Annotated in this window: 47 protein-coding genes (2 of these 47 cut by a window edge); 33 read left to right on the top strand and 14 right to left on the bottom strand. The window is 69.9% G+C overall.

The window, feature by feature from the left end; all coding sequences use genetic code 11:
* The 3 genes in view from RPIT_RS06500 to glgX are tightly spaced (at most 26 nt apart) and all read right to left on the bottom strand, a layout consistent with a single transcriptional unit that may run on beyond the window.
* Positions 1 to 420, bottom strand: the start of a protein-coding gene (locus tag RPIT_RS06500) for a phosphotransferase (RefSeq protein WP_077341679.1). It extends 732 nt beyond the left edge of the window; the window shows 420 of its 1,152 coding nt (coding positions 1-420); the start codon lies at positions 418 to 420; its stop codon lies beyond the left edge, outside the window.
* Positions 417 to 2,423 (bottom strand): alpha-1,4-glucan--maltose-1-phosphate maltosyltransferase, encoded by a 2,007-nt coding sequence (locus RPIT_RS06495; RefSeq protein ID WP_077341677.1) that lies wholly within the window; start codon positions 2,421 to 2,423, stop codon positions 417 to 419. The genes RPIT_RS06500 and RPIT_RS06495 overlap by 4 nt, the downstream gene beginning before the upstream one ends.
* A 26-nt stretch (positions 2,424 to 2,449) precedes the next feature.
* Positions 2,450 to 4,600: a glycogen debranching protein GlgX gene (gene glgX, locus RPIT_RS06490; RefSeq protein ID WP_077341675.1), complete on the bottom strand. Its 2,151-nt coding sequence runs from the start codon at positions 4,598 to 4,600 to the stop codon at positions 2,450 to 2,452.
* A gap of 118 nt (positions 4,601 to 4,718) precedes the next feature.
* Between glgX and RPIT_RS06485 the strand changes: the two genes are divergently transcribed.
* The 8 genes from RPIT_RS06485 to gatB are packed head-to-tail and all read left to right on the top strand — an operon-like array spanning position 4,719 to position 13,454.
* The gene (locus RPIT_RS06485; protein ID WP_077341673.1) at positions 4,719 to 5,831 is read left to right on the top strand and encodes a cysteine desulfurase family protein; all 1,113 of its coding nucleotides are present in this window, start codon (positions 4,719 to 4,721) and stop codon (positions 5,829 to 5,831) included.
* A 10-nt stretch (positions 5,832 to 5,841) separates the two neighbouring features.
* A complete protein-coding gene (locus RPIT_RS06480; RefSeq protein WP_077341671.1) occupies positions 5,842 to 7,896 on the top strand; it encodes a prolyl oligopeptidase family serine peptidase in 2,055 nt (684 codons plus the stop codon).
* A complete protein-coding gene (gene mnmA / locus RPIT_RS06475) occupies positions 7,893 to 8,969 on the top strand; it encodes a tRNA 2-thiouridine(34) synthase MnmA (RefSeq protein WP_077341669.1) in 1,077 nt (358 codons plus the stop codon). Before RPIT_RS06480 ends, mnmA begins: the two co-directional genes overlap by 4 nt.
* A complete protein-coding gene (locus RPIT_RS06470) occupies positions 8,966 to 9,922 on the top strand; it encodes a uroporphyrinogen decarboxylase/cobalamine-independent methonine synthase family protein (RefSeq protein WP_077341667.1) in 957 nt (318 codons plus the stop codon). Before mnmA ends, RPIT_RS06470 begins: the two co-directional genes overlap by 4 nt.
* A gap of 9 nt (positions 9,923 to 9,931) precedes the next feature.
* Positions 9,932 to 10,135 carry a hypothetical protein gene (locus RPIT_RS06465; RefSeq protein WP_077341665.1) on the top strand — a complete coding sequence of 68 codons (204 nt, stop codon included), beginning with the start codon at positions 9,932 to 9,934 and terminating at the stop codon, positions 10,133 to 10,135.
* A 48-nt stretch (positions 10,136 to 10,183) separates the two neighbouring features.
* Positions 10,184 to 10,477 (top strand): Asp-tRNA(Asn)/Glu-tRNA(Gln) amidotransferase subunit GatC, encoded by a 294-nt coding sequence (gene gatC, locus RPIT_RS06460; protein ID WP_077341664.1) that lies wholly within the window; start codon positions 10,184 to 10,186, stop codon positions 10,475 to 10,477.
* Complete coding sequence (gene gatA, locus RPIT_RS06455; protein WP_077341662.1) at positions 10,477 to 11,970, top strand: Asp-tRNA(Asn)/Glu-tRNA(Gln) amidotransferase subunit GatA; 1,494 nt, start codon at positions 10,477 to 10,479, stop codon at positions 11,968 to 11,970. The genes gatC and gatA overlap by 1 nt, the downstream gene beginning before the upstream one ends.
* A complete protein-coding gene (gatB, locus tag RPIT_RS06450; RefSeq protein WP_077341661.1) occupies positions 11,967 to 13,454 on the top strand; it encodes an Asp-tRNA(Asn)/Glu-tRNA(Gln) amidotransferase subunit GatB in 1,488 nt (495 codons plus the stop codon). Before gatA ends, gatB begins: the two co-directional genes overlap by 4 nt.
* Position 13,455: 1 nt before the next feature.
* Here gatB and RPIT_RS14945 read toward each other — a convergent pair whose 3' ends face one another.
* From RPIT_RS14945 to RPIT_RS06410, 8 genes are all read right to left on the bottom strand, one after another.
* The gene (locus RPIT_RS14945; RefSeq protein WP_093664832.1) at positions 13,456 to 14,859 is read right to left on the bottom strand and encodes a peptidoglycan-binding protein; all 1,404 of its coding nucleotides are present in this window, start codon (positions 14,857 to 14,859) and stop codon (positions 13,456 to 13,458) included.
* A gap of 20 nt (positions 14,860 to 14,879) precedes the next feature.
* Complete coding sequence (locus tag RPIT_RS06440; protein ID WP_077341660.1) at positions 14,880 to 17,414, bottom strand: hypothetical protein; 2,535 nt, start codon at positions 17,412 to 17,414, stop codon at positions 14,880 to 14,882.
* A 10-nt stretch (positions 17,415 to 17,424) separates the two neighbouring features.
* Positions 17,425 to 19,590 carry a hypothetical protein gene (locus RPIT_RS06435; RefSeq protein ID WP_077341659.1) on the bottom strand — a complete coding sequence of 722 codons (2,166 nt, stop codon included), beginning with the start codon at positions 19,588 to 19,590 and terminating at the stop codon, positions 17,425 to 17,427.
* Between the two features lie 79 nt (positions 19,591 to 19,669).
* Positions 19,670 to 22,081, bottom strand: coding sequence for a CHAT domain-containing protein (locus tag RPIT_RS06430; protein ID WP_077341658.1), 2,412 nt, complete (start codon positions 22,079 to 22,081; stop codon positions 19,670 to 19,672).
* Positions 22,082 to 22,555: a hypothetical protein gene (locus RPIT_RS06425; protein WP_077341657.1), complete on the bottom strand. Its 474-nt coding sequence runs from the start codon at positions 22,553 to 22,555 to the stop codon at positions 22,082 to 22,084. It lies immediately after the preceding gene.
* On the bottom strand, positions 22,552 to 23,121 hold the full coding sequence (locus RPIT_RS06420) for an RNA polymerase sigma factor (protein WP_077344240.1): 570 nt from the start codon (positions 23,119 to 23,121) through the stop codon (positions 22,552 to 22,554). The genes RPIT_RS06425 and RPIT_RS06420 overlap by 4 nt, the downstream gene beginning before the upstream one ends.
* Positions 23,118 to 24,608: a S8/S53 family peptidase gene (locus RPIT_RS06415; RefSeq protein ID WP_077341656.1), complete on the bottom strand. Its 1,491-nt coding sequence runs from the start codon at positions 24,606 to 24,608 to the stop codon at positions 23,118 to 23,120. Before RPIT_RS06415 ends, RPIT_RS06420 begins: the two co-directional genes overlap by 4 nt.
* A 121-nt stretch (positions 24,609 to 24,729) precedes the next feature.
* Positions 24,730 to 25,338 (bottom strand): TIGR03085 family metal-binding protein, encoded by a 609-nt coding sequence (locus tag RPIT_RS06410; protein ID WP_077341655.1) that lies wholly within the window; start codon positions 25,336 to 25,338, stop codon positions 24,730 to 24,732.
* A 32-nt stretch (positions 25,339 to 25,370) separates the two neighbouring features.
* Here RPIT_RS06410 and hisI point away from each other — a divergent pair, with 32 nt between their 5' ends.
* From hisI to RPIT_RS06355, 11 genes are all read left to right on the top strand, one after another.
* Complete coding sequence (gene hisI / locus RPIT_RS06405; RefSeq protein WP_077341654.1) at positions 25,371 to 25,685, top strand: phosphoribosyl-AMP cyclohydrolase; 315 nt, start codon at positions 25,371 to 25,373, stop codon at positions 25,683 to 25,685.
* On the top strand, positions 25,682 to 27,169 hold the full coding sequence (locus RPIT_RS06400) for an anthranilate synthase component I (RefSeq protein WP_077341653.1): 1,488 nt from the start codon (positions 25,682 to 25,684) through the stop codon (positions 27,167 to 27,169). Before hisI ends, RPIT_RS06400 begins: the two co-directional genes overlap by 4 nt.
* Complete coding sequence (locus tag RPIT_RS06395) at positions 27,166 to 27,558, top strand: hypothetical protein (RefSeq protein WP_077341652.1); 393 nt, start codon at positions 27,166 to 27,168, stop codon at positions 27,556 to 27,558. The genes RPIT_RS06400 and RPIT_RS06395 overlap by 4 nt, the downstream gene beginning before the upstream one ends.
* Positions 27,559 to 27,612: 54 nt before the next feature.
* Positions 27,613 to 27,819 (top strand): HGxxPAAW family protein, encoded by a 207-nt coding sequence (locus RPIT_RS06390; protein WP_077341651.1) that lies wholly within the window; start codon positions 27,613 to 27,615, stop codon positions 27,817 to 27,819.
* Positions 27,816 to 28,601 (top strand): indole-3-glycerol phosphate synthase TrpC, encoded by a 786-nt coding sequence (gene trpC / locus RPIT_RS06385; protein WP_077341650.1) that lies wholly within the window; start codon positions 27,816 to 27,818, stop codon positions 28,599 to 28,601. The genes RPIT_RS06390 and trpC overlap by 4 nt, the downstream gene beginning before the upstream one ends.
* 11 nt (positions 28,602 to 28,612) lie before the next feature.
* Positions 28,613 to 29,848, top strand: coding sequence for a tryptophan synthase subunit beta (trpB, locus tag RPIT_RS06380; protein WP_077344239.1), 1,236 nt, complete (start codon positions 28,613 to 28,615; stop codon positions 29,846 to 29,848).
* Between the two features lie 23 nt (positions 29,849 to 29,871).
* Positions 29,872 to 30,693, top strand: coding sequence for a tryptophan synthase subunit alpha (gene trpA / locus RPIT_RS06375; RefSeq protein WP_226996389.1), 822 nt, complete (start codon positions 29,872 to 29,874; stop codon positions 30,691 to 30,693).
* Positions 30,690 to 31,313 (top strand): SCO family protein, encoded by a 624-nt coding sequence (locus RPIT_RS06370; protein WP_162274510.1) that lies wholly within the window; start codon positions 30,690 to 30,692, stop codon positions 31,311 to 31,313. Before trpA ends, RPIT_RS06370 begins: the two co-directional genes overlap by 4 nt.
* A gap of 143 nt (positions 31,314 to 31,456) precedes the next feature.
* Positions 31,457 to 35,986, top strand: coding sequence for a glutamate synthase large subunit (gene gltB, locus RPIT_RS06365; RefSeq protein ID WP_077341647.1), 4,530 nt, complete (start codon positions 31,457 to 31,459; stop codon positions 35,984 to 35,986).
* Positions 35,979 to 37,445 (top strand): glutamate synthase subunit beta, encoded by a 1,467-nt coding sequence (locus RPIT_RS06360; protein WP_077341646.1) that lies wholly within the window; start codon positions 35,979 to 35,981, stop codon positions 37,443 to 37,445. Before gltB ends, RPIT_RS06360 begins: the two co-directional genes overlap by 8 nt.
* Before the next feature lie 23 nt (positions 37,446 to 37,468).
* A complete protein-coding gene (locus RPIT_RS06355) occupies positions 37,469 to 37,774 on the top strand; it encodes a putative quinol monooxygenase (protein WP_077341645.1) in 306 nt (101 codons plus the stop codon).
* A 9-nt stretch (positions 37,775 to 37,783) separates the two neighbouring features.
* Here RPIT_RS06355 and RPIT_RS06350 read toward each other — a convergent pair whose 3' ends face one another.
* From RPIT_RS06350 to RPIT_RS06340, 3 genes are read right to left on the bottom strand one after another with little or no spacing between them, the layout of a single operon-like run.
* Positions 37,784 to 38,935: an ABC transporter ATP-binding protein gene (locus tag RPIT_RS06350; RefSeq protein ID WP_077341644.1), complete on the bottom strand. Its 1,152-nt coding sequence runs from the start codon at positions 38,933 to 38,935 to the stop codon at positions 37,784 to 37,786.
* A gap of 18 nt (positions 38,936 to 38,953) precedes the next feature.
* Positions 38,954 to 40,702 carry an ABC transporter permease gene (locus tag RPIT_RS06345; protein ID WP_093664830.1) on the bottom strand — a complete coding sequence of 583 codons (1,749 nt, stop codon included), beginning with the start codon at positions 40,700 to 40,702 and terminating at the stop codon, positions 38,954 to 38,956.
* Positions 40,703 to 40,708: 6 nt separating this feature from the next.
* A complete protein-coding gene (locus RPIT_RS06340) occupies positions 40,709 to 41,797 on the bottom strand; it encodes an ABC transporter substrate-binding protein (protein ID WP_077341643.1) in 1,089 nt (362 codons plus the stop codon).
* A gap of 223 nt (positions 41,798 to 42,020) precedes the next feature.
* Between RPIT_RS06340 and dnaE the strand changes: the two genes are divergently transcribed.
* From dnaE to ruvA, 14 genes are all read left to right on the top strand, one after another.
* The gene (dnaE, locus tag RPIT_RS06335) at positions 42,021 to 45,560 is read left to right on the top strand and encodes a DNA polymerase III subunit alpha (RefSeq protein ID WP_077341642.1); all 3,540 of its coding nucleotides are present in this window, start codon (positions 42,021 to 42,023) and stop codon (positions 45,558 to 45,560) included.
* Positions 45,560 to 46,129 carry a hypothetical protein gene (locus tag RPIT_RS06330; RefSeq protein ID WP_077341641.1) on the top strand — a complete coding sequence of 190 codons (570 nt, stop codon included), beginning with the start codon at positions 45,560 to 45,562 and terminating at the stop codon, positions 46,127 to 46,129. Before dnaE ends, RPIT_RS06330 begins: the two co-directional genes overlap by 1 nt.
* A 10-nt stretch (positions 46,130 to 46,139) precedes the next feature.
* On the top strand, positions 46,140 to 47,438 hold the full coding sequence (hisD, locus tag RPIT_RS06325; RefSeq protein ID WP_077341639.1) for a histidinol dehydrogenase: 1,299 nt from the start codon (positions 46,140 to 46,142) through the stop codon (positions 47,436 to 47,438).
* Positions 47,435 to 48,523: a histidinol-phosphate transaminase gene (locus RPIT_RS06320; RefSeq protein ID WP_077341638.1), complete on the top strand. Its 1,089-nt coding sequence runs from the start codon at positions 47,435 to 47,437 to the stop codon at positions 48,521 to 48,523. Before hisD ends, RPIT_RS06320 begins: the two co-directional genes overlap by 4 nt.
* On the top strand, positions 48,520 to 49,128 hold the full coding sequence (hisB, locus tag RPIT_RS06315) for an imidazoleglycerol-phosphate dehydratase HisB (protein WP_077341637.1): 609 nt from the start codon (positions 48,520 to 48,522) through the stop codon (positions 49,126 to 49,128). The genes RPIT_RS06320 and hisB overlap by 4 nt, the downstream gene beginning before the upstream one ends.
* On the top strand, positions 49,125 to 49,736 hold the full coding sequence (gene hisH / locus RPIT_RS06310; protein ID WP_218121574.1) for an imidazole glycerol phosphate synthase subunit HisH: 612 nt from the start codon (positions 49,125 to 49,127) through the stop codon (positions 49,734 to 49,736). Before hisB ends, hisH begins: the two co-directional genes overlap by 4 nt.
* A gap of 10 nt (positions 49,737 to 49,746) precedes the next feature.
* Positions 49,747 to 50,484: a bifunctional 1-(5-phosphoribosyl)-5-((5-phosphoribosylamino)methylideneamino)imidazole-4-carboxamide isomerase/phosphoribosylanthranilate isomerase PriA gene (priA, locus tag RPIT_RS06305; protein ID WP_077344237.1), complete on the top strand. Its 738-nt coding sequence runs from the start codon at positions 49,747 to 49,749 to the stop codon at positions 50,482 to 50,484.
* Positions 50,477 to 52,825, top strand: a complete 2,349-nt coding sequence (locus RPIT_RS06300) for an HAD-IB family hydrolase (RefSeq protein WP_077341635.1) — start codon at positions 50,477 to 50,479, stop codon at positions 52,823 to 52,825. Before priA ends, RPIT_RS06300 begins: the two co-directional genes overlap by 8 nt.
* Before the next feature lie 15 nt (positions 52,826 to 52,840).
* The gene (locus RPIT_RS06295) at positions 52,841 to 54,361 is read left to right on the top strand and encodes a lactate racemase domain-containing protein (RefSeq protein ID WP_077341634.1); all 1,521 of its coding nucleotides are present in this window, start codon (positions 52,841 to 52,843) and stop codon (positions 54,359 to 54,361) included.
* 184 nt (positions 54,362 to 54,545) lie between these two features.
* Positions 54,546 to 55,148: a lysophospholipid acyltransferase family protein gene (locus tag RPIT_RS06290; protein ID WP_077341633.1), complete on the top strand. Its 603-nt coding sequence runs from the start codon at positions 54,546 to 54,548 to the stop codon at positions 55,146 to 55,148.
* 4 nt (positions 55,149 to 55,152) lie between these two features.
* Positions 55,153 to 56,103 carry a GNAT family N-acetyltransferase gene (locus tag RPIT_RS06285; protein WP_077341632.1) on the top strand — a complete coding sequence of 317 codons (951 nt, stop codon included), beginning with the start codon at positions 55,153 to 55,155 and terminating at the stop codon, positions 56,101 to 56,103.
* A 54-nt stretch (positions 56,104 to 56,157) separates the two neighbouring features.
* Positions 56,158 to 56,931 (top strand): YebC/PmpR family DNA-binding transcriptional regulator, encoded by a 774-nt coding sequence (locus RPIT_RS06280; RefSeq protein ID WP_077341631.1) that lies wholly within the window; start codon positions 56,158 to 56,160, stop codon positions 56,929 to 56,931.
* A 17-nt stretch (positions 56,932 to 56,948) separates the two neighbouring features.
* On the top strand, positions 56,949 to 57,458 hold the full coding sequence (gene ruvC / locus RPIT_RS06275; RefSeq protein ID WP_218121573.1) for a crossover junction endodeoxyribonuclease RuvC: 510 nt from the start codon (positions 56,949 to 56,951) through the stop codon (positions 57,456 to 57,458).
* On the top strand, positions 57,459 to 57,671 hold the beginning of the coding sequence (ruvA, locus tag RPIT_RS06270) for a Holliday junction branch migration protein RuvA (RefSeq protein ID WP_077341630.1). Its footprint extends 399 nt past the window's final position; 213 of the gene's 612 nt are visible here — the first part of the coding sequence; its start codon is at positions 57,459 to 57,461; the stop codon falls past the right edge of the window.

Genomic DNA, 57,671 nt, shown 5'->3' with positions numbered 1-57,671 from the left:
GTGGAGTTCGACGTCGACGTTGATCCCCGGCTCGATACGTCGAAACACCTTCATGATGAGCTGGTCCCCGAAGAAGACCGACGTATTGGACTGCTCGCCCCGGTAGCGCCGCGCGGGCAGTCCGGCCGGGACGTCGCGCAGCCGCTCGAATCCAGGGGCGCCGGCACGCAGCAACTCCAGCAGGCCCTCGGCCGAATCGCAGGCGTCCACCGGCTCGGCACCGTCAATGCGCAACGGCACCGAGAACCTCTCGACGTGGCCGTCGTCGAAGGACACGTCGAGGAAAGCTGCCTGGTAGCGCTCGCCGGAGTTGGCCTGGAGCTCGGGGCCGAGTTCGACCCCGGCGGGGCGCCCGGCCCTCCCCGAGAACCAGCGCGAGGAGTGGGCCAGGTCCCACAGGCGATCCTTCAGCTCGGTCATGGGGCGGTGACGTGGAGGATGTGGGCGGGCTGTCCTGGATAGAGGCGCACATAGGCGCGTTCCGACCAGAGGTAGCTCTCGCCCGTCAACTGATCGGTGACCCTGACCTCGTGGCGGCCGGCGGCACCGAGCGCGGCGAGGTCCAGCGTGAGCTCGCAGTCCTGCGTGTTGTCCGGATCGAGCGAACACACCGTCAGGATGACGTCGGCCCCGTCAGCCTTGGAGAAGGCGATGATCGCGTCGTTGGCTGCGTGGTGGAAGGTGACGTCGCGCAGCTGCTGCAACGCCGTGTGCTCCTCGCGGATCTCGTTGAGCCGCCCGAGCAGCAGGTTGAGGTTGGGCTGCGCGTCGTAGTTCCTCGGCCGGAATTCGAACTTCTCCGAGTCGAGGTACTCCTCCTTGCCCGGCGCCAGGGGCAGGTGCTCGAACAGTTCGAAGCCCGAGTACACCCCCCACGACGGCGACATCGTGGCCGCCAGGATCGCCCGGATGGCGAACGCGGCATGGTTGCCCGACTGCAGGAAGAACGGGTTGATGTCGGGGGTGTTGACGAAGAAGTTCGGGCGGTAGTAGGCCGCCATCTCGGTGGAGAGCTCCGTGAGGTACTCGGTGAGTTCCTGCTTGGTGTTGCGCCACGTGAAGTAGGTGTAGCTCTGCTGGAAACCGACCTTGCCGAGCGCCCCCATCATCTGCGGCCGCGTGAACGCCTCGGCGAGGAAGATGACCTCGGGGTTGGACTCGTAGACCCGTTCGATCAGCCAGTCCCAGAACTCGACGGGCTTGGTGTGGGGGTTGTCCACGCGGAACACGGTCACCCCGCGTTCGATCCAGAACCTGACGATCCGCAACACCTCGTGGTAGATCCCGACGGGGTCGTTGTCGAAGTTGATCGGGTAGATGTCCTGGTACTTCTTCGGCGGGTTCTCCGCGTAGGCGATAGTGCCGTCCATCCGCGTCGAGAACCACTCCGGGTGCTCGGTCACCCAGGGGTGGTCGGGCGACGCCTGCAGCGCGAGATCGAGCGCGATCTCAAGGCCGAGCGAACGGGCCTTATCGATGAACCGGTCGAAGCTCTCGAAGTCGCCCAGCTCGGGATGGATCGCGTCGTGGCCGCCGTCGGGCGAGCCGATGGCCCACGGAGAGCCGGGATCCTGATCGCCGGGGGTCAGCGTGTTGTTGCGCCCCTTCCTGAACGCGCTGCCGATCGGGTGGATGGGCGGCAGGTAGACCACGTGGAAGCCCATCCGGGCCGCGGCCTCCAGCCGATCGTGAGACGAGTCGAAGGTGCCGGAGTGCCAGCGGCCCTCGTCGTCGATCCAGGCGCCCTGGGAGCGCGGGAAGAACTCGTACCAGGACGAGTAGAGGGCCCTCTTGCGCTCGACGCGCAGTGGGACTTCCGCCGTCGGCGAGATGAGCTCCCGTGGCCCGAAGCGTGCCATGGCGCGGTTGATCGGAGCGGAGGTGACGAGCTCGAGCAGTTCGTCGACCTCGGTCTCGGGAGTCAGCGATTCGGCGGCACCACGAAGCAGATTCGCGGCTCCCGGGGTGCGCAGCGCATCGGCGGCCTGGGCGGAGCGCTGCAGCAGATCGCGGCCCTCCATGCAGACCAGTTCGACGTCGACGCCGACGGGGAGCTTGGCCTCCGCATGGTGTCGCCAGGTGCCCCACGGGTCGCTCCAGCCCTCGACCCGGTAGGTCCAGTCGCCCTCCGAGGCGATGCGCACGTGCGCCTGCCAGATGTCGAGACCGAGTGGCTCCACCTGCTTCATGTCCACCCGGCGCTGGGTGCCCTCGGGGGAGGTGAGGATGACCGACGCGTTCACCGCATCGTGGCCTTCACGAAACACGTTGGCCTGGATGAGGATCCGCTCGTGCACGACCGCCTTGACGGGGTACGCCCCGCCCTCGAGGACGGGCGTGACGCCCGTGACCGGGATGCGGCCGAAGCCGCCTTCGGTACGAACGATCCGCTGACTGGCTCTGGCTGGGTATTGCGAACTCACGGGTGCCAGCCTAGTGGGTCAACCCCCTAGGACAGGAGGTTGATGGAGGAGGGTTCCTCCTCCGCGTGCAGCGCGAGCAGCTCGGCGGCGCTGGTCGGCACCTTGGCTCTCATCATGACCACGCTCCGTGCGGGCATCGTCAGTTCGGACCCGCTCGGAAGGACGCCCTCGGGCAGTTCGGTGTCGTCGGCGCTGTGCCAGACCACCTCGAAGGCGTAGCCCCAGGGAAGGCCGGGAAGCACCAACGGGACGGGGTTCGCCGCCGAGTTGAACCAGGTCACGAACGCCTCGGCGGCGTCGGACACGTACATGCCCAGCAGCCGCCTCGCCCCGTCGTGCCAGGCCTGGTCGGTCATCACGCCGTAGTGGCCGTCGAGCCAGGCGAAGTCCACCCGCTGGAGGTTCTCGCCGTGCTCGCTCAGCACCTCGGTGTGGTAGCCGAAGTCGGTCGGGCGGAGCACACCGTGCCCCTGCCTGAGCGCGATCAGGTCGGCCACCCGCTTCCGGACGTCCTCCCACTCCGGTGGGATGTCCCAGTCCACCCAGGAGATGGGGGCGTCCTGGCAGTAGGCGTTGTTGTTGCCCTTCTGGGTGCGGCCGAACTCGTCGCCCGCGGTCAACATGGGGATGCCCGCGGCGAGGATCTGCGTGGCGTGGAAGTTGAGCACCTGGCGGCGGCGCAGCGCGTTGATCGACGGGTCGTCCGTCTCGCCCTCCCAGCCGTGGTTCCAGGACCGGTTGTTGTCGTTGCCGTCCCGGTTGGCCTCGCCGTTGTCGAGGTTGTGCTTGACGTCGTAGCTCACCAGATCGCGCAGGGTGAAGCCGTCGTGGGCGGTGACGAAGTTGATGCTCGACTGCGGGGAGCGCCCCGGCTGATCGAAGATGTCCGGGGAGCCCGCCAGCCGCGTGGCCAGCTCCTGGACCCCGTGCACGCTGCCGCGCCAGTAGTCGCGGACGTGGTCGCGGAAACGGTCGTTCCACTCGTGCCAGCCGTGCCCGAACGCACCCACCTGGTAGCCGTAGGGGCCGATGTCCCAGGGTTCGACGATCATCTTGATGCCGTCGAACGTCGGGTCCTCGGCCACGAGCCGCTTGAACGGATGGCTCTGGTCCACGCGGTGGTGTTCGTCGCGGACGAGGGTGGTGGCCAGGTCGAACCGGAAGCCGTCGACACCCATTTCGCGCACCCAGTAACGCATGGAGTCGAGGACCAGCTTCAGGACCATGGGGTGGGCCGTGTTGACTGAGTTGCCGCAGCCGGTGACGTCGTAGTCATTGCGGCGGTCGTTGGTCAGGCGGTAGTAGGCGTCGTGGTCGATCCCGCGCATGCTGAGCGTGGGGCCCTCGTGGCCGCCCTCGCCGGTGTGGTTGTAGACCACGTCCAGGATCACCTCGAGGCCCGCCTCGTGGAGCTTGGACACCATGTACTTGAAATCGCTCACCTGATTGCCGACGGTGCCGAGGCTGGCGTAGAACGCGTGGGGTGCGAAGAACCCCAGCGTGTTGTAGCCCCAGTAGTTGCGCAGCCCCTTCTCGGCGATGAACGGCTCGGAGACGAAGTGGTGCAGCGGGAGGAACTCCACCGCGGTGACGCCCAGCTCGAGCAGATAGTCGATGACGGCGGGGTCGGCCATGCCAAGGTACGAGCCGCGCAGGTGGTCCGGAACGCCGGGGTGTCGCTTCGTGAAGCCGGCGAGATGGGTCTCGTACAGGATGGTCTCCGACATCGGCCGGCGGCGCTTGACCGGAGTGGGCGGCGGAGTCTCGCTCACCACCACCGACAGTGGAACGGCCCCGAAGGAGTCAGCCTCGTTCCTGGTGTAGGGATCGCCCGCCACATGGTCGAGGATGGGTCCACGGAAGTCGACGCCACCCGCGATCGCCCGCGCGTACGGATCGAGCAGCAGCCTGGCCGGGTTGAAGCGGCTGCCCGACGACGGATCCCAGGGGCCGTCGACGCGGAACCCGTAGAGCTGGCCCGCGGAGATGCCCGGGACTTCCACGGTCCAGATACCGGCCTGCCCGCCGGTCATCGGCAGCCGCGTCTGTTCGTTGAGGGCGTCGATGAGGACGAGGTCGACGGCAGTGGCCCGGGGAGCCCACAGACCGAACGCGGCCCCTTCGGGGGTCAGCCTGGCACCCAGGGCGCTGGTGTCCGGCTCGTCGCGTGTGGTCATGGCCTTCTTTCGGGTGGGGCTAGTCGCGGCTTTCGGGTGGGGCTAGTCGCGGCGCCCCATTGTGCCACTACGAAACCAATCTCGGTATAGCGGTGACCAGCTCTGGCACGATGGGCCCATGAACGCGCGCGGCTACTTCGACCACGCCGCGACGACCCCGCTGCGACCCGAGGCACTGGACGAGCTTGTCCGCCTGGCATCGTTGGTCGGTAACCCGTCCGCGCTGCACCGTTCGGGGCAACTCGCACGCAGGGCGTTGGAGGAGGCGCGGGAGGAACTCGCGGAGGCGGTCGGGGCGCACCCCACGGAGGTGATCTTCACCTCCGGTGGCTCCGAGGCCGACTCCATCGCCGTCCTGGGCGGGTGGGCGGCCAGACGCGCGGAACGGCCGGGCTGTCTCGTGTCCGCCGTCGAGCACCCGGCGGTGGTGGGTGCCGTCAAGCGCGGGGCCGGGATCCTGCCCGTGACCGCTGAGGGCGTGGTGGATCTGGATGCCGCGGACAGGCTCATCGACGCCGGGACGGGGATCGTGTCGGTGATGGCGGTCGGCAACGAGACCGGCACCGTCCAGCCCGCGGCGGCCGTGGCCGCGCTCGCCGCCGGGGCCGGCGCGTGGTTCCACACCGACGCCGTGCAGGCGTTGGGCCACATCCCGCTCGATTTCGCGACGAGCGGCGCGCACCTGATGAGCCTGTCGGCCCACAAGGTCGGGGGCCCCGTCGGGGTCGGCGCGCTGCTGTGCCGTCGAGAGGTCCAACCAGCTCCGATCGGGTTGGGGGGCGGCCAGGAACGCGGGCTCCGATCGGGGACCGTGCCCGTCGCGCTCGCGGCGTCGTTCGCCCGCGCCGCGAGCGTCGCTGTGGCCGGGCAGGCCGCCGAGGCTGTGCGCCTGGCCGGGCTCCGCGACCGCGTGGCCGACCTCTGTCTGCGGCTGGGTGGACGTTTGAACAGCCTGCCGGGCGGCGCCCCGCACATCGTCAACGTCACGTTCGACGGTGTCCGCGCCGACGACCTCCTCTTCCTCCTCGACCAGGCCGGGATCCGGGCGTCGGTCGGGAGCGCCTGCCGGGCCGGGGTCCACCAGCCGAGCGAGGTCCTGCTCGCGATGGGAAGAACCCTCGACGAGGCCACCCAATCGCTGCGCTTCTCACTGGGCTGGACCACCACGGACGACGACGTCGAGGCGCTGGGCGGGGCGCTGGCCGCTGGGTTGCAGATCGCAACCGGGTAACAATGGACACATGACCTCACCCCAGTTCACCCTGCCGTCGGACGATCACGACCCCCTCCTCTGGCTGGAGGAGGTCGAAGGCGACGACGCGCTGAGCTGGGTTCGTAGCCGTAACGAGAACTCCACCGCGGTACTCCACACCGAGCGCTACCGGGAGATCGAGGCCGACACCCTCGCGATCCTCGACTCCGACGACCGCATCCCCGAAGTGACCCAGCGCGGCGAATTCCTCTACAACTTCTGGCGCGACGCCGCCCACGAGCGCGGGCTGTGGCGACGCACCACGTGGGAGTCCTACCGCTCCGGTCGTCCCGAGTGGGACGTGCTCATCGACCTGGACGCTCTTGCGGAGGCGGACGGCATCAACTGGGTGTGGCACGGCGCGCACGTCCTCTACCCGTCCTACCGCCGGGCGCTGGTGTCGCTGTCGCGTGGCGGAGCCGACGCCACCGTCGACCGCGAGTTCGATCTGGACACCCGCAGCTTCGTCGAGGACGGCTTCACCCGGGCTGAATCCAAAGGCTCGATGACGTGGGCGGACGGCAGCGGCGACGAGGTGTTCATCTTCACCGACTTCGGCGACGGCTCGATGACGCAGTCTGGCTACCCCCGCGTCGTCAAGAGGTGGCGACGCGGCGAGCCCCTCGTCGACGCACGAACCGTCTACGAGGGCGAGCCGACCGACATGTACATCGGCGCGTTCGTCGACCGCACACCGGGATTCGAGCGCACGTTCATCACCAAGGCCATCACCTTCTACACCGACGCGCTCTATGAACTGCGCGGCGATCACCTGACGTTCATCCCGGTCCCCGACAGCGCAGAGGCGATGGTGTGGCGGGACTGGCTGCTCATCGAACTGCGCGACGACTGGACACCCGGGGCCGAGACCCACCCCGCAGGCGCTCTGCTCGCAGTCCGCTACGAGGAGTTCCTCGCGGGTGGCCGGGAGTTTGCGGTCCTCTTCACGCCGAGCGAATCGGCGTCCCTTTCGGACGTGACCGCGACCCGGACCCGCCTCGTGCTCACCCTCCTCGACGACGTGCGCAACCGCCTGGTGTCCGCTCGCCCCGCCGATTCGGGCTGGGCGCTCGACGAGGTCACGGTCACCGGGGTGGGCCGCTTCGACACCCTGTCGGTGCGCGCCGTCGACCCGTACGACTCCGACGCGCTGTGGGTCAACTCCTCCGGGTTCCTCACCCCCACGACGATGCTGCTGGTGGAGGGCGACGGCACCGCCGAGACGATCGCCCAGCTCCCCGCCTTCTTCGACGCTGACGGGATGGAGGTCAGCCAGCACTTCGCCCTGTCCGACGACGGCACGCGCGTGCCCTACTTCCAGGTCACCCCGCCAGGACTGACGGGGCCGGCTCCGACGCTGCTCAGCGGCTACGGCGGCTTCGAGGTCGCCCGACTCCCGGCCTACACGCCGGCCATGGCCCGCGCCTGGCTCGCCCGCGGGGGTGTCTACGTGCTGGCGAACATCCGGGGCGGGGGAGAATACGGACCCCGGTGGCACCAGTCCGCCCTCCGCGAGAAGCGGCACCGGGCCTACGAGGACTTCGCCGCAGTGGCCAGGGACCTCGTCGCCCGCGGCGTCACCACGCCCGCCCAGCTCGGCACCCAGGGGGGCTCGAACGGCGGACTGCTCATGGGCAACATGCTGACCGGCTATCCCGAGCTTTTCGGCGCCATCGTGTGCCAGGTGCCGCTGCTCGACATGCGCCGCTACTCGCGCCTGCTGGCGGGCGCGTCGTGGATGGCCGAGTACGGAGACCCGGATCTCCCCGACGAGTGGGCGTTCATCCGCACGTTCTCGCCGTACCACCGCGTCGCCGACGGCGTCGACTATCCGCCCGTGCTGTTCACGACGTCGACCCGGGACGACCGGGTGCACCCGGGGCACGCCCGGAAGATGGCGGCCCTCATGGAGGGGCTCGGAGCGGACGTGACGTACTTCGAGAACATCGAGGGCGGCCACGGCGGTGCGGCCACCAACGCCCAGGCGGCGATGATGCAGGCGCTCGCCTTCGAGTTCCTGTGGCAGCGGGTGGGCGAGCGATGAGGGTATTGGTGGCCATGTCCGGCGGCGTGGACTCGGCCGTCGCCGCGGCCCGCCTCGTCGCCGAGGGGCACGACGTCACAGGGGTGCACCTCGCCCTGTCCAGGAACCCGGCCTCCTACCGCAGCGGCGCGCGTGGCTGCTGTTCGCTGGAGGACTCGCACGACGCCCGGCGGGTGGCCGACAAGCTCGACATCCCCTTCTACGTCTGGGACTTCGCGGAGGAGTTCCACGAGGCCGTGGTCGAGGACTTCGTCGCGGAGTACCGCGCGGGACGCACCCCCAACCCCTGCCTGAGGTGCAACGAGAAGATCAAGTTCGCTGCGGTCCTCGACCGCGGCGTCCGTCTGGGGTTCGACGCGGTCGCCACGGGGCACTACGCCGATCTGCGGCACCATGACGACAGCTCTGTCACCCTGCATCGCGCCGCGGATGCCGCCAAGGACCAGTCGTACGTGCTCGGCATGCTCAACCAGGACCAACTCCGTCGCTGCCTCTTCCCGCTGCACGACGTCGAGAAGCCCGTGGTGCGCGAGGAGGCCAACGTGCTGGGGTTCGGGGTCGCGCGTAAACCCGACAGCCACGACATCTGCTTCATCGCCGACGGCGACACCCAGGGCTTCCTCGGGCGCTACATCGACGAGCGGCCCGGCTCCATCGTCGACGCCGCCGGTCAGGTGCTGGGTGAGCACCTCGGCACCCACCGCTACACCGTGGGACAACGCCGCGGCCTCGACCTGCGGGTGCCCGCTCCCACCGGCGAACCCCGCTACGTGCTGAGCATCGAGCCCGTCAGCAACACGGTCGTCGTCGGCGGCAGGGAGGACCTCGCCGTCGGCGAGCTCGGCTGTATCCGGGCCACCTGGACCGGGGAGCCCGTGGCGGGACGCTGGCGCGGGGAGGCTCAGTTCCGCGCACACGGCATCCCCCAGCCGGCGAGCTTCGAGGCGGTCGGGGACGGCCTCCGGGTCACCTTCGACGAACCCGCCTCCGGGGTCGCGCCCGGCCAGACGGTGGTGGCCTACGACGATGACCGCGTCGTGGGATCAGCCGTCATCGCGGAGACCTCGCGGTGAGGATCACGGCGGCCGGGTCGCTGCCCGGCAGCGACTTCCGAGGGGCCCTGGGTGCGATGACCGACCTGCTGCCCGAGGTGCTGCCGCTGCCTGAGCTACCGGCGCGGGGCCCCGGCTCCGACCTCGTCGGACGGGCCCTGGGACTCATCGATGGGCTGGGCTTCGACGTTCAGCCGGCGGGCTGGCGGCTGGCGCACCACGCCGGGTCGGAGCACCGCAGGGCGCGCGCCCAGTGGCGGCGCGATCTCGATGATGCCGAGGAACTGCTCCAGGGGTTCGGCGGGACGCTGAAGGTCGCCGTCGGCGGCCCGTGGACGCTGGCCGCGAGCGTGGAGCGGCCCACCGGCGACAGGTTGCTGGCCGACCATGGGGCCCGGCGGGAGCTGGCCGAGGCCCTGGCTGAGGGGACCACGCTGCTGCGGGCCGACCTGGGCCGTCGGCTGCCGGAGGCGACCGTCCTGATCCAGATCGACGAACCCGCGCTGCTGGCGGTGCGCGACGGTGAGATTCCGACCGCCAGCGGGTTCTCGCGCCACCGCCGCGTCGACCCGCCGGAGCTCGTGGGGGCGCTGCGACCCATGGCGACCGGCGCGCTCCTGCACTGCTGCGCCCCCGGACGGTGGGCGGAACTGGCCCGGCGGGCCGGCTTCGACTCGATCGGGGTGGATTCGCGCCTCTCCCACCTCGACGACCTGGGGGAGTGGCTCGACGGCGGCGGCACTCTCGTGCTGGGCGTGGTGGAGACCGCCTCGGCGGTGCCGCAGAGCGTCGACCAGCTCGTCGATGAGACCTTGCGCGTGGTCCGACGGCTCCAGATCGCGGACCCTGGGGAGCGACTCCTGCTGGGGACGGCGTGTGGGCTAGCGGGCTGGGACCCGCGCGACATCGCACCCCAGCTCCGCGCGCTCCGGCGTGCTGCGGAGCTCTCCGCCGAAGCGCTGCTGCGCGGGTAGGGTGGCACCGTGCGCATCTTCTCCAACCTCAACCTCGACGGGCCGTCTCCGCTGCGCGCGCAGCCCGGTCGCGGCGAGTGGGGCGCTCAGGGGATCCCGAGCACGCGGTGGAAGAAGTTTCAGCGCGTCATCATCCCGATCCTCGTCGTGGCCATCGCCGTGGGGCTGTTCTTCCTGGGTCGGGTGTTCTACCTCATCCTGACCGGCCAGTAGGATGGCCGCGCCGCCGCCGCGGCACGAACCAACCGAGGAGCAAACCAAGTGGCTATCACCGCCGACGACGTGGCTCGCCTAGGCGCCCTTGCCCGCATCCAACTCTCCGAGCAGGAGTGCGCCGAGTTGGCGCCGGAACTCACCGTCATCCTTGATTCGGTGCGGAGCGTGGGCGAGGTCGCCACCCCCGACGTGCCGCTCAGCACCCACGCCGTACCGATGACCAACGTGTTCCGCGACGATGTCGTGCGGCCGCCGCTGACCAACGGGCAGGCCCTGTCCGGGGCGCCGGATTCCGAGGACGGCCGGTTCCGCGTGCCGCAGATCCTGGGGGAGAGCTGATGAATCCGCTGTTGCGCCTGAGCGCCGCCGACCTGGCGGACATGATGAGCCGGGGCGAATTGACCTCGGAGGACCTGACGCGCGCCTGCCTCGAGCGGATCGATGCGCAGAACCCCACCCTCAACGTCTTTCTCAGCGTCGACCCCGAGGGGGCGCTCGAGGCGGCCCGCGCCGTCGACGCGCGCCGCGCGGCGGCCGAACACCTCGGCCCGCTCGCCGGGATCCCGATCGCCGTCAAGGACAACTTCTGCACCACGGACTTCGCGACCACGTGCGGATCCAGGATGCTCGAGGGGTGGGTTCCTCCGTACGACGCCACCGTCGTCACCCGACTGAGGCAGGCCGGGCTGATCATCGTCGGCAAGACCAACATGGACGAGTTCGCGATGGGCTCGTCCACCGAGACCTCCGCGTTCGGTCCCACGCGTAACCCGTGGGACACCGACCGCATCCCGGGCGGATCCGGGGGAGGGTCCGCCGCCGCCGTCGCGTCGTTCATGACGCCGCTCGCCGTCGGGTCCGACACGGGCGGCTCGATCCGACAGCCTGGGTCGGTCACCGGCACGGTCGGGGTGAAGCCCACCTACGGGGGCGTCTCGCGCTACGGGCTCGTCGCCATGGCCTCGAGCCTCGACCAGCCGGGGCCAGTGGCCCGCACCGCCTACGACGCCGCCCTGCTGCATCAGATCATCGGTGGCTACGACCCCATGGACTCCGCATCGATCGACGCCCCCGTCGGCGAGTTGGCGACCGCGGCTCGGGCCAGGAGCCTGGACGGGGTGCGCGTCGGTGTGGTCAAGGAGTTCGCGGGCGAGGGCTACGAGCCCGGAGTGCTGCGGCGATTCGAGGAAGCGGTCGACGTGCTGCGCGCCGCTGGGGCGGAAGTGGTCGAGGTGAGCTGCCCCCACTTCACCTACGCCCTGCCCACCTACTACCTCATCCAGCCCGCCGAGCTGAGCTCCAACCTCGCGCGGTTCGACGGTATGCGCTACGGGCTGCGCGTCGGCGACGACGGCACACGGTCCGCCGAGGAAGTCATGAACCTCACCCGCGAGGCCGGCTTCGGCCGCGAGGCCAAGCGCCGCATCATCATTGGGACGTACGCGTTGTCGGCCGGGTACTACGACGCCTACTACGGCTCGGCCCAGCGCGTGAGAACCCTCATCCAGCGCGACTTCGCCGCCGCCTTCGAGACCGTCGACGTGCTCGTGTCCCCGACCACGCCCACCGTGGCCTTCAAGATCGGTGAACGCGTCGCCGACCCGCTCAGCATGTACCTCGCCGACCTGTGCACGATCCCCTCGAACATGGCGGGCAACGCCTCGGCGTCGTTTCCCGCGGGGCTGAGCGACGACGGCCTGCCGGTGGGGTTCCAGGTGATGGCCCCGCCGCTGGCCGATGAGCGGCTCTACATCATCGGCGGCGTCCTCGAACGAGCGCTCGAAGCACGCTGGGGTGGGCCCCTGCTGCGGGAACTGGAGGCCAAGGCATGACCGAACTCGTGGACTACGACGAGCTGCTGACCAGGTACGACCCCGCCCTCGGGCTGGAGGTCCACGTGGAGTTGAACACGGCCACGAAGATGTTCTGCGGCTGCCCGAACGTCTTCGGTGGCGACCCGAACACGCACGTGTGTCCCGTCTGCCTGGGGCTCCCCGGTTCCCTTCCGGTCATCAACGGCAAGGCCGTCGAGTCGGCCATCCGGATCGGCCTGGCCCTCAACTGCGAGATCGCGCAGTGGTGCCGCATGGCGCGGAAGAACTACTTCTACCCCGACATGACGAAGAACTTCCAGACCTCCCAGTACGACGAGCCGATCGCCTACGACGGCTTCGTCGAACTCGAGGTGGACGGCGAGACGTTCCGCGTCGAGATCGAGCGGGCCCACATGGAGGAGGACGCGGGCAAGGCCACCCATGTCGGGACCTCCGGCCGCATCCACGGGGCGGACTACTCCCTCATCGACTACAACCGCGCCGGCGTACCGCTCATCGAGATCGTCACCCGCCCGATCCTGGGCGCCGGGGCGAAGGCTCCCGCCGTCGCGAAGGCGTACGTCGCCCACCTGCGGGAACTCGTGAAGTCGCTCGGGGTCTCCGACGCCCGGATGGAGCAGGGGTCGCTGCGCTGCGACGCGAACATCTCGCTGATGCCGGCCGGGTCAGACGTGTTGGGCACCCGCACCGAGACCAAGAACGTCAACTCGCTGCGCTCGGTCGAGCGGGCCATCCGCTACGAGATGACCAGGCAGGCAGCCATCCTCGACGGCGGCGGCCGCGTCATCCAGGAGACCAGGCACTTCGACGAAAGCACCGGCACGACCGGCTCGGGACGTTCCAAGGAACAGGCCGAGGACTACCGCTACTTCGCCGAGCCTGACCTGATGCCGATCGCTCCGTCCGCCGAGTGGGTCGAGGCGCTGCGGGAAACCCTGCCGGAGCCGCCGGCCGAGCATCGGCGCCGCCTGCAGGGCGAATGGGGCTTCTCCGACATCGACTTCCACTCGATCGTCGCCTCCGGTGCGCTCGCGCTGGTCGAGGAGACCGTCGCCGCCGGCACGACGCCGGCCGCCGCGCGCAAGTGGTGGGTGACCGAGCTGGCGCGTCGCGCGAACCAGGACGGGTTGGAGCTGGACGAACTCGCCATCACCCCTGCCCAGGTTGCCGCGGTCCAGGGTCTCGTCGATGACGGGCAGGTCAACGACAAGCTCGCCCGTCAGGTGATCGAAGGCGTCCTCGCGGGCGAGGGTGAGCCCGCCGACGTGGTCAAGAGCAGGGGACTCGCGGTGGTCTCCGACGAGGGGGCGCTCTCCTCGGCTGTCGACGAGGTCATCGCCGCGAACCCGGACGTGGCCGACAAGATCCGCGCCGGAAAGGTCGCCGCTGCAGGCGCCCTCATCGGTCAGGTGATGAAGGCGATGCGGGGGCAGGCCGACGCCGGGAAGGTCCGCGAACTGATCCTCGCCAAGCTGACCTGAGTCAGCCCAGGGCCGCCCAGGTCATTGGGCCGACGACCCCGTCGGCGGACAGCCCGTTGCTCCGCTGGAAGCTCCTGACCGCCGACTCGGTGGCCGGACCGAAGCTTCCGTCGGCGGTCAGCCAGTAGCCCTGCGCACTCAAGCGCTGCTGGAGGTAGACCACATCCGACCCCTTCGACCCTCGCCTGAGCGTGGGCCGCGTGGAGGCCTGGGGAGTCGGATCGGTCCAGCCCCCGGAGGTGCCGCCGCCGGTGGACCCGCCGGTCGATCCGCCGCCCGTGCCCTCGAGGGCCGCCCAGGTCTGGGGGCCGACGACCCCGTCGACGCTCAATCCGTTGCTCGCCTGGAAGGACCGGACGGCCGACGACGTGGCCGGTCCGAACTTGCCGTCGATCGTCAGCCACGCCCCGTGCTCGGACAGCTTCTGCTGCAGATAGCGCACATCCTCGCCGCTGTCGCCCTGGCGCAGGGTGCGCCGCGTCCCCGTCGCCGGAATGGGCTGCCCACCTCCGCCGCCCGGGTTCGGGCCTGGATCGGCCGGCGGATCAACGGTGAAGGGCTTCTGGGCCTGGTACTGCGCTGATGCGTTGCCGAGCGTGTAGTAGTTCGGCACCTGGTCGGGGGGCATCTGCATCTGGATCCTGGAGTGGAAGGCCCGGTAGTCGCCGCTGAAGGAGCCGTTCGACCAGGTCCGCAGCAGAGCCTCCGTGAAGAGCCCGTTGGTGTCGCCGTCGCTCGCCACCTGCGAATCCTGGCACCCGGCCAGGAGGATCAGCTGCGCCGCGATGTCGGTGCTGCGGGTGTTGCCGGCCAGTTCCTGAACCGAGCGGTAGAGGTCGCGCCGCCGCTCGGAGTCGGCTGCCGCCATGCTCGGCGGGAGGGCGCGGGGCCGCAGCGGTGCGACGGTGACGTCGACCGGCCAGAGCTCCTGCCCCAGCGGATTGCGCACCAGCGCTTCGCGTGCGGCGATCGCCAGCACCGCCCTGGCCACCGTGCCCGAGTGGCACGAGTCGGAGACGACGAGGATCCTCACCCCCGGGGAGAACTGGGCCCACATGCGGTAGAGCTCATCGTCGAGCACCTGGCGGTCGTACAGGCACCAGGTTTCGTCGGTGCTGTCGTCCTCGTCGCCGTTCTGGTCGGTGACCCGGCCTCCGTGCCCGGCGAACGTGATGAGCGCGATGTCGCCCGCGGTGGCCTTGCGGGCGAGGTCGCCCAGGGCTCCGAGAAGTGCCCACGAGGTCGCCTCCGCGTCGAGCAGCGTTCGGGTGTTGAAGCCCTGGGAGGCGGCCAGGTCGGTCATCGACCTGGCGTCGTTGATGCAGCCGGCCAGCGGCGCGGGAGCGGGGATGTACTGGGACGGATCCACCACGTTGAGGCCGAGGTGGAGGGAGTAACCGGTCATGATGAGGTCCTTTCGGGGGCTCAGGGGTTGGGGATCGGGATGAGCACGCCGCGGGTGCGGACGGGCCAGGAGACCGGCGAGGCGGTCACGCGGGTGCCGTCGTCGGCCACCGACGACACGGTGAAGGTGAGCGCCGGGTCGGCGGCGTAGGTGGTGAGTGGGAGGACAAACTCGCGCTCGGCCTGGCGTTTCGAACGGGTGAGGATGACGGGCTCGGCGTCGGAGCCGAGGAACTGCGCCGCGATCTCCAACCCCGTCAGGCCGGCCAGGTCACCGGTGGCGACGAAGGTGACCGCGAGATGCAGGTCCTCGATGTAGCTGCGTGTCTCATCGAGACTCTCCGCCCCGGGTTCCACGGTGGAGTCGACGTGGAACGGGCCACCTGCCGGGGTGGCGAGCTGCACCGTGGCCTCCCCGCCGGGATCGAGCACAACGCCCGGCTGTGCGACGACGACACCGTCGGTGACGATCCGGTGGACCGCGACGCGCCGGCTCAAGTGATTCGTCAGTGTCAGCCCGTCTCCAGCGGCTGTGACAGTGACGGGTCCGCCGGGGGGCCCGGTCACGCGGCTGAGGTCCAGGCGGAGCGTGCTGATGGCCTCGTCGCCGCCGGGCAGCCGGTAGCGCGCCGAGCCCATCAGGCCTGATCGTTGGAGCAGCGCCTTGAGGGTCAGGAGCCCGGGGATGTCGGTGCTCAGCACGAGCGTGAAGCCGGTGTCGATGGCGACACAATCGAGGGAGACAGCCTGGGGCGCCGCCCAGCGCAGCTCGGGGGTGAGGCCCGCCTGCCAGGGGGTGACCAGGTCCGCCGGACGGCCGATGCGGGCGCTGAGCTCCGCCTTCAGCAGGTCCAGTTCCGCATCGCTCAGCTCGGCCTCGAGCGAGGCTGCCAGCACGCACCGGATGTTCGCCGGATCGTCGACGTCGATCGTCGACGTGAGCAGGAGGGTTGGCTCGTACGCGCGGTCGGGCTCGTCGGCCCCGTAGCGCCCGATGGCGTGGCCCGCCGCCACGACCAGGAAGCGGCCCGGCTGGGTCAGCGACCTGAACACGCGCGCGCCGGCGACGCTGGCGGCGGGTTCCGGCTGCCAGACCCGGTGCTCGGCCTGGCCGAGGCGGAGCGCGGGCTGGCACCCCACCGACTCCCAGCCCGAGGGGCCGTGCTGACGGTAGAGCTGGCCGTGCTCCGCGCAGGGCACCAGCACGGGCAGGCTCTGGGTGGTTGCGGTCATGAGCCGGACGAACCGGGACTGCCGGAACTGCTTGAGCAGTCCCACGTCGAGCGTGGCCAGCGCCGGGGTGAGCCCGATCTTGGCCTTGGCCATCCCCATGATCTGCGTTGCGGGCAGCGCCTTGGCGATGTTGTCCGGTCGGCGCAGTCCGATGAGCTTCGTCCCGGAGACGGTCTCGCGCCGCGTGGGCGTGGTCTCGCGCCGCCAGCCGCTGTAGGACAACGTGACATCCAGCGACGCCGGGCGATCCTGGAATCCGGGCGTGGAGAGCGCCCCGTACGCCAGCCGGGCCCACGTGTCACGCAGGGCGAAGGTGGCGGTCAGGGTGGAGCCCTCCTCGCCGAGCGCCCCGTCGACGCGGACGTTGCTCGCGGTGATGATCTCCTCGCTGCCCACGCCCTGCTCGTTGCGCAGCGGAATGCGCAACCCGATCCGGGGTTCCACCGGGATCGGGCGGGCCGCGGGCCGGCCTGCGCCCTCCCACGCCTCGGTGGTGGCGGCAGAGCGGCCGGCCGCCAGCGTCAGCACGATCGTGGCCTCCATGCCCGGAGACCCGTCGGCCTGGTGGCCCGCCGGGACGAGGCTGAAGCTGAACGGTGAGGCGTCCGGGTCAGCCCCGGGCTCGGGCAGCACCAGCGTCAGCTCGGGGATGAACCAACGCGACGCGCCGTCGCGGTCCTGCAGCAGCGCGGAGCCGTCGAGGATGGGGCCGGACTCCTGCGCCTTCAAGCCGACGGCCAGGAGCAGGTCGTGCCGGATGGCCTGGACGGCCTTGGGCCGCACCACCTGAGTGATGGGAAGCGCCTGGTCCTTGCGCAGCAGCAGCAGGTCGCGACCACCGCCCCTGGTGCGGGCGGGTCGCGCCGGCGGTACATCGGTGAGCTCGCCGCCCTCGGCGGTGACGAGGCGCACGTGATCGGCCAGCCGATCGCCCGCCGCTGACCGGATGAGCTGGGCGAGGGGCTCGGCCCCGTCGCGCAGCCGACCGTCGGCGAACCGGACCCGCACGTGCAGCATCGGCCCGGCGGCTCCGCCTGCCAGAGCGAGGAGGAGTTCGCGCGCCTCATCGCCCACCAGCGTGGTCGCGAGGGCGGCCGTCCCGAAGGGCCCGGTCGCCTGCGCGGAGGCTCCCTCCGCCGTGTCCAGCCGGAAGCCGACCCAGCCGAGCCCGGGCAGGTCCACGCTGAGTTCGACGGCGACCGTCGCGCTGAGGACGAGGTCGGAGATCCGGTCGTGCGGGGCTGGCGTGCGGGCGAGCAGGAAGCTCACCGAGAGGCCGGGGCTCCCGGTCGGTAGGCGGCGCACCTGGGCGATGCTGGACATGGCAGGTACCTCAGAGGGTGTAGGAGAGGAACTCGGTCGGAGCGGCCGTGCTCCGGGACGCCGGCCCGTCGTCGGGCGCGGACTCCGGGAGATATTCGGACGCCTCCTCGGGGGCGGCTGGGGCCTCGGTCGGTGCCGCCAGCTCGCGGAGCTTGCGCACCCGTTCATCCACCAGCGCTCGCGTCACCACGCCCTCGCCGTCGGGCGGGGGGACATCGACGATGAGGGGGCCGTTGCCGTTGGCCGTCACCCACGGGCCGGTCCAGGACTGCCCCTTGCGGAACAGCGTGCCCTTGACCGTGGCCGTCACCTTGTAGCGGTAGTACGGGAGCATCTCCGGGTCGCCCGAGAACACCGTCCAACTACGGTCGGCGTCGAGGTCGTCGAAGCCCCAGCGGAACCGGACGGGAGGCATCCCGAGGGGCTCGTAATCCCGATCGGTGGCCTCGATGACCACCTCGACGGTCTGGGACTTGTCCTCCAGCATGACGCCAAGGCCGATCGGGCCGACGGCGATGCGGCCGGCGTTGTCGGCGCGGACCTCGAGGGTGGTGTCGTTCAGCAGGGTGCCGTTGGGCTCCGGGTCGAGGTCGATGACGTTGCGTTCGATCTGCACCCGGTGGAACGGGTCGAGCGTCTCGCTCGGGGGCTCGGCCAGGTGGACCTTGCGCTTGACGTAGGTGAGGTCGGGGGTCCAGCCGTCGGGCGCGTTGCTCACGTCGCCGGCGACCTTCTTGGCCGTCTGGAACTTCCACGTCGGGTCGTTGCCGTCGGAGCCGGTGAAGCTGTGCCCGGCCCAGTTGAGTTCGCCGGTGGTGTTGGGATAGCCGACCTGGACGGAGAGGAACTGCACGGTCTTGTCGTCCCAGCTGGCGACCGGGCGCACCACGCGGGCGAGCCGCTGGGGCCAGTCGTCGAGGTAGACCGTCATGAAGTACTTCCGCTCCGCCTCCGCATCGGCCGTGATCTCGTCGCCCATCCCCGCCAGGGAACTGGCCACGGTGTGGTCCTGGAGGTAGGCGAACTGCTTGGTCTCCTCGTAGTGGAGGTCGAGGTGGTTCTCGTCGCGCCGATACTTGAGCGAGAGTCCGACCCCCCACGGAGAGAAGAAGCTGTTGCCGGACTCGGCCTTCGCGGCCTCGACCTGGGGTGCGGGCTGATCGAAGATCGTCTTCTGCGCCATCTCCATGAACTTGTTGAACACCAGGTCGGAGCGCTCGTCCATCTGCTTGGCGATCTCGCCCGCCCCGGGCAGGGTGGTGTCGACCTTGACGTCGACGGTGATCTTGCCGGACTTGCGCATCTTGTTGAACTCGGCCTGCGCATCCACCTTGGCCCACAGGTAGCGGCCGGACGCGGCCGCGGAGAAGTGCTGGAACACCGAGTCCCAGTTCCCGTCGATCTTGATCGTGCACACCGGCGACCAGACCTTGAGCTTGAAGTTCTGGATGACGATGAGCGGGCTGGCCCCGCCGTGGAAGGCGGCCCACGCGATGGAGGCGGGGTACTTGCCGAGCAGGCCGGAGAAGGCGTGCGTGCCGGTCGGGTCGATCGACCCGCTGCCCTGGCCCTGCATCATGCAGTACCACGGGTCCAGGTTGCTGTCGGTGGCGCCGGGCTCAGCGTCGCGGGTGTGTGCCTTGGTCCTCGGCATGCCGAGGGTTCTGAATCCTCTCGAGGGGCCGCGGGTCTCACCCGGATCGAGCGTCGGGAAGCCCTGCTCGGTGGGCGACATGTTGGACACGCTCGTGGTGGTCTGGGCGATGATCGCGGGCCGGAACATGGGCGGCTTGCGGGTGGACTTGAGCCCCCAGAAGACGTCGGTGCTCTCGCTGAACTTCGCCGTGATCTCGCCCTCGGCCTGCCGCCTGGTGGTTTCCGGCAGGGCGCCGGTGACGGAGAAGGTCATCATGCCGCCGGCGACGTCGCCACCGCCGCCGATCACACCCTCGCCGCCCGTCCCGGCGAAGCGGACGAGGTTGAACAGGTAGTCGCCCTTGTCGGGGCCTTCCTTGCGGGCCATCCGGATGCGGTTAGGGATGTAGTAGAAGACCGGCGCCTCGCCCTGGGCGATGAGCTCCCGGTTGTTGACGTCGGGCAGATAGAGCACGTCGTAGCCATCCTTGGTGATGGGCTGCGTGCCACCTGCATAAGTCGGACCCATTGCCTGGACCATGGTTGCGCCTTCCTCGTGGGGTGGGGGCGCTCTCTGCGCCCTTACCCCTCCAGGAGCGGCCAGGCGGCTCCGTGATACGTCAGAGCGCTACCCGCCACGGGGCGCCGAAGCAGGTGAAGGCTCCGGCTGCGGGATCACCCGCGGTCGCGAGCGCAAGGGCGGTAGCGGCATCGACGCCGGTGCGGAGCTTCTCGTGATAGGCGGCCATGACCTGGGCCGCCAGCGCGTCGTCGACCGGGGCCACCGGCGCGACGACGCAGACCACCCCCGCGCACAGCAGGGTGGCGGTGAACCCCAGCGGCTGGTCTCCGGGACGCTGGGTGGCCCGCCCGACCTCGCACGCCGACAGCACCACATGGCTGGCCCGCATGGGCAGGCCTTCGAGTTCGTGGGCGAACACCGGCCCTCCGTCGAGCAGGAGGCTCGAGAACAACGGGTTGTCGCCGCGGTGCTCGCCGTGGGCCGCCACGTGGACGAGGTCGGCGGCGGCCAGCGCCGACGGCAGAGCGTCTGCCGCGGAGGCGTTCCAGGCGGTGCTGACCGCCCTGGCCTCCTCGGCGGCCAGCTCGAGGGCGGGGCCGGTCAGCACCTCGGCCGTCGGGTCTGAGACGGTGCGCGCCCCGGTGGCCCAGCTCGAGGCGGTGGGGGAGACGGTCACGGGTCGTCCGGCGAGGTGGGGCAGCGCCAGCCACGGGACGCCCGTCAGCGCGCGCGTCGGGACGATCACCAGGGGGCCGCTCCGGTCCGCCAGCGGGGCGGCGACGGCCTGGCCGAGCTGATGCAGTCGGGCGTTCAGCGAGGACCGCACAGTGGCGGCCAGCGGATGAGCCGGCCCTAGCCGTGCCCGCACCGTCAGGTCCGCGTGGACGGCCTCGACAAGTTCGATCAGGGCCGCCGCGGAGCCGAGATGCACCGTGTGGGTGGGCCCCTCGCCCAGGAGCACAGCATCGATGTGGTCACCACGGCGCACGGTCACCACGATGGTCGCTCCGGCGCTGCGGGCGGCCCTGCGCAGAGCGCCCGCACTCATGATGCCGGGCAGGGGGGGTTGGGCGCGCGGGGCCCCCCAGGTGAGAGCTCGCACCTCGTGCTCCGCGCCGGCGATGGACGCGGCCACGGTGGGCGCGTCCGGCGCCGCCGGATCGAACTCCGCGCGCAGTTTGCGCAGCGTCGAGGCGGCCTCGGCGAGCCGCGGATCGGTGGGTGGACGCACCTGAGGGGAGGGTCGGGTGGCCATCCGCCACCGCTCGGTCGTCTCGACCAGCGCGTCGGGGCCGAGGTCCGCCGCCAGTTCGATGTCCAGGGCTGCGGCGGCCTCCCCGTGCAGGGCGGTCGCGGTTCGCAGATCCAGGCTGGCGAGCCCGAGTTGAGCCCTGACCAGCGTCGAGCTGGCGCGGCGCAGAAACCGTCTGGCCACCGCCGCATCCTCCGCGGCCGCAGCGAGGGCCAGGAGCCCCGCCAGACGCAGTGAGACGGTGGGGGAGCGGGTGAGCTGCGCCGCGTATGCGGTGAGGTCCGTGCGGTCCGCGCCGCCGGGATTGGGTGCCATCAATCCAGCTGCGGCGGCCCTCAACGCCACGCCACGATCGCCGGCCTCGCGGGCGTCGGCCCACAGTCGGCGGGCGGCCCCCAGACGCGGTCGGGCGAGGAGCCCGACGAGCGCCGCGCGTCTGTGCCATCCGGCCTGGTTCCGCCGTCGGAAGACCGCGGCCGCTGCGCGGGCCCGCTCCCGGGCATCGTCGGCTCGTCCCAGGAGCAGCGCGCAGCGGGCCAGATCGATGTCAACCTCCGCCCGCCGTTGGGCGGTGGGCTGACCGTCGCGGGCCAGCAGCAGCAGGCGGTGCGCGTCATCCGCCAGCCCGGCCTCCAGCAGGACCCTCGCCCGGTCCTGCCGGGACACGGAAAGATCGAGGAGCGGATGGAGCGATTCCGCGTCGTGCATGTGACGCAGCGCGGCGGGCAGGTCCCCGCGGAGGAACTGCACCCAGCCCAGGTTGTGGCGGGCCATGAAGTGGATGGCCGACTCACCCAGGTCCCGGGCCAGCAGGCTCGCCGACTGCAGGTCGGCCACGGCGTCGTCGAAGTGGCGCAGCTCGGAGGCGAGCGTTCCTCGGTTGAGCAGCATCCTCATCCGGTCCGGGGCGGGCAGGTCGTCGTCGGCCACCTCGCGCAGGCAGCGCCACGCGGCACCGAGATCGCCGGACCTGGCGTGCACCGTCCCGATCTGGACCGTCGCAGCCGCCGCGAGATGGGTGAGTCCCGCCCGGTGTGCGGTCCGACGTGCCTCCGACAGCGAGCGGAGCGCCGCGTCCGGACCTCGCTCGTCGTAGACGGTCCAGGCCAGCGAGATGCGGATCCGCAAGGAGAGCTCAAGGTGGTCCGGAGGGCAGCGGGCGGCCGCCTTCACCAGCAGGGCGCGCGCGTCGGCCGTTCGGTGCTCCGCGAGCGCCGAACGGCCCAACTCGTACAGATCCTGCGCCGGCTCCGCCACTTAGACCTCGATCGTCGGCGTCACGACGGGTCGCTGGCCGGGCCGCGACGGCTGGATGAGGAAACGCACTGGGCCGTGCGGGACATGCTCCCAGGTGAGCCGACCCGTCGCATCGCTCACGCGGCTGAGGCGGAGAGCGCCCGCCCGCAGCTCGACCTCGACGCCGCCCCCGGTGACCCAGCCATCGATCCGGACCCCCCCGTCGGACTCGGAGAGCGAGACCATGAAGCTCGTGGTGGAGGCGGTGAACGTGATGGTGTCGACGACCACCGGATCGATCGATCGGACTGTGGCCAGATCCCGGGATTCGAGGGTGGCGAGTTCCGCCTCCATGATCTCCAGGGACACAGCGAACATGAGCCGGTCGATGAGCCCGTCCGGGACGGGGTCGTGCTCCAACTGGGCGGAGGCAACCGCTGCGAGCAGGCGCTCGTCGTCGGCGTCGAGGGGGGCGTCCGCGGCGTAGTCGTTCATGAGAGGCTCCAGGCGGGGTCGTCGGCGAGGGCGGCGCGCAGGGCCGCCAGACAGCGCCCTCGCGTCGGGCCGATGGATCCCACCGGCATGCCGAGCGCCGCCGAGATGGCGGCGTAGTCGGGGGTGGGCGCGAACGCGATGACGCGGATGAGGGCCTGGCAGCGGGGGCTGAGTGCCTTGACGTGGCGCCAGAGCCTCAGCCCCCGGTCCTCGTCGAGCACGATCGTCTCCGGCGTGGGGGTGGGTGCGGGGGAGTCCTCGACCAACGGCTCCTCGCGTCGCGCCCCGGCCGCGCGCCAAGCCGCGCGTCGCGTGGTGGTCAGCAGCCAGGCGAAGACGGCCTGAGGGTCGTCGATCGTGTCGGCCTTGCGGACGAGTGCCTCCCAGGCCGACTGGACGACATCCTCGGCCTTGGCGCTGTCGAGCCCGGCGGAGCGGGCAACCGCCCACAGTGCGGGCGTCAGCAGCGAGACCAGCTCGCTCATCCGACCCGTCTCGCCCGAGCGGTACGCGGCGAAGGCCGCTGCAGCCTGTCCGGACAGCGACGACGTAGCGGGGGCGCTCATCGGACCCACCCCAGCTCGTCTGTGACGGCGTCCCAGCCGCGGGCCAGGCAGGCCTTGGCCTCCGGCAGCGGCGCCAGCCGGTGCTGGGCGATCCGGGCCGCCAGCTGGCCAGCCAGAACCGGAGCTGCGAAGGAGGTGCCGGACCAGGATGCGAAGCCGCCGGTGAAGTTCTCCGGATCGATGGTGGCCCGCTTCTCGCCGACGGCCGCGAGCCGTGCCCGCGGCTGCAGGTCGCCGTCCAGATCGTCGGGCACGGTGCTGACCAGGGCCGCCCCCGGGCGGTGGCAGGTGACCCACTGGCCGGCGTTGGAGAAATACGCCACCGTCCCATCCGGGTTGAGCGCTCCAACGCTCACCAGCGGCACCCGGCCCGGATCAAGCCCGGACACCTGCTCGGCAAAGGCGGCGGGGAACAGCTTGTCGGTGGTGGCCTGATTGCCCGCCGACGCAACGACGGCGACGCCGGCACCAGCCAGGAGCGCGAGCACCCGTCGCAGCGGGGCATCCTCAGCCGCGTCGTCGGGGTCCTCGTGGTAGTAGCCGAGAGACAGGGAGATGACGTCGATCAATTCGTCCACGTTCCCGCCGGCCTGGGCGTCGAGGTGCCGCAACAGCAGCAGCGCGAGCACCTGGATGAGGACCGCTTCGGGCATCGTGCCCGCATCGTCGATGAGCGCGATGACCTCGATCCGTGCCTCCGGGCACAGCTGACGGATGAGGCCGGCGATGAAGGTGCCGTGGCCGGCGTGGGAGCGGACCCGGCCGTCGAGGGGGTTGGCGGGCGGGATGGGGGCGGCTGAGGGGAGGTCGCCGCCGATGCCGAGCCGGAACCCGTAGGCGTAGACCTCGCCGGTGGCGGTGGTCGGGTCCTGGAACCACGGGTGCGAGCCGAGCGCGGTGTCCGGCACGACGACCACGGGTCGCCGCCGGAGGGTGCGTGCCCTGAGCGCAGGATCCGGCAACACCAGCGAGACCGGCGTGCGGCCACCGGAGCCAGGGGACGAGTACTCGGACGCGGCGGGCATCGAGACGTAGTAGGGCATGGACACGTAGTACGGCATCGAGACGTAGTACGGCATGCCCTGGTAGGAGGGTTGCAGGCTCAGCAGGTGGTTGAGTTGGAGCCCAGTGGCGGCCTCGGGGTGGAGCCGTCGGGCCAAAGCCAGGACGCTCCAGGCGTCCGGTGGCGGACCGTCGGCGGAGCGGATGCGGTAGTCGCTGACCCAGGCACCCTCCAGCACTGAGGACGCGCGTTCGTCCGCGCGCAACCGTTCAGTGACTACGGACTTGGGGTCGGCCGGTTCGACCGACCACCCCAGTTGCGCCGCCGCCTCACGCAGCACCGCGACGGCCGCGCGGTCGTCGCGCCCAGGCCGACCGCGCACCAGGATGGAGTCGCCCAGATAGCCGACGGGTCGGGGTGGGCGACCGCCGGGCAGCGGATCGGACGTCAGTGGATCGAGAACGCGCGGCATTGACAGCGACATGGATACCTCCGGGCCGGGGGACGGGTCTGGCTCTCAGGAGCCGACCGGGCCTTGCCTGATACACCATCATTCCGGCAGTCGCGGCCCGTCGCAGGGATTCGGGGCGATTGACGACCTTCGGCTACAGGCTTCCCACGGATCGCCGCCAGGCGTCGACGCTCTCCGGCTCTCCCGTGATGTCGACGTCGGCGTCTCGGCCGCTGAGGTGCAGCAGCAGTTCCGAGGGCAGGCCGCTGACGTGGACGGTGCGGTCGCCGCTCCCCATCGGCACCTCGTCGCCCGTGTCGGTCCGGCGGAGGACGACTCTGAGGTGGGCGCCCGCCTGGGCCTTGCGGGCCAGCACCTTCGCCATCGGCCACAGCTCCTGCTGCTCGGCGGGCGTCAGCGTCTGCGAGCGTCCGTTGGCCCGCAGCACGTCCTCGTGGTGGATGAAGAATTCGCTGGTGTTGACGAGTTTGTCCAGCGGGCGCATGATCCAGCCGGGGCGACGCAGCGCCTCCACGAGGCCGGTGAATCCGCGGCTGTGCAACTCCTCGCGCTGGATCCGCTCCGTGAGTCCCGCGAAGCGGTCGACCCCGATCCCCGGCAGTGCCGCTGGCCGGTGCTCGCGGATGTACAGGTGCGCGGCGAGGTCCTGGACCTGCCAGCCGCCGCACCTCGTCGGTGCGAAGGGTCCGACGTCGGTCATGAGGTCGAGGATGGCGGCACGCTGGCGCTTGGCGAAGGTCATGGCCAAAGCTTAGGCGCTGGCAGAATGTGGGCATGCCCGTTTACAACGCCGACGGCCTCGTGCCCGCGATTGCCCAGGATGCCGATTCCGGCGAGGTGCTCATGCTCGCCTGGATGGACGAGGAGGCGCTGCGGCGCACGCTCGCCACCGGACGCGCCACCTACTGGTCGCGTTCCCGGGGCGAGTACTGGGTCAAGGGCGAGACCTCGGGGAACACACAGGAGGTGGTCTCGGTGCACGAGGACTGCGACGGCGACACGCTGCTGGTCCAGGTCCGGCAGACCGGGGCCGCCTGCCATACGGGCAACCGCACCTGCTTCTTCACCGCCCTGGAGCCGACGGCATGAGGATCACGCCATCGCTGGAGGAGTTCACCGAGTTGGCCAGCGGTCGCCGCGTGATCAGCGTCCACGCCAGGCTGCTCGCCGACGACCTGACCCCCGTCGCCCTCTACGACCTGCTGTGCGGGGACCGCGAGGGCACCTTCCTGTTCGAGTCCGCCGAGGCGGGGGTGTGGTCGCGCTACTCGTTCGTCGGGGTGCGCTCGGCGGCCACCCTCACGGAGGTGGACGGCCGAGCCCACTGGATCGGGCAGGAACTGGTCGGCATCGACGACGGCGATCCGTTGCAGGTGCTCCGACAGACCCTGACGGAGCTCGCCACCCCCGCCACCCCGGGCCTGCCGCCGTTCCACGCGGGCATGGTGGGCTACCTCGGCTACGACGTCGTGCGCCGGCTCGAGCGCCTGCCGGACACGACCACCCGGGACCTGCCAGTGCCCGAGCTGGTCATGATGCTGAGCAGCGAGGTCGCCGTCCTCGACCACCACCTGGGCGAGCTGTGGCTGATCGCCAACGCGATCAACTTCGACGGGACCGACGAGGGCGTCGACCGGGCCTATCGCGGCGCGGTCGCGGCCGTCGAGGCGATGGCGGAGGCCGTCCGCCGGCCCCGCGCGTCGCGGGCCACCCAGGAGGGTCAACGGCGGGCCCTCGCGGTCCACCGCCAGCGCAGCTCCGAGGAGTTCCGCGCCGCGGTCGAGGCCGCGAAGGAGGAGATCCGGGCCGGAGAGGCATTCCAGATCGTGGTGTCCCAGCGCTTCGACGTCTCCACGAGCGCAGACGCTCTCGACGTATACCGGGCTCTCCGTGTGACCAACCCGAGCCCCTACCTCTACCTGCTGCGGCTGCCGGGGTTCGCCATCGTGGGGTCCAGCCCGGAGGCGCTCGTCACCGTCCAGGACGGCCTCGCCACCACCCGCCCCATCGCCGGGTCCCGGCCGCGCGGGGCGACACCCGACGAGGACCGCAGGCTCGCCGACGAACTGCTGGCCGACCCGAAGGAACGGGCCGAACATCTGATGCTGGTGGATCTGGGCCGAAACGATCTGGGGCGCGTCTGCGAACCCGGCAGCGTCACCGTGGACGAGTTCATGAACGTCCACCGCTACAGCCACATCATGCACCTCGAGGCGGCCGTGTCGGGGCGCGTCAGACCCGGTCTGAGCGCCCTCGACGCGACGCTCGCCTGTTTCCCCGCCGGGACGCTCTCGGGTGCGCCCAAGGTGCGCGCCATGGAGATCATCGACCGCCTCGAGGTCTCGCGCCGCGGCGTCTACGGGGGTGTGGTGGGCTACTTCGACTTCGCCGGCAACTCCGACGTCGCCATCGCGATCCGCACGGCCGTGATGGCCGACGGCGTCGCCCACGTGCAGGCCGGGGCGGGGATCGTCGCCGACTCGGTCCCGGAACTGGAGGACGCCGAGTGCTCGCACAAGGCGCGGGCGGTGCTGACCGCGATCGCACGCGCCGAAGCGCTGGGTCGACCGTGACCGGCCGGTGGGCCGTGACGCTGCTCGCGGCCCTGGCCGGCGTCGTGGCGGGTGCGACCGCGCAGGCCGCCGGGTCGCCGGTCGCCTCGCTGGCGTGGGCACTCCTGGCCGGCGTCGGGCTCTCCCTGATGCTGCGCGGCGGCGGCCTGCGCGTGCTGGGGGTGCTGCTCACGGTCCTGGCCACGGCCTCGGCCGGGTGGGCGGTGCAGGCGCGTGTGTGGCCCTCCGCGGCGGGCTTCGCTGTGGTCGCGCTCGCCTCGGTGGGCATCACCGTGGCGGGCCCGCGCTGGGCCGGACGCTCCCGGGCCGCGGTCGATCGCCCCAGGGATCTGTGGCAGTCGATGGACGCCGGGGAGGACCCGACAGCTGAGCACGGCGTGCCGCGCTGACTGCAGCACGGTAGTCTCACTGTTCACAACGTGTCTGACAGGAGGGCCAATCCCATGACGAGTGCGCCGAAGTACTACCACCATGGCCGGAGCCCCGCCGCGTGGGCGGGCTCCATCGCCGCCGCGGTGGGCTTCATCATCGTGGCCATCGCCGCCATGCTGGGCCCCAACTGGACGCTGGTCATCATCGGCGCGGCCATCGTGCTCGTCGCAGGTCTGGCGACCCTGATCATGAAGATCATGGGGTTCGGTCAGCCGTGACCGTCCTCGACGAGATCGTCGCTGGAGTCCGCGAAGACCTCGCCGAACACAAATCGCGGGTCCCGCTCGACGACGTGCGCCGAGCAGCCCGTGAAGCGCCGCCGGCGCTGGACCCCATGCCGCGGTTCCTGGCCGATGAGTTGGCCGTCATCGCCGAGGTGAAGCGCCGATCGCCCTCCAAGGGCGCACTCGCCGACATCGCCGACCCAGCCGCCCTCGCGGCATCGTACGAGCTGGGCGGCGCCGCTGCGATCTCCGTGCTCACCGAACCTCGCCGCTTCGGCGGGTCGCTGGCCGATCTCGACGCGGTGCGGGCGGCGGTCCAGATCCCCGTGCTGCGCAAGGACTTCATGGTCGACGAGTACCAGTTCTACGAGGCGCGTGCGCACGGCGCCGACCTGGTCCTGCTCATCGTGGCCGCTCTCACCGACGACGAGCTGCGCCGGTTCGCCGACCTGACGGGCGAACTGGGCATGACGGCCTTGGTGGAGACCCACACGCCCGACGAGGTGGACCGGGCACTCGCGGGTGGCTTCCCGCTCATCGGGGTCAACAACCGCAACCTCAAGACCCTCGACATCGATCTCGACACCTTCGCCCCGCTCGCCCGACGCCTGGGCAGTGGGGTCGTCCGCGTGGCCGAGTCGGGCATCTTCACGCCCCAGGACGCGGCCCGGGTAGCCTCGGAGGGAGCCGACGCCATCCTCGTCGGCGAAGCCCTCGTCAAGCACGGCGACCCGGTCGGCGCGATCCGCAGCTTCAGGGCTGCCTCAGAAAGGTAAAGGTGAGCCAGATGAGCACCCCAGATGCCACTGGACATTTCGGTCGGTTCGGCGGACGGTTCGTCCCCGAGGCCCTGCAGGCAGCCCTCAACGAGCTGACCGAGGCATTCGCGCAGGCGCAGGCCGATCCGTCGTTCACCGCGGAGCTCGCACGCCTGCAGCGGGACTACTCGGGACGCCCCACCCCGATCACCGAGGCCGACAGCTTCTCGAAGGAGTGCGGCAACGCGCGTGTGCTCCTCAAGCGCGAGGATCTCAACCACACCGGCGCCCACAAGATCAACAACGTGCTGGGCCAAGCGCTGCTCACCAAGCGGATGGGCAAGACCCGCGTCATCGCGGAGACCGGGGCCGGCCAGCACGGCGTGGCGACGGCGACGGCAGCCGCGCTGCTCGGACTGGAGTGCCGGGTCTACATGGGCGAGGTGGACACACAGCGCCAGGCCGTCAACGTTGCCCGCATGCAGCTCCTCGGCGCCGAGGTGCACGCCGTGGCTGCCGGGTCGCGCACGCTGAAGGACGCCATGAACGAGGCCATGCGCGACTGGGTCACCACCGTTGACACGACGCACTACCTCATCGGCACCGTCGGTGGTCCGCACCCCTTCCCCTACCTCGTGCGGGAACTGCAGCGTGTCATCTCGACCGAGGCGCGCCAGCAGATGCTCGACGACCACGGGGCGCTGCCCGACTACGTGGCCGCCTGCGTCGGGGGAGGGTCGAACGCGATCGGCATGTTCGCCGACTTCATCCCCGATGAGTCGGTTGCCCTCTACGGGTTCGAGGCCGAGGGCGAGGGCATCATGTCCGGCCGGCACGCCGCGACTATCTCCGCCGGCACGCCGGGCGTTCTCCACGGCGCGCGCACCTACGTGCTGCAGGACGAGGACGGTCAGACCATCGAGTCCCATTCGATCTCCGCCGGCCTCGACTACCCGGGGGTCGGGCCCGAGCACGCCCACCTGGCGCAGACGGGGCGCGCCATCTACGAGCCGGTCACCGACGCCGACGCGATGGAGGCGTTCCGCCTCCTGACCCGGACCGAGGGGATCATCCCCGCCATCGAAACGGCCCATGCCCTGGCCGGGGCCATGCGCCTGGGCCGGCGGATCGCCGAGGAGGATCCGTCCGCGCGCCCCACCATTCTGGTGTGCCTCTCGGGCAGGGGCGACAAGGATGTGGCCACCGCCTTCGACTACTTCGGCCTGTCCGGTCAGCCCGACGCCATCGTCGGAGGCCTGTCGTGAGCCAGTTCACCGACCCCGCCCGGCTGGGCCGCTCCGGCCAGCTGGTGTCCGACCTGCTGGACCAGGGGCGTCCGGCACTGGTCGCCTACCTGCCGGTCGGCTACCCCAGCGTCGAGGACTCCCTCAAGGCCGTCACCGCCGTCGTCGAGGGCACCGACGGTCGCGGTGCCGACATCGTCGAGATCGGCATCCCGTACTCCGACCCCCTCATGGACGGTCTGGTCATCCAGCACGCCACCGCCAAGGCCAGGGCGCGCGGGGTGCGCACCCGGGACGCCTTCCGCGCGGTGGAGGCGGCAGCAGCCGCAGGCGCGACACCCATGGTGATGAGCTACTGGAACCTCATCGAGGCCTACGGCGCCGAGGCGTTCGCGCGCGACCTCGCGGCCGCCGGGGGCGCGGGCGTCATCACGCCCGACCTGCCGCCCGACGACTGCCCCGAATGGTTCGCCGCCACCGACGGCTACGAACTCGATCGCGTCTTCCTCATCGCCCCGTCGTCGACGGACGAGCGCATCGAGCTCACGATGTCGTCGTGCCGGGGCTGGGTGTACGCATCGAGCGTCATGGGCGTCACCGGAGCCCGGGCGGCGACGTCCGACGCGGCCCCGGTCATCACCGAGCGGGCCCGCTCCATCGACCCGGGGTTGCCGGTCGGCATCGGGCTCGGGGTCTCGACGGGCGACCAGGCCGCCGAGATCGGGTCCTTCGCCGACCTCGTCATCGTGGGCTCGGCCCTGCTCAACTGTCTCGCCTCCGACGGTCTCGACCTGCAGAGCGACCTCATCGCGCTGCGCAAGCTGGCCGACGACCTGGCCGACGGGGTGGCGAGGGCGCGGCAGTGATCGGTCGCCGTCTGCTCCTCCTGACCGCCGCGGGCGCTGCGGTGGTGGCGGCCTGTTCTCCCTCGGACGGGGGACCGGTGGCGTCGGTGGCCGACGACGGCTCCGACTGGCACGGGACCGGGCTGGAGTCCGGCGGCAACCCCCTGCCCGATGTGACGCTGACCGACCAGGACGGCAACCCGTACAACCTGGCCGAGGACCCGTCCACCGCAGCGGTGGTGCTGTTCTTCGGCTACACCAACTGCCCGGACGTCTGCCCGGGGATCCTGGCCGACATGGCCACCGCCAAGCGCCGCCTGCCCGAGGACCTCGTCGACGACGTGACCCTGATCGTCGTGACCACGGACCCAGCGCGGGACACCCCGGAGGCGCTCAAGGAGTACCTCGCGCGCGTGGACGACTCGTTCATCGGTCTGACCGGCAGCCTGGACGACATCAAACCCGCGGCGCTCAGTCTGGGCATCGACATCGCCGAGGGCAAGCAGTTGCCCAGCGGTGGTTACGAGGTCGATCACGGCTCCTACGTGCTCGGCTTCGGCGAGGACCGGCTACTGCGCGTGGTCTGGAACGAGGTTCCCGTCTCGGGCATGAAGGACGATTACGCCCGCCTCATCGGCTAGCACCCCGACATATTTCAGCCGTGTAACAGTCTTCTTACGCTCTGTCGCCGGACACGGGATGGGTTGGAACGGCGTTGTCACCGGGCTTAGTGTTTCATCGCGCGGCCTTCGCCGCAGCGTAGAAGCGAGCCCGAGGAGGCACCATGGCACGAAGCGTGTTCCCACAGCGCGAGAGGGTCGGCCTGTACGACCCCGAATTCGAGCACGACGCCTGCGGGGTTGCCTTCGTCGCCAAGCTGGACGGCATCCCGCGGCACGAGATCGTGGCCCAGGGGCTCGAGGCGCTGCGCAACCTCGACCACCGCGGCGCGACGGGTGCGGACGAGGCCGCCGGCGACGGCGCCGGCATCCTGCTGCAGGTGCCGGACCGTTTCCTGCGCGGCGTCGTCGACGCCCGGCTGCCGGATCCGGGCGAGTATGCCGTCGGGTTGGCGTTCCTGCCCACCGACGAGGCGCGACGCCAGGAGAGCAGGAGCGCGATCGAGGCCATCGCCGACGAGCTGGATCTCGATGTGGTCGCCTGGAGAAGCGTTCCAGTCGACACGTCCACGCTGTCGCCGATCTCGGTCGGCGCGATGCCGCACTTCGAACATCTCATCGTCGCGGGCCGGGCGGGTCAGTGGGGCATTGAGCTCGACCGCATCACGTTCGTGCTGCGTCGCCGGGCCCAGCACGAGGCCGGGGTCTACTTCGCGTCGTTGTCGTCGCGCACGCTGGTCTACAAGGGCATGCTCACCACCCAGCAGCTCGAAGAGGTCTTCCCCGAGCTGCACGACGAGACGATGGAGTCGGCGCTGGCGCTGGTCCACTCGCGGTTCTCCACCAACACGTTCCCCGCCTGGGAGCTCGCCCACCCCTACCGGATGATCGCCCACAACGGCGAGATCAACACGGTGCGCGGCAACCGCAACTGGATGCGCGCCCGCGAGGCGCTGCTGACCTCCGACAAGTTCCCCGGGTCGCTGGAGAAGGTGTTTCCCATCTGCACGCCGGAGGGGTCCGACTCCGCCTCCTTCGACGAGGTGCTGGAGCTCCTCCATCTCGGCGGACGGTCCCTGCCCCACGCGGTGCTCATGATGATCCCCGAGGCGTGGGAGGGGCACGCGGAGATGGACCCGCAGCGGCGCGCCTTCTACGAGTTCCACTCGATGATCATGGAGCCCTGGGACGGGCCCGCCTGCATGACCTTCACCGACGGCTCCATCATCGGGGCCACGCTCGACCGCAACGGGCTGCGACCCGGCAGGTACTGGGTGACCCGGGACGGGCTCGTCGTCTTCGCCTCGGAGGCGGGCGTCCTGCCCATCGAGCAGGCCGACGTCGTGAGCAAGGGACGGCTGCAGCCCGGACGCATGCTGCTGGTCGACCTCGACCGCCACGCGCTGCTGTCCGACGAGGAGGTCAAGGGCGCGCTCGCGGCCGAACACCCGTACGAGAAGTGGGTCAGTGACAACAAGATCGAGCTTGACCAGCTGCCCAGCCGGGCCCACATCGTCCACTCCCACAGCTCCGTGGTTCGTAGACAGCAGGTGTTCGGCTACACCGAGGAGGAGCTGCGCCTCATCATCGCGCCGATGGCGAACGCGGGAGCCGAACCGATCGGCTCCATGGGCACAGATTCCCCCATCGCGGCGCTCAGCAGCCGTCCGCGCCTCATCTTCGACTACTTCAGCCAGCTCTTCGCCCAGGTGACCAACCCGCCGCTCGACGCGATCCGCGAGGAACTGGTCACCTCGCTGACCGCCAAGATCGGCCCGGAGCGCAACCTGCTGCAGCCGGTGCCGGAGGCCGCGCGGCTCGTCATCATGAAGCGGCCGATCCTGGATTCGGAGCAACTCGCCAAGATCGTGCGGCTCAACCGCGACGGCGACCTGCCGGGCTACGGCACGCACGTCGTCAAGGGTCTCTACAAGGTGGCCGGGGGTGGTCGGGCGCTCGCGTCGACGATCGATCAGCTGTGCGACGAGGTGTCCGCGGCCATCCGCGGAGGGGCCAGGGCGATCGTGTTGTCCGACCGGCACTCCACCGCCGAACTGGCCCCCATCCCGTCGCTGCTGCTCACCGCAGCGGTCCACCACCACCTCGTGCGGGAGAAGACCCGCACCCAGGTGGGGATCGTCGTCGAGGCGGGTGACGTCCGCGAGGTCCATCACATCGCCCTGCTCCTGGGCTACGGTGCGGCGGCGGTCAACCCCTACCTGCTGTTCGAGTCCGCCGAGGACCTGGCCCGCCGGGAGATCTATGTCGAGGTCGACCCGGCCAAGGCGATCGAGAACGTCTCCAAGGCCCTCAGCAAGGGCGTGCTCAAGGTGATGAGCAAGATGGGCGTCAGCACGGTCGCCTCCTACACGGGGGCCCAGATCTTCGAGTGTGTCGGCCTCAGCCGCGAGGTGGTCGACCGCTACTTCACCGGCACCTCGAGCCGGCTCGGCGGTCTCACGCTGGCCCAGATCGCCGATGAGATCAAGGCCCGCCACCAGAGCGCGTACCCGTCCGACGGCATCCCGCTGGCCCACCGCAACCTGCTGGTGGGAGGGGAGTACCAGTGGCGGCGCGAGGGCGAGCCGCACCTCTTCGATCCGGAGACGGTGTTCCGGTTGCAGTACTCGACGCAGAACGGCGACTACGCGGCCTTCAAGCGGTACAGCTCTCTAGTCAACGAGAACTCGTCGCGCATCATGACGCTGCGCTCGCTGATGGAGCTCAGGGGGCGCGAGCCGATCAGCATCGACGAGGTGGAACCCGCCTCGGAGATCGTGAAGCGGTTCTCCACCGGGGCGATGAGCTACGGCTCCATCTCCATGGAGGCGCACCAGACGCTCGCCGTGGCCATGAACCGGATCGGGGCGAAGTCCAACACCGGCGAGGGGGGCGAGGATCCCGAGCGGCTCCACGACCCGCAGCGGCGCTCGGCCATCAAGCAGGTGGCTTCCGGTCGCTTCGGGGTGACCTCGGAGTACCTGACCTACGCCGACGACCTTCAGATCAAGATGGCCCAGGGGGCCAAGCCCGGCGAGGGCGGACAGCTGCCGGGCAAGAAGGTCTACCCGTGGGTCGCCAGGACGCGCCACTCCACCCCCGGCGTCGGGCTCATCTCACCCCCGCCGCACCACGACATCTACTCGATCGAGGACCTCAAACAGCTGATCCACGACCTCAAGTGCGCCAATCCGTCTGCGAGGGTCCACGTCAAGCTCGTCTCCGAGCTGGGGGTCGGCACGGTGGCCGCCGGGGTCAGCAAGGCCAAGGCCGACGTCGTGCTGATTTCCGGTCACGACGGCGGCACCGGCGCTGCCCCGCTGACGTCGGTCAAGCACGCCGGCGCGCCCTGGGAGCTCGGCCTCGCGGAGACCCAGCAGACGCTCCTGCTCAACGGGCTGCGCGACCGCATCGTCGTGCAGTGCGACGGCCAGCTCAAGACCGGCCGCGACGTCCTCATCGCCGCCCTGCTCGGCGCCGAGGAGTTCGGGTTCGCCACTGCACCGCTCGTGGTGAGCGGCTGCATCATGATGCGCGTGTGTCACAAGGACACCTGTCCGGTGGGTATCGCCACCCAGAATCCCGCGCTGCGGGGCAAGTTCCACGGCGACCCCGATCACGTCGTCAACTTCTTCATGTTCATCGCCGAGGAGGTCCGGGAGCTGCTGGCCTCGCTCGGGCTGCGCTCGATCGAGGAGGCGGTGGGCCGGGTGGATCTGCTCGACGTCAGCCGCGCGGTGGGGCACTGGAAGACCCAGGGCCTGGACCTCGCGCCGATCCTCGCCGCCGTCGAGCTGCCGGAGGGGACCGCACTCCATCGCACCACGACCCAGGACCACGGCCTCTCCGACAAGCTGGACGTCGAGCTGATCCGCCTCGCCCAGCCCGCCCTTGCCGGGGGACAGCAGGTCCGTCACACCGTCGCGGTGCGCAACGTCGACCGGACGGTCGGCACCATGCTCGGCCACGAGGTCACCAAGGCCACGAACGGCGAGGGCCTGGCTCCCGGGACGATCGAGTTCACCCTCATCGGCACGGGCGGCCAGAGCTTCGGCGCGTTCCTCCCGCGTGGGATCACGATCAGACTCGTCGGGGACTCCAACGACTACTTCGGTAAGGGGCTCTCGGGCGGCCGCCTGATCGTCACTCCGCCGTCGGACGCGGGATTCGACCCGGCCACGCAGATCGTGGCCGGCAACGTCATCGGCTACGGGGCCACGTCCGGGCAGCTCTTCCTCCGCGGGCTCGTGGGAGAGCGGTTCTGCGTGCGCAACTCCGGCGCCACCGCCGTCGTCGAGGGGGTGGGCGATCACGGCTGCGAGTACATGACGGGCGGCGAGGCCCTCATCCTCGGCCCCACCGGCAGGAACTTCGCCGCCGGCATGTCCGGCGGGGTCGCGTGGGTGCTCGACCTCCACCCGCTGCGGTTGAACACCGAGTTCGTCGACCCCGTCGACCCGACGGATGCCGACGTCGCCCGGATCCGGGAACTGCTCGCCGAACACCGCGAGGAGACCGGATCGCTGGTTGCCGACGACCTGCTGAGGCTGTCCGACGACGAGCTTCGCCTGCGCTTCACGACCGTGCAGCCGCGGGACTACGCGCGCATCATGGAGGTGCGTGCCCGGGCTCTCGCCGATGACCTGACCGACGACGACACCACCACACTCATGATGGAGGCCGCTCATGGCTGATCCCACCGCGTTCATCACCACCCCGCGCGAGGTCGCGGCCCGACGCCCCGTCGAGGAGCGGGTCGGCGACTGGCGGGAGGTCTACCCCGGCACACCGGGCCGGGCGCTGCTGCCGATCATCTCCCGGCAGGCGGGGCGCTGCATGGACTGCGGCATCCCCTTCTGTCACAACGGCTGCCCACTCGGAAACCTCATTCCCGAATGGAACGAGCTCGTGTGGCGCGAGGAATGGCAGCCCGCGTTGGAGCGGCTCCACGCCACGAACAACTTCCCCGAGTTCACGGGCCGGCTCTGCCCCGCGCCGTGCGAGACCGCCTGCGTGGTCGGCATCAACCGCGACCCGGTGACCATCAAGAACGTCGAGGTCGCGATCATCGACAAGGCCTGGGACGACTCGAGGGTCACTCCCCAGCAGCCCGAGTGGCACACGGCCAAGACCGTCGCCGTCGTGGGCTCCGGTCCCGCCGGGCTGGCCGCGGCCCAGCAGCTCACCCGGGCCGGCCACACGGTCGTCGTCTACGAGCGTGCCGACGCGGTCGGCGGGCTGCTCCGCTACGGAATCCCGGAGTTCAAGATGGAGAAGTCCGTGCTCAACCGCCGTCTGAAGCAGATGGTGCTCGAGGGGACGCAGTTCAAGACCGGCGTCGAGATCGGGGTCGACGTCACCGGCGAGGACCTGCTCGACAGCTACGAGGCCGTCGTGCTGGCCATCGGCGCGACGGTGCCCCGCGACCTGCCGGTGCCGGGCCGTGAGCTGCGCGGCATCCACCAGGCGATGGAGTTCCTCCCGCAGGCCAACAGGGCGGCGCTGGGGGAGAGCGTGGATGGCCAGATCACGGCCGAGGGCAAGGATGTCGTGATCATCGGCGGGGGAGACACCGGAGCCGACTGCCTCGGCACCTCCATCCGACAGGGTGCGCGCTCCATCACGCAGCTCGAGATCATGGGCATGCCCCCCGAGTCACGGCCCGTCAACCAGCCCTGGCCGACGTACCCGATGACCTTCAAGGTCACCTCGGCGCACGAGGAGGGCGGGGACCGGATCTACGCCGTCTCGACCAACCGTTTCGTCGGGGACGACGATGGACGGGTCGCCGGGCTCGACATCGTCGAGGTGCGCTTCGACGGCGGCCGCTTCGAGCCGGTGGCGGGCACCGAGAGGCACATCCCCGCCCAGTTGGTGCTGCTCGCAATGGGCTTCACCGGACCGCAGCAGGCCGGCCTCGTCGATGAACTCGGGCTCGAACTGGACCCGCGCGGCAACATCAAGCGCGACGAGTCCTTTGCGACCTCGGTGCCGGGTGTCTTCGCCTGTGGGGACGCGGGCAGGGGGCAGTCGCTCATCGTCTGGGCGATCGCGGAGGGCCGCAGCTGCGCCCAGGGGGTGGATGCGTTCCTGAGCGGCACCTCGAAGCTGCCCCGGCCCATCGGGCCGGAGCTCCGACAGCTCCTGGTCTGAGGGCCGGAGCTAGGATCGGGGACATGAAGACACTCTTTGCCGAGTTCACTGCACTGCCCGGCCACGAGGAACGCGTTTCGTTCCTCATCCAGGGCCTCGCCGACAAGGTGCGGCAGGAGCCCGGCAACGTCGTGTTCCAGCCCTTCACCCGCGAGGACCACCCGCGTCGCTGGTTCGTCTTCGAGCAGTACGCCGACGAGGCCGCGTTCGAGGCGCACATCAACGCGGACTACGGCGCCGAGTTCAACGCGGAGCTGGCGCAGCACATCGTCGAGGAGGGCTCGGAGCTCACCTGGCTCGTGGAGCCGAGCTCTCCGTCGCCCGCCTGACGACGGTGGCTACGAGTCGCGGGGCAACAGCCAGGCCCGCTCGGCGTTGAAGCGCACCTCCACGTCCGCGCCCTCGGGATGGATGTCGGCCACGTTCGGGTCGGCCACCACGGCCGCCATCTTGCCGTGCTCGGTCTCCACCTCGTACTCGACGGTGTCCCCGAAGAACACCGAGGTGACCACCCTTCCCTCGTGACCGTCCAGGTCGCCCGCACCGTGCGAGCCGACCGACACCAGACGGAGGGATTCGGGGCGCACGAGCAGCACGACGTCCTTGGCGGATGCGGCGTCGGGGTGCGCCGGGACCTGAACGCGCTGCCCGAGGACCTCGACGGTGGCCCTGCCGTCGCCGTCGTGTGAGATGACGCGCACGTCGAGGAAGTTGGCCCGCCCGATGAAGTCGGCCACGAATACGGATGCCGGGTGCCGGTAGATGGTCTCGGGGGGCGCCGCCTGTTCGACCTGTCCCTTGTTCATCACGACGATCCGGTCGGACATGCTCATGGCCTCGGACTGGTCGTGGGTGACGTAGACGCTGGTGATGCCCAGGTGGCGCTGCAGCCGCCGGATCTCGAGGCGCATCTGCTCGCGGAGTTTGGCGTCCAGGTTGCTCAGCGGCTCGTCGAACAGCAGGACCTTGGGCTTCATCACCATGGCGCGGGCGAGAGCCACCCGCTGCTGCTGTCCACCGGAGAGCTGATTGGGGGCGCGGTTGGCGTACTGCTGCAGGTTCATCGACTCCAGCGCCAGGTCGACCTCCTCGTTCAACTGGGTGGCGGGGAGCCGGCGCAGCTTGAGCCCGTAGCCCACGTTGTCGCGCACCTTGAGGTGGGGGAAGAGTGCGTACGACTGGAACACCATAGCCATCGGACGCTTGTTCGGCGGGATGTCGATCATGTTTCGTCCGTCGAGCACCACCTCACCGCCGGACGGGTCCTCGAACCCTGCGATCATGCGTAGCGTGGTGGTTTTACCGCACCCCGAGGGCCCGAGCAGCGTGATGAACTCACCCGGCTCGATGTCGAGATCAATGGCGTCGACCGCGGTGACTTTCTCTGGTCCGTTGCCGAACTCCTTGGTCAGACCGCGCAGTTGTAGGCGGCCAACCGTGTCCGTGGGGGTCCCTTCCAGCAGCTTGTCTGCGGCGGCGAGGTCGGTCATCGTGGTGTGCTCCTTCGATCAGGCGGCTGGTGGAATGGTGGGGGCGGCCGATCCCTTGCCGCGCATCCCCAGGTTGAGCAGGCCGATGACCGCCAACACAATGAGGATGAGGATGGTGCAGTAGGCGAAGGCGTTGCCGAAGCGTCCCGCCTCCACCTCTGAGAGGATCTGCGAGGTCATGATGCGGGTGCGCGGGGTGGTGATGAAGATGATCGCGGAGATGGTCGTCATCGAGCGGGCGAAGGCGTAGGTGAGACCGGACAGCAGCGCCATCCTGATCAGTGGGATGGTCACCTTGCGGAAGGTGGTCAGTCCACTCGCGCCCAGCGACGTGGACGCCTCGTCGATGGCCGGATCGATCTGCTGGAGGGCCGCGACGCCGGAGCGCTGACCGGCCGGGATCGAGCGTGCGATGTAGACCATCACGATGGCCATGGCGCCGGCGAAGATGGCACCCCCGCCCGCGAGAGCGGGCAGGAATCGGCGGCCCCAGGCGTCCACCGGCGTGTTGTAGGCGATCGCGTACCCGATGCCCAGCACGGTGCCCGGTACGGCCAGCCCGAGCATGCCGAGGAAGTCCATGGCGCCCGCCCAGCGGCGCAGTTTGCGCACGACCAGCCAGGCGATGAGCATGCCGAGCACGCCCGCGATCGGCGTGGCGATGAGGGCCAGGACCGTGGTCGTGATGATGGCGTCGGAACCGATGCCCTGGAACAGGTAGCGGTAGTTGTCGAGCGTGAACGTGTTGTTGACGCCGAGGATGCGCACGAAGCCGCCGAGGATCACCGTGCCGTAGATGGTGATGATGAGCACCATGATGAGCCCGACGACCGCGAGCACCGGGATGCGGGCCGCGTTGGACGCGTTGAGCTTGGCGGAGCCGGCCGGCTTCCCGGTGACAGTGACGGCCGATTGCCGGTTGGCCCAGTACCGCTGCACGATGAACACCAGGAGCGCCGGCACGAGGAGAACCATGGAGTACGCGGCACCGGCGGCGAGGTTGTACTCGCCGATGATGGCGATGTAGGCCCTGGACGCGAGAACCGTGAAGTCGCCGCCCAACACGATGGGGTTGGCGAGGTCGGCGATGGACTCGACGAAGAGCAGCAGGAACGAGGCAGCGAAACCGGGAATCAGCATGGGCAGGGTCACCGTACGGAAGACCTGCCACTTGTTGGCGCCCAGGCTCTGCGACGCTTCGTCCATGGAGGGATCCAGCGACCGCAGCATGCCGAGCAGGTTGAGATACGCGACCGGGAAGAAGGAGAGCGCCAGGACCAGGGTCAGACCCCCGAGGCCGTAGACGTTCCAGTTCAGCCCGAGCAGTTGCTTGCTGATGATGCCACCCCGGCCGAACAACGTGATGACGGCGGTCGCGACGGCGAAGGGGGGCGACACGATGGGCAGCAGCGACAGCAGGTGGACGATCTTTTTGCCCCGCCACTGGAGCCGCGCCTGGGCGTAGGCCAGGACGAATCCGATGAGCGTGCCGATCGCCGCCACCAGAAGCCCCAGGACCACAGTGTTGACCAGGATCTTCCTGTTGACCGGCGAGGTCCACATCCCCGTCAGCGTGTCCAGGCCCCGCTCCGAGAAGGCCGTCAGGAACGTCCGTCCGAGGGGGAGGAGAACCAGGAAGAACAAGATGGCCACGACGATCGCGATGAGCGCGATCGTGACCGGATCCTGCCGCACACGGCGGCGCTTGCGCCTGGGCGGCGGCGCCGCAGGGTCGATGGCGGCGGGGGCTTCCAGTGTGGCGGTCATAGCCGGTTACTCCTTGGGAGCGGCCGCGATCTCTGCGTCGAAGCGGGCCGTCAGTTCCTCCTTGGCCTCCGCGGCGGCCTTGAAGTCGTAATCGACCAGCGTCACATCGTCGAGGTTCACCATGCGCTCGTCCGGGGCGCCGTTCGGATTCGTGAACAGCTGGTAGGACTGATGCTGCGGGCCGATTTCCTGAGCCTCGGCCGACAGGGCCCAGTCGTAGTAGAGCTTGGCCGCGTTCGGGTGCTGCGCACCCTTGATGAGCGCCACGCCGCCGATCTCCCAGCCGGTGCCGTCGCTCGGGATGGTCGTGACGAGGTCAGTCATGCCCTGTTCCTCGTACTTGACGCAGTCATGGCTGAACACGATCGAGGTGGCGACCTCGCCGCGGCCGGCGGACTGTGCCGGTGCGGAGCCGGACTTGGTGTACTGCAGGATGTTGCTGTGGAGCTGGCGCATCCAGTCCATGCCCTCCTCCTCGCCGCCTCGGAGGACCACCTGGGTCCACAGCGTGGTGAAGGCGGTCCCGGACGTGGCGGGGTGGGCCATCATGACCTGTCCCTTCAGTTCGGGCTGCAGGAGGTCGTCCCAGGTCTCCGGTGCCTCGATGCCGAGGCTGTCCAACACGGCCTGGTTGGAGCAGAAGCCGAGCACGCCCACGTAGATGCCGCCCCAGTAGCCGTCGGGGTCCATGTACTCGTCGTCGATGTCGGCGGCTGCAGGCGAGTCGTACTGCTCGAGCAGGCCGGCCGCAGCGGCGACGTTGTACCCGTCGACCGGGCCGCCGTGCCAGACGTCGAACTCGGGGTTGCTCTTGGCCGACTCGAGTCGTGCGACCGCCTCCCCCGAGGCGAGGCGGACGTAGCTGGTGGCGATGCCGGTCTCCTCCTCGAACGCGCCGACCCAGGCCTGGCAGACGTCCTCCTGGTTGCCGCACGCGACGACCAGGGAGTCCTCCGCCTCCGGAGCGACGCTCTCGGAGCCGGAACCGGCGGGCGCGGGACTCGTGTCGGGCTCGTCGATGGCGCAGCTGGTGAACAGCAGCGCGGTAGCAGCGGCTCCGGCTGCCAGGGCTCGTGCGATGCGGTGTCGGGTCATGGGTGCCTCCTGTGGCTTGTGGCGTGGAGGTGCCGGCAGCGGACCTCCGTTTGGACTAGGTAAACAGAAAGTGACCGGAGTATGTCCGGATTGGGAACAAATCGTGGCCAAGTCGTGATGAACCCACCCGGGTAGTCTGCTACCGGTGCGCCACCCGCTGGACTCTCTGGGGGAGGGGTAGGGTGGGGCGCCGTCAGGAACGTGGGAGCAGGAGGCAGCCAGGGTGTCGGATCAGTTCGTCCATCTCCACTGTCACACGGAGTTTTCGATGCTCGACGGCGCGGCGCGGATCAAGGACCTGTTCGCCGGTGCTGAGCGGATGGGGATGCCCGCACTCGCGATCACCGACCACGGCAACCTGTTCGGCGCTTACGAGTTCTACAAGGCGTCCAAGAGTTTCGGGGTCAAGCCGATCATCGGCCTCGAGGCCTACCTGACGCCCCGGACCCACCGCTCGGAGCGCAAGAGGGTGCAGTTCGGAGACGGGACCGGCGACGACGTGGCTTCCAAGGGTGCCTACACCCACATGACCATGTGGGCAGCGGATCCAGCGGGAATGCACAACCTCTTCCGGCTGTCGAGCCGTAGCTCGCTCGAGGGATTCTTCTACAAGCCGCGTGCCGACCGGGAGCTGTTGAACGAATACGGCAAGGGGCTCATCGCGACCACCGGTTGCCCCTCGGGCGAGGTGCAGACGTTCCTGCGGCTGGGTCAGTACGACAACGCGGTGGCCGCGGCGGCGGAGTTCCGTGACATCTTCGGGGAGGGCAACTTCTACGTCGAGCTGATGGACCACGGCCTGGACATCGAGACCCGGGTCCGCCACGACCTGCTGCGGCTGGCCAAGGACCTCAGCCTTCCGCTCGTGGCCAGCAACGATCTCCACTACGTGCACGCGGACGACGCCGATGCCCACGACACTCTGCTGTGCGTCTCGGCCGGTTCGCGCAAGGCCCAGCAGGACCGCTTCCGCTTCGACGGCAACGGCTACTACCTGAAATCCCCGGCCGAGATGCGGGCCCTGTTCCGGGAGGTGCCGGAGGCCTGCGACAATACGTTGGCCATCGCCGAGCGCATCGAGACCTCCTTCGACGAGGGGATGGGCACCTTCATGCCGAAGTTCCCCGTCCCCGACGGGGAGACCGAGGACACCTGGTTCCACAAGGAGGTGGAGCGCGGCCTCCACGAGCGGTACCGGGGCAACATCTCCGACGAGGTGCGCCGGCGCGCGGAGTTCGAGACCAACGTCATCGCGTCGATGGGATTCACGGGCTACTTCCTCGTCGTCGCGGACTTCATCAACTGGGCGAAGAAGAACGGGATCCGGGTGGGCCCGGGCCGGGGTTCCGGTGCTGGTTCGATCTGCGCCTATGCCCTGCGCATCACCGATCTCTGCCCGCTGCAGCACGGACTGCTGTTCGAGCGGTTCCTCAACCCCGAGCGTGTCTCGATGCCGGACTTCGACATCGACTTCGACGACCGCCGCCGCAGCGAGGTCATCGCCTACGTCTCCGACCGGTACGGCTCCGACAAGGTGGCCCAGATCGTCACTTACGGCTCCATCAAGGCGAAGGCAGCGGTCAAGGATGCCGCCCGCGTCCTCGACATGCCGTTCGCCATCGGCGAGCAGATCACCAAGGCCATGCCTGCGGACGTGATGGGCAAGGGCGTGCCTCTGGCCGACCTCTTCGACGAGCAGCACAAGAGGTACGCCGAGGGCAACGAGTTCCGCGAGCTGTACCAGTCGTCGCCGGATGTGCGCACGGTCGTCGACACGGCGAAGGGTTTGGAGGGGCTGAAGCGTCAGTGGGGCGTCCACGCGGCCGGCGTCATCATGAGCTCCGACCCGCTCATCGACATCATCCCGCTCATGAAGCGGGAGGCCGACGGTGCGATCATCACCCAGTTCGACTACCCCGGCTGCGAGTCCCTCGGCCTCATCAAGATGGACTTCCTGGGGCTGCGCAACCTCACGGTCCTCGATGACGCGGTGCGCAACATCAAGCTCAACCGGGATTTCGATCTCGACCTCGACGAGCTCGTGCACGACATGACCGACAAAGCCTCCTACGACCTTCTGGCCAGCGGCGAGACGCTCGGGATCTTCCAGCTCGACGGCGGAGGCATGCGCACGCTGCTGCGCCAGATGCAGCCGGACAACTTCGAGGACATCTCTGCGGCGCTGGCGCTCTACCGCCCCGGGCCGATGGGCGCCCAGTCCCACACGAACTACGCGCTGCGCAAGACCGGCCTCCAGGAGATCGTGCCGATCCACCCCGAGCTGGCCGAGCCGCTCGAGGACATCCTGTCCACCACGCACGGCCTCATCGTCTACCAGGAGCAGGTTCAGCAGATCGCCCAGCGCGTCGCCGGCTACTCCCTGGGTAAGGCCGACCTGCTGCGCCGCGCCATGGGCAAGAAGAAGAAGGAGGTCCTCGACGCCGAGTTCGTCCCCTTCTCCGAGGGGATGAAGGCCAACGGCTACTCGGACGGGGCCATCAAGGCGCTGTGGGAGATCCTCGTGCCCTTCTCCGACTACGCGTTCAACAAGGCTCACACCGCCGCCTACGGGGTCATCTCCTACTGGACGGCCTACCTGAAGGCGAACTACCCGGTCGAGTACATGGCGGCCCTCCTCCAGTCGGTCCGCGACGACAAGGACAAGTCGGCCCTCTACCTCGCCGAGTGCAGGCGCATGGGCATCGAGGTGCTCCCGCCCGACGTCAACTCCTCGGAAGTGATGTTCACCCCCGTCGGCGACCACATCCGCTTCGGGCTGGGCGCGGTGCGCAACGTCGGCGACAAGGTGGTCACCGCCTGGGTCGCGGAACGCGCGGTCAAGGGCCCCGCGACGGACTTCCACGACTTCCTCGACAAGGCGCCGCTGCTGATGTGCAACAAGCGCGTCATCGAGTCCCTCATCAAAGCCGGCGCCTTCGACGAGATGGGGCACACCCGCCGCTCGCTCATGGGGGTGTTCGAGACGGCGGTCGATTCGATCATCGACGTGAAGCGCAACGCCGAGAACGGCCAGGACGGCTTCGACTTCGGCTTCGACGTCGGGGGCGGCGACGCCGCCGAGCAGCGGCACGATTCCGTGCCCGAGGTCGACGAGTGGGACCGCCGAACGAAGCTCGCCTTCGAGCGCGAGATGCTGGGCCTCTACGTCTCCGACCATCCGCTCAACGGCCTGGAGCACGTTCTCCAGACCAACGGGGACCGGTCCGTCGCCTCGATCGCGGCTGCGGACGGCTACCGGGGCCAGACCAAGGTGTGCGGGCTCATCACGGCAGTGAACCGGCGCGTCAACAAGGCCGGCAACATCTGGGCGCAGATCGTCATCGAGGATCTGACGAGCTCGATCGAGGTGACGGTGTTCCCCCGCACGTATGACCAGGTGGCCGCCCAGTTGGCGCCGGACACCATCGTCACGGTGGAGGGCACGGCCGAGTCCGGCGAGGACCGTGGCCGCATGCGCGCCTCCAACGTGTACTCGCCGCACATGAGCGCCGAGGGGCAGGTGGGCCCGCTGGCGCTCACCCTGCCCGCGGTGCGATGCACACCCGGTGTCGTGAACCGGCTGAAGGAGATCCTCGCCCAGTACCCGGGCGCCGCTGAGGTGCACCTTGCGCTGCGGTCCGGGGAACAGTTGAAGACCTTCAAGTTGGGGGAGGGCTACCGCGTGGAGCTGACCTCCGCACTCTTCGCGGATCTCAAGGCCGTGCTCGGGCCCTCCTGCGTGGGCGTCGGGAGGTCGGACTGATGGCCGATGATCTGCTCGTGGTGAGCCGCGGCGGGCAACTTGCCGACCTGTGGGAGAGACCCGCCTGGCGCGTGACCGCCTACCTGGTGCTGGTCGCGGCGCTGGGCGCCATCGGAGGCCTGCTGTGGTCGGCGCTCACCCCGCTGAGCTCGTACACGGTGCGTGAAGAGCTCAACGCCGCCATCACTGAGCGCGGCCAGGCCCAGATCGTGGCCGGCGACGTCGTCTTCGCGCTCCTCGCGGCGCTGATCGGCCTCGTGGTCGGGGTCGTCGGCTGGGCGATCCTGCACCGTCGGGGATGGCTGGTGACGTTCGTGCCCGTGCTGGCCGCAGCCGCGGCGGCGCTGGTCATGTGGCGGGTCGGGACCATGGTCGGCCAGACAGGGTTCTCCGTCCGCCTTGCCGCCGCTGCGCCCGGCGACACGGTCCCCATCGACCTGCAGCTGAGATCGATGGCTGCCCTGCTGGTGGCACCCTTCGCAGCGGTGACGCCGATCATGCTGCTCGCGGCGTTCTGGCCGGAGCCCCGCCGTGAGCAGCCGCGGCCGCCGTCGGTGGTGGCCCACTAGAATTGCGCTTGTGCTGCGAACCCTTGACTTCACCGACGCCGACGGCGCCTACCGTTCACGCCTCCCGCGCCCGAACTTCGACGTGGAGGCGGCCGTCGACGTCGTCCGCCCGATCGTCGAGGGCGTTGCCCGGCACGGCGAGCAGGCACTCAGCGAGTTCTCGCAACGCTTCGACCACGTGGTGCCCGATCAGTTCCGCGTGCCGGCTGACGCGCTGGTGCGCGCCGCCGACGACCTCGATCCACAGCTCGCCGAGGCCTTCACCGAGGCGATCCGTCGCCGTCGCCAGGTCGCGAAGGCACTGGAACTCGAACCCGAGATGCCGGCGGTCACGCTGGCCGACGGGGCTCGGGTGGGGCTGCGCAACATCCCCGTGGACCGCGTGGGCCTCTACGTACCGGGTGGGCTGGCGCCGCTGGCGTCGAGCGTGATCATGAACGTGATCCCGGCCCAGGTGGCCGGGGTTCGGTCCATCGCGGTCGCCTCCCCGCCGCAGCGGGACTTCGGGGGGCTTCCGCACCCGAACATTCTCGCGCTCTGCCACCTGCTCGGAGTCGACGAGGTCTACGCGGTCGGCGGCGCCCAGGCTGTGGCGATGTTCGCCCACGGCGTCGAGGGCCTGTGCGAGCCGGTCTCGCTCATCACTGGTCCCGGCAACATCTATGTGGTGGCCGCCAAGCGGCTCGTGCGCGGGCTCGTCGGCATCGACTCCGAAGCCGGCCCCACCGAGATCGCCATCGTCGCCGACGACACGGCCAACCCCGCCTACGTGGCCGCGGATCTCATCTCTCAGGCCGAGCACGACCCGATGGCGGCGTCGGTCCTCATCACCCCATCGGTCGATCTGGCGGACGCCGTCCAGGGGGAACTTGCCACCCAGGTGGCAAAGACCCGCCACCGCGATCGCGTCACGACCGCCCTGACCGGGCAGCAGTCGGCGATCGTGCTGGTGCGCGACATCGACCAGGCCGTCGCCGTGGCCGACGCCTACGCCGCCGAGCACCTGGAGATCCAGACCGCCGACGCATCCGCCGTCGCGGCGCGCATCGGCAACGCGGGTGCCATCTTCGTCGGCGACTTCTCGCCGGTGTCGCTCGGCGACTACTCGGCGGGCTCCACCCACGTGCTCCCGACCGCCGGCTGCGCCTGCCACTCGTCGGGGCTGACGGTCCGCTCCTTCGTCCGCACGGTGCACGTGATCGACTATTCCCGTGGAGCGCTGTTGGAGGTGGCCGACGGGGTCGAACGGTTCGCCCTGGCCGAGGATCTGCCCGGCCACGCCGCGGCGATCTCGGTGAGACGCCGATGATCACGCTGGAGGAGTTGCCGCTGCGGGCTGACCTCGTGGGGCAGGAGCCGTACGGCGCCCCACAACTGGACGTGCCGGTGGTGCTCAACGTCAATGAGAACCCCTATCCGCCGTCGCCGGCGGTCCGGCGCGAGATGGCCGACGCGGTGGTCGCCGCCGCAGGCACCCTCAACCGCTACCCGGACCGGGAAGCGCTGGCCCTGCGCTCCGATCTCGCCGCCTACCTCGGCCACGGCCTGGCCGCGGAGCAGATCTGGGCCGCGAACGGATCGAACGAGGTGATGGCGCACCTGCTGACGGCCTTCGGCGGACCGGGGCGCAAAGTGCTCGCCTTCACTCCGACCTACTCCATGTACCCGGAGTACGCCCGGAACACGTGTACCGAGTACGTCACCGCTCCCCGGCGCGCTGACTTCACCCTGGACGCGGCGTCGGTGCAGGACGCCGTCCGCGAGCACGAGCCGACGGTGCTCATCATCGCGACGCCGAACAACCCCACGGGCACCGTCACCGACCCCGACGTCATCGACGAGATCTGCGCGGGAACCGACGCGATCGTCGTGGTCGACGAGGCCTACCAGGAGTTCGCCGACACGCCGAGCGCGCTGTCCCTGCTGCCCAGGCACCCCCGGCTCGTGGTGAGCCGCACGATGAGCAAGGCGTTCGCGCTCGCCGGGGGCCGCGTCGGCTACCTGGCCGCCGCCCCCGCCATCGTCGATGCCTGCCGGATCGTGCGCCTGCCGTACCACCTGAGCGCACAGACCCAGGCCGTCGCGCGGGTGGCGCTCGCCCACGCCGACGAGCTGCTGGCCCAGGTCCGCTCGCTCGCGGCGGAGGCGCGCGCCTTCGAGCAGTGGGCGCGTGGGCGGGGGTTCGAGGTCATCGACTCCCAGGCCAACTTCACCCTGTTCGGCCGGTTCCCGGACCGCCACCGCGTGTGGCAGGCTCTGCTGGACCGGGGAATCCTGATCCGAGAGACGGGCCCCGATGGATTCCTCAGGGTGTCGGCCGGCACCCCACAGGAGATGGCGGCCCTGCGGGCCGCCCTCGACGACATCAACCCCCTGGAGGCATCGTCACGATGAACCGCACCGCCACCATCGAACGCGCGACCAGCGAGTCGACGATCACCGTCAGTATCGACCTCGACGGGACCGGGGCATCCACGATCAGCACCGGGGTCGGCTTCTACGACCACATGCTCACCGCCCTGGCCAAGCACTCGCTCATCGACATCACGGTCGAGGCGCGCGGCGATCTCCACATCGACGGCCACCACACGATCGAGGACGTCGCGATCTGCCTCGGGCAGGCGCTGAAGGACGCGCTCGGCGACAAGGCCGGGATCCGACGCTACGGGCATGCCGTCGTGCCGCTCGACGAGGCGGTCGCCGAGGTCGTCGTCGACGTCGCAGGACGGCCCTACGTGACCTGCCAGGGCGAACCGGACGGTCAGGCCTACGCGCTCATCGGCGGATCGGGAGTCCCGTATGCGGGCTCGATGACCTACCACGTGTTCGAGGCGCTGGCGCTGAACTCCGGCCTCTGCCTGCACCTCACGCTGCGCTCGGGCCGCGACCCGCACCACATCGTCGAGGCTGAGTTCAAGGCACTGGCGAGGGCGCTGCGCCAGGCCGTCGAGCGGGATCCACGCCACGACGGCGTGCCGAGCACCAAGGGCGCGCTCTGATCAGGCGGGTCGGGCTGCTGGACTACGGCTCCGGGAACCTGCACTCCGCCGCACGGGCGCTCAGCGTCGCCGGCGCGGACGTGACGGTCAGCTCCGACCTTGCAGAGCTCCGCACCCTCGATGGCCTCGTCGTGCCCGGCGTCGGCGCCTTTGCCGCGTGCATGGACTCTCTGAGCCGGTCCGGCGGCGCCGACCTCATCAGGGAGTGGGCGGCGGCTGAGCGCCCTCTCCTGGGGATCTGCGTGGGGCACCAGGTCCTGTTCGACCAGGGCCACGAACACGGGCTGGTCACGCCGGGCATCGGGCTCTACGAGGGGGCTGTTGTCGCCCTCGAGGCGCGCCGGCTCCCGCACATGGGCTGGAACACGGTCGACCCCGGCGACACCGAGATCCTGTTCGAGGGGCTCCACGGTGAGCGCTTCTACTTCGTGCACAGCTACGCCGCGCCCGGCCCGGTGACCGCCGTCCGGGCCGCGACGGCCGAGCACGAAGGCAGCCGTTTCGTGGCGGCCGCGCAGCGCGGAACGGTCTCGTCGACGCAGTTCCACCCGGAGAAGTCGGGCGCTGCGGGTGCCCGACTGATCGCCAATTGGCTGCGAGGTCACTAGGGTGAACTCCGTGGAGAAACTTCAACTCTTGCCCGCCGTCGACGTTCAGGGCGGTCAGGCCGTCCAACTGGTCCAGGGAATCGCCGGGACGCAGAAGGAATTCGGCGATCCGCTCGCCGCCGCGAAGCGCTGGCAGGACGGAGGGGCCGAGTGGCTCCACCTCGTCGATCTGGACGCTGCTTTCGGCCGCGGATCGAATGCCGAGCTGCTACGCGACATCGTCGGGCAACTGGACATGCTCGTGGAGATCTCCGGGGGGATCCGGGACGACGCATCGCTGGAGCGGGCGCTGGCCACCGGGGCCCGCCGGGTCAACATCGGCACGGCCGCGCTTGAACAGCCCCAGTGGTGTGAGCGGATCATCGCCGAGCACGGCGACAAGATCGCCATCGGCCTGGACGTGCGAGGGGAGAACCTGGCCGCGCGGGGCTGGACCACCGAGGGCGGGCCCTGGCCGGAGACCCTCGATCGCCTGGTGGCGGCCGGCTGCGAGCGCTTCGTCGTCACGGACGTCAACGCCGACGGCATGCTGACCGGGCCCAACGTCGAGTTGCTCCTGGCAGTGGCCAGGCGTTCCGGCCGGAAGGTGATCGCGTCGGGCGGCATCTCATCCCTGGACGACCTGCGCGCCCTGCGCGCGCACGTCGACGACGGTGTGGAGGGCGCCATCATCGGCACTGCGCTCTACGTCGGACGCTTTACGATCGAGGAGGCGCTCGCCGTCGCCGAGGGGGAGCCCAATGGTTAAGCCCCCCGCCAGCACCTTCGGCGCCGTCAAGAGCGAGACGCTGCACGTCCCGCCCCTGCTCGACGGCCGGATCGCAGACCTCCTCGACGGCCAGAAGATCGTGATGACCGGCGTCACGGGGTTCATCGGGGAACAGATCCTCTGGAAGGTGCTGGCCGAGTGTCCGGGCACCACGGTCGGGGTGTTGGTCCGCCCCAAGGGCTCCGTGACGGCCCACCAGCGCGTCGCCGGCCTTCTCGGGAAGAAGATCTTCGCCGAGATCGTCGCCGCCGCCGGCGGTGTGGACGCGCTCATGGCCAGCCGCGTCGAGGTGATCTCCGGCGATCTGCCGGGCGTGCCCGATCTCCCGCGCGATCTGGACGTGCTCGTGCACTGCGCCGGGGACGTGTCCTTCGACCCGCCCATCGACCAGGCCTTCATGACCAACGTGGTCGGCACCAGAGCCCTGCTCACCAAGCTCCGGGAGGCCTGCTCCGACGACGACGGCAACCTGGTCAAGGTGCCCCACTACGTGCACGTCTCCACCGCATACACGGCAGGCCGTCGCCGCGGCGCCATCCCCGAGGCCGCCCACGTCCACAACGTCGACTACGAGTCGGAGACCGCCGCGGCGCTGGCGATGAAGGACCACATCGAGGCGCGCTCCCGCAGCTCCGAGCAGCTGACAGCTCTGCGTAGGCAGGCCGAGGAACTCCACGCCAAGGCCGGCTACCTCACCACCTCTGAGGACACCGAGCGGCGCCGTCAGGAGTGGGTGAAGCAGGAACTGGTCTCCGCCGGCACCGAGCGGGCCCGCTCGCTCGGCTGGACCGATGTCTACACGTTCGCCAAGGCGCTGGGGGAGCGGGTCGTCACTGATCTGGGCGCGGACTTCCGGGTCTCCATCTTCCGTCCCGCGATCGTCGAGTCATCGCTGAAGTACCCCTACCCGGGATGGATCGAAGGCTTCAAGATGGCCGACCCGATCATCCTCGCCTACGGCCGCGGGCAGCTGCCGGAGTTCCCCGCTTCGCCGGACGCCGTCATCGACATCATCCCCTGCGACTTCATCGTCAACGGGATCATCGCGGTCTGCGCCACGCGGCCGACCGTTGGCCAGCCGGAGTTCTACCACGGCAGTTCAGGGGCTCGGAACCCGCTGACCTTCCGCGGCATCTACGAGCACGTGCGCTCCTACTTCGCCAAGCACCCCTACACGTCGGGGCAGGGCTCAACCCCGCTCGCCACGTGGAACTTCCCGGGCGCCGAGCCGATCGAGAAGTTCATGTGGGTGGCCGAGAAGGGGGTGCGGGTCGGCAACAAGCTGCTCAGCTACGCCCCCCGCGGGAAGAACACACGCAAGTGGGCCAGCGCCCTGGACAAGTCGGCCAAACAACTGGAGTTCCTCGGCAAGTATCTGACCCTCTACGGCGAGTACCTGCAGTCCGAACTCCACTTCGTCGACGACTGCACGTTGGCGCTGCACAACTCGCTCCACCCCGATGACCGGGAGAAGTTCGGCTTCGATTCGGCCTCCTTCGACTGGACGCACTACATGGAGGAGGTGCACATCCCGGCCATCACCGACCCGGTCCGGCGCCTCGAGGCGGCCCGCAAGCGGCGGCAGGGCCGCTCCTCCACGTTCCGGGACCTGAAGCCGGCGGAGCCGGGCACCGTCCTGGCCGCGTTCGACCTGGACGGCACCGTCATGGCAACCAACGTGGTGGAGACCTACCTGTGGGCGCGCCTGCCCGAGCTGAGCCCGCTGCGCAGAGCGGCGGAGGTCGCGAGGGTCGCTGCCCAGCTCCCGCTGTACCTCGGTGCGGAGCGCCGCGACCGCGGCGTGTTCCTCCGCTCGATCTACCGGCGCTACGCCGGCGCGGATCTCGCCGCCCTCGAGGAGTACGTCGACCAGCACCTGGCGCCCCTCATCCTCGACCGCATGTCGCCGGCTGCGATCCGCCGCATCCGCGAGCACCGCGACGCGGGGCACACCACGATCCTGCTCACCGGTGCCATCCGGCCCCTCACGCGCCCCTTCGAGGGGCTGTTCGACACGATCGTCGCCGCAGAGTTGGCAACGGACGCCGACGGGCGCTGCACCGGATTCCTCAGCGGGCCCCCGATGGTCGGGGAGTCGCGCTCCGCATGGCTCCAGCACTACGCCAAGCTCCACGACATCGAGCTGGGCGGCAGCTTCGCCTACGCGGACAGCCACGTCGACCTCCCCATGCTCGGCACGGTGGGCAACCCCGTCGCCGTGAGTCCCGACATCGGCCTCATGCGGGCAGCGAAGGCGCGGGGATGGTCCATCGTCGAGTGGCCCGCCATGTCGCCGCTGCCGCGCTGGAAGATGTCGTAACCGAAAGGAAAGCCTGTGTCACGTCCTGGTTTCGTTCTGGAGGTCGACGACAAGACCCCACCCCTGCTGACGTTCTCCGGCGCCCAGCTGCGCTTCGAGCGCTTCGGCCGCGGCACCAAGGTGCTGTACCCGGCCGACGCCGTGCACTCCGCCAACCCGGTGGCGCTCATCGACTCGGCCCTGGCCTCCCCGATCGACTGCGAGCCGCTCGCCGAGCAGCTCCACCGGGACACCAGGCTGACGATCGTCGTGGTCGACTGCGACCGGCCGCTGCCCAGACCACAGTTCGACGTGCGCCAGACGCTCGTCGAGCGGGTGCTCGAGACCGCCGCCCGGGCGGGCGTCGACGACGTCGAGATCGTCATCGCCAACGGGTTGCGCCAGCGCTGGTCCGCCGCGCACGTCTCCCAGGTGCTGGGCGATCGCGTCGCAACGTCCTTCCTGCCCGACGGCCTCGTCAACAGCCACGACGTCACCGCCGACGACCTCGTCACCCTCGGCGACGTCGACGGGCGCCCGGTCAAGTTCAACCGACGGGTGGCCGAGAGCGACGTCGTCGTGGCGGTCGCGGTGCGTGCCGACACCGGGTGTCACTGCCCCTTCATCGGTGGCCTGACCGACGCCGACACGATCAACTCGCTGCGCGGTGTCGGTGCCACCCCCGAGCGCCAAGAGGCCGTCCGCGCCCTGGTGGCCGAGCGCGTCAATACCTTCGGCGTCACGGCCGTCCTGGGCCAGCCGCTCCTGGCGCCGAACCTCAGGTTCGTCTCGCGGCGCGAATGGGAATGGAAGCTGGGCGACCGGCTCGCGTTCGCCACCGCCCGACAGGTCGTCGCCGCGCTCCCTCGACAGGGAGCTCAACTCCTCCACGGGAACCCGCATGCCGACTACGCGGTGGTCGACGTCGTGGGCGGCAGCTACCAGGCCGCCTTCGACGAGTCCCGGCTGGTCTGGCAGGCGGCCAACGCCGTCGAGGTGAAGGGCCAGGCGGATGTGCTCGTGACCTCGGTGTGGGGCGCATCGGTCGACGAGGGCGACCCGATCGGAAACCCTCTCACCGCCGCGCACCATGCGCTGGTGGCGAGCGCCGGCTCACACGCCGAGACGCCCTTCGCCCGGCAGGGAGGGGCGCTGATCGCCTTCCACCCGCTGCGCCCACGGTTCTCGAACCGGCGGCAGTCCGCCGCGGCCGACTTCTACGCCAAGGTGCTGCCCGAGACGCTCGACCCTACCGAGATCGCCGCCACGCACGAGGCGCGCGCCAGCGCTGACTCCTGGTACCTCGACCTCTACCGCAAGCAGTTCGCCGACCACCCGTTGCGCGTTTTCCATCAGTGGTACGAGATCGCCGAGGCCACCAGCCACTACTCGGAGGTGATCTGGGTGGGCGGGGATCGTCGCAGCGCGGCCCTCTTCGGCCACCGGGCCGCCACCACGTACGCGGACGCCCTCGAGATCGCGTCCAACCAGGTGGGGCGGTCCCCGGAGATCACCGTGCTGCACGGCCCCGGCCTGGCGCTGGGGGACGTGCGGTGAGCCGCTCGCTGGCTTCCTGGGCGCGCAGCCACCCCGACCGGCGGGGACCCCGTCTCACCTGGCCGGGCGACGTGGGCAGGGCGCTGCGCGCCACCGTGCGCCGACAGGTGCCCGCCGGCGCCCCCCGAGGTCCGCCGCGCCCCGGGACTGGCGGCCCAGGGCGGAGATTTCACCCCGGCAGCTCATGCGCACGATCGTCAGGCTGCGCCTGGACATCGAGATCGTGGGAGCCGACGCTCTCAACGGGCTCGATCAGCCGGTCGTGCTCGCCGCCAACGAGCAGGGGGCACTGGATTACCAGTTGCTGCGCAGGATCCTTCCGGCGCGCCTGCGGCCGACGACGGCCCGCCCCTCGCGCGCCCTGGCGCGCGGCAGGAACGTCGTGGTGTTCGCCGATGAGCCGGGCCAGGGTCGCCTCGTGGGGGAGTTCAGCACGATCCCCGCGGAGCTCGCCAACCAGCACAACGTCGCGATAGTGCCCGTCGGCATCGCCGGTACGTTCAAGCTCAAGCGCATCCTCAAGCTCGCGCTGCGCACCAAGCCCAAGGTCTCGGTGCGGTTCGGGGCCCCCATCTACCTGCGGGGGCGCTCGATCGGTGACGCCACCGCGGAGCTGCAGTCACGGGTGGAGCAGTTGGTCCACGAGGGGGAGCTCAGCTGGTGGACGATCGAGCGGCGCCGTTCCGGCTCCCAGGCTCCCTCGCCGCTGGACACCGCCGCCCGCTGGCGTCGTCTCTGGGACCAGTCCGCGCCCTCAGCGGACCCCAGCCCCCGTATCTGGCGCTAGAGCCATGGCCTCCCCGCACATCGACGCCTACGTCGAGCCGCACCTGTCCTGGCGGACGCTGGGTCCAGACGATGCTGATGAACTCGACCACTTCCGGACCCAGCTCGAGGCGCTCGACAACTCCGTGCTGGCGGGCATCGCCGAAGGCATGACCGGCGGCGCGCCCGCCATCGTGCCGGGCCAGGCGGTGGGCGGCTGGGACCACTACGACTCGCTGTCGGCCTACGGCCTCAACTACATCTCGGCGAATCCGGACCCGCGCGCCTACCTCATGGGTGGCGTCCACCCGACCCACCGGCACCTCGGCATCGGGACCTCGCTGTTCCGCTGGCAGATCGCACAGGCGATCTCCTGGCGTGACGAGCACCACCCAGGCCGGCCACTGTGGCTGGGCAGCTACGCCGAACTGGGCCGACCCGGCCTGGACCGGGTGGCGCGCCACTACGACTTCACGCCCGAGCGGTACTACTACGACCTCCACCGGGACCTGACCGTCCCGATTCCGCTCTGGGTACCGGAGGGGGTGCGCCTCGCACCGTTCGTGCCGCAGGCGTCGGAGGCGGTCCGCCGGCTCCACAACATCTGCTCCCAGCCCCTCGGCGGGGCCGAGGTGACCGAGGATGTCTGGGCGGACCGACTGTGTGCCGCCGACTTCAGGCCCGACTGGTCGTTCCTGGCCACCGTCGAGGGGCGCGTCGTCGGCTATGCCATGAGCGGCATCGAGGAGGGCGGCGGCGGCTGGACCGAGCGGTTCGGCGTCGACCCGGCGCATCGGGGACGCGGCATCTCGCTCGCGCTCCTGGCGAGCTGTCTGCGCGCCATGCGGGACTCCGGGTGCACCGAGGCGGGGATCGGGATCGACACCCCGGATGGGGTGGGCGTCCAGCGGCTCGCGGCGGAACTCGGCTACACGACACGCGACGCCGTGGCGCTGCTCAGCAAGGTCGTCACCTGAGCCCCGGTAAGCTGAGCGGAGCAATCACGGCAGAGCAAGCGAAAGCGGGAGTTGATGAGCGGACATTCCAAGTGGGCGACGACGAAGCACAAGAAGGCGGCGATCGACGCCAAGCGCGGAAAACTCTTCGCCAAGCTGATCAAGAACGTCGAGGTCGCCGCGAGGCTGGGCGGCGGTGACCCCGCCGGCAACCCGACCCTCTACGACGCCATCCAGAAGGCCAAGAAGTCCTCGGTTCCCAACGACAACATCGATCGCGCCGTCAAGCGTGGCTCCGGGGCGGAGTCGGGCGGGCACGACTACGAGACCATCATGTACGAGGCCTACGGCCCTGCCGGGGTCGCGATCCTCATCGAGTGCCTGACGGACAACCGGAACCGCTCGGCCTCGGACGTGCGGGTGGCCGTCACCCGCAACGGCGGGACGATGGCCGACGTCGGCTCGGTCCAGCGGCTCTTCGCGAGGAAGGGCGTCGTCACGGTCCCCAAGACGCAGGGTGACGTCGAGGTGCACGAGGACGCGGTCCTCGAGGCCGCGTTGGAGGCGGGGCTCGAGGAGGTCAGCGACGCCGGCGACTCCTGGGAGGCCATCTCCGACCCGAACGACGTCGTCGACGTCCGCAAGGCGATCGAGGCCGCCGGTCTCGACTACGACTCCTCCGAGGTCCAATTCGTCGCCTCGTTCGATCAGGCGGTCGACGAGGTCGATGTGGCCGCGAAGGTGTTCCGGATCATCGACGCGCTCGAGGACTCCGACGACGTGCAGAACGTGTACACCAACGTGGACCTGACCCCGGAGGTCGCCGAGGCCCTCGACGCGCAGGAGTGAGCGGCGCCATGCGCGTCATCGGGATCGATCCGGGGCTGACCCGGTGCGGGGTCGGAATCGTGGAGGGCACCGTCGGGCGACTCCCCACGATGATCGCGCTCGGTGTGGTCCGGACGAGCCCTTCGCTCGACGTCGCGCGGCGTCTGGTCGAGCTCGAGTCGGGCCTGGAGGAGTACTTCAACAGGTACGCGCCGGAGGCGGTGGCCATCGAGCGCGTCTTCTCGCAGCACAACCTGGCGTCGGTCATGGATACCGCCCAGGCGGCGGGGGTGGCCGCGCTCGTCGGCGCACGCCGAGGACTCAGCGTCACCTTCCACACCCCCAGCGAGGTGAAGGCGGCGGTCAGCGGCTCGGGCTCGGCGGGGAAGGCCCAGGTCACCCAGATGGTGATGCGTATCCTGCGGCTGGAGGTTGCGCCGAAGCCGGCCGACGCCGCCGATGCCCTGGCCATCGCTGTGACCCACGTGTGGCGCGGAGGCGCCACGAACCGTTACGCGGCGGCCGTGGCGGCCGCCAAGAGGAGATAGATGATCGCGCAACTGAGCGGCACCATCGCCACGGCCGGGGCGACGTCCTGCGTCGTCGACGTCGGCGGAGTCGGGTACCTCGTGCATGTCACGCCCGCCACTGCGTCCGGGCTGAGGGTGGGGGAGCGCACTGTGCTCCACACCTCGCTGGTCGTCCGGGAGGACTCGATGACGCTGTACGGCTTCGCCGACGAGAACGAGCGCCACGCCTTC

The sequence above is a fragment of the Tessaracoccus flavus genome, assembly GCF_001997295.1.
GTDB lineage: Bacteria > Actinomycetota > Actinomycetes > Propionibacteriales > Propionibacteriaceae > Arachnia > Arachnia flava.
The sequence above is the reverse complement of the archived record's forward strand: the minus strand, read 5'-3'. Positions and strand labels throughout refer to the sequence as shown.

Coding starts and splice junctions, on each gene's coding strand:
- RPIT_RS06485 (WP_077341673.1), top strand. CDS start 4,719: ATGAACGCGCGCGGCTACTTCGACCACGCCGCGACGACCCCGCTGCGA.
- RPIT_RS06425 (WP_077341657.1), bottom strand. CDS start 22,555: ATGAACGACTACGCCGCGGACGCCCCCCTCGACGCCGACGACGAGCGC.
- gatA (WP_077341662.1), top strand. CDS start 10,477: ATGAATCCGCTGTTGCGCCTGAGCGCCGCCGACCTGGCGGACATGATG.
- RPIT_RS06415 (WP_077341656.1), bottom strand. CDS start 24,608: ATGTCGCTGTCAATGCCGCGCGTTCTCGATCCACTGACGTCCGATCCG.
- RPIT_RS06390 (WP_077341651.1), top strand. CDS start 27,613: ATGACGAGTGCGCCGAAGTACTACCACCATGGCCGGAGCCCCGCCGCG.
- RPIT_RS06350 (WP_077341644.1), bottom strand. CDS start 38,935: ATGACCGACCTCGCCGCCGCAGACAAGCTGCTGGAAGGGACCCCCACG.
- RPIT_RS06330 (WP_077341641.1), top strand. CDS start 45,560: ATGGCCGATGATCTGCTCGTGGTGAGCCGCGGCGGGCAACTTGCCGAC.
- RPIT_RS06345 (WP_093664830.1), bottom strand. CDS start 40,702: ATGACCGCCACACTGGAAGCCCCCGCCGCCATCGACCCTGCGGCGCCG.
- RPIT_RS06290 (WP_077341633.1), top strand. CDS start 54,546: ATGCGCACGATCGTCAGGCTGCGCCTGGACATCGAGATCGTGGGAGCC.
- RPIT_RS06355 (WP_077341645.1), top strand. CDS start 37,469: ATGAAGACACTCTTTGCCGAGTTCACTGCACTGCCCGGCCACGAGGAA.
- RPIT_RS14945 (WP_093664832.1), bottom strand. CDS start 14,859: ATGACCGGTTACTCCCTCCACCTCGGCCTCAACGTGGTGGATCCGTCC.
- trpB (WP_077344239.1), top strand. CDS start 28,613: ATGAGCACCCCAGATGCCACTGGACATTTCGGTCGGTTCGGCGGACGG.
- gatB (WP_077341661.1), top strand. CDS start 11,967: ATGACCGAACTCGTGGACTACGACGAGCTGCTGACCAGGTACGACCCC.
- RPIT_RS06480 (WP_077341671.1), top strand. CDS start 5,842: ATGACCTCACCCCAGTTCACCCTGCCGTCGGACGATCACGACCCCCTC.
- RPIT_RS06400 (WP_077341653.1), top strand. CDS start 25,682: ATGAGGATCACGCCATCGCTGGAGGAGTTCACCGAGTTGGCCAGCGGT.
- hisB (WP_077341637.1), top strand. CDS start 48,520: ATGAACCGCACCGCCACCATCGAACGCGCGACCAGCGAGTCGACGATC.
- RPIT_RS06280 (WP_077341631.1), top strand. CDS start 56,158: ATGAGCGGACATTCCAAGTGGGCGACGACGAAGCACAAGAAGGCGGCG.
- mnmA (WP_077341669.1), top strand. CDS start 7,893: ATGAGGGTATTGGTGGCCATGTCCGGCGGCGTGGACTCGGCCGTCGCC.
- RPIT_RS06410 (WP_077341655.1), bottom strand. CDS start 25,338: ATGACCTTCGCCAAGCGCCAGCGTGCCGCCATCCTCGACCTCATGACC.
- RPIT_RS06300 (WP_077341635.1), top strand. CDS start 50,477: ATGGTTAAGCCCCCCGCCAGCACCTTCGGCGCCGTCAAGAGCGAGACG.
- RPIT_RS06360 (WP_077341646.1), top strand. CDS start 35,979: ATGGCTGATCCCACCGCGTTCATCACCACCCCGCGCGAGGTCGCGGCC.
- RPIT_RS06340 (WP_077341643.1), bottom strand. CDS start 41,797: ATGACCCGACACCGCATCGCACGAGCCCTGGCAGCCGGAGCCGCTGCT.
- RPIT_RS06440 (WP_077341660.1), bottom strand. CDS start 17,414: ATGTCCAGCATCGCCCAGGTGCGCCGCCTACCGACCGGGAGCCCCGGC.
- glgX (WP_077341675.1), bottom strand. CDS start 4,600: ATGACCACACGCGACGAGCCGGACACCAGCGCCCTGGGTGCCAGGCTG.
- RPIT_RS06435 (WP_077341659.1), bottom strand. CDS start 19,590: ATGGTCCAGGCAATGGGTCCGACTTATGCAGGTGGCACGCAGCCCATC.
- hisI (WP_077341654.1), top strand. CDS start 25,371: ATGCCCGTTTACAACGCCGACGGCCTCGTGCCCGCGATTGCCCAGGAT.
- RPIT_RS06420 (WP_077344240.1), bottom strand. CDS start 23,121: ATGAGCGCCCCCGCTACGTCGTCGCTGTCCGGACAGGCTGCAGCGGCC.
- gltB (WP_077341647.1), top strand. CDS start 31,457: ATGGCACGAAGCGTGTTCCCACAGCGCGAGAGGGTCGGCCTGTACGAC.
- RPIT_RS06285 (WP_077341632.1), top strand. CDS start 55,153: ATGGCCTCCCCGCACATCGACGCCTACGTCGAGCCGCACCTGTCCTGG.
- RPIT_RS06320 (WP_077341638.1), top strand. CDS start 47,435: ATGATCACGCTGGAGGAGTTGCCGCTGCGGGCTGACCTCGTGGGGCAG.